Origin of the sequence: Promicromonospora sp. NPDC023805 (assembly GCF_040639635.1) — a bacterium.
Taxonomy (GTDB): Bacteria; Actinomycetota; Actinomycetes; order Actinomycetales; family Cellulomonadaceae; genus Promicromonospora.
The window spans coordinates 1-57671 of record NZ_JBFAAH010000012.1; the positions used below are offsets into that span (position 1 = coordinate 1).

The 57671-nt window shown below is 71.5% G+C and carries 51 protein-coding genes (1 of these 51 running past the window's edge); 31 read left to right on the plus strand and 20 right to left on the minus strand.

Annotated features, from left to right (window positions below; all coding sequences use genetic code 11):
- Positions 1-372 precede the first annotated feature (372 nt).
- From AB0F70_RS13430 to AB0F70_RS13450, 5 genes are all read left to right on the plus strand, one after another.
- Complete coding sequence (locus AB0F70_RS13430) at positions 373-1002, plus strand: hypothetical protein (RefSeq protein ID WP_357448670.1); 630 nt, start codon at positions 373-375, stop codon at positions 1000-1002.
- A gap of 135 nt (positions 1003-1137) precedes the next feature.
- Positions 1138-1776, plus strand: a complete 639-nt coding sequence (locus AB0F70_RS13435) for a copper resistance CopC family protein (RefSeq protein WP_357448672.1) — start codon at positions 1138-1140, stop codon at positions 1774-1776.
- A gap of 23 nt (positions 1777-1799) precedes the next feature.
- A complete protein-coding gene (locus AB0F70_RS13440; protein ID WP_357448674.1) occupies positions 1800-2432 on the plus strand; it encodes a copper chaperone PCu(A)C in 633 nt (210 codons plus the stop codon).
- A complete protein-coding gene (locus AB0F70_RS13445; protein WP_357448676.1) occupies positions 2432-3661 on the plus strand; it encodes a Dyp-type peroxidase in 1230 nt (409 codons plus the stop codon). Before AB0F70_RS13440 ends, AB0F70_RS13445 begins: the two co-directional genes overlap by 1 nt.
- Before the next feature lie 14 nt (positions 3662-3675).
- Positions 3676-5157, plus strand: coding sequence for a PepSY-associated TM helix domain-containing protein (locus AB0F70_RS13450; protein ID WP_357448678.1), 1482 nt, complete (start codon positions 3676-3678; stop codon positions 5155-5157).
- A gap of 21 nt (positions 5158-5178) precedes the next feature.
- Here the strand turns inward: AB0F70_RS13450 and AB0F70_RS13455 are convergent, their stop codons facing one another.
- The 3 genes from AB0F70_RS13455 to AB0F70_RS13465 form a co-directional block, all read right to left on the minus strand.
- A complete protein-coding gene (locus AB0F70_RS13455; protein ID WP_357448680.1) occupies positions 5179-6084 on the minus strand; it encodes an SDR family oxidoreductase in 906 nt (301 codons plus the stop codon).
- Positions 6085-6148: 64 nt separating this feature from the next.
- The gene (locus AB0F70_RS13460; protein WP_357448682.1) at positions 6149-6628 is read right to left on the minus strand and encodes a MarR family winged helix-turn-helix transcriptional regulator; all 480 of its coding nucleotides are present in this window, start codon (positions 6626-6628) and stop codon (positions 6149-6151) included.
- Between the two features lie 106 nt (positions 6629-6734).
- Positions 6735-7649, minus strand: coding sequence for an NADP-dependent oxidoreductase (locus AB0F70_RS13465; RefSeq protein ID WP_357448684.1), 915 nt, complete (start codon positions 7647-7649; stop codon positions 6735-6737).
- A 224-nt stretch (positions 7650-7873) separates the two neighbouring features.
- Between AB0F70_RS13465 and AB0F70_RS13470 the strand changes: the two genes are divergently transcribed.
- Positions 7874-8659, plus strand: coding sequence for a glyoxalase (locus AB0F70_RS13470; RefSeq protein ID WP_357448686.1), 786 nt, complete (start codon positions 7874-7876; stop codon positions 8657-8659).
- Between the two features lie 16 nt (positions 8660-8675).
- On the opposite strand, the gene AB0F70_RS13475 is transcribed toward AB0F70_RS13470, so the two are convergent.
- Positions 8676-9827 (minus strand): ROK family transcriptional regulator, encoded by a 1152-nt coding sequence (locus AB0F70_RS13475; RefSeq protein ID WP_357448688.1) that lies wholly within the window; start codon positions 9825-9827, stop codon positions 8676-8678.
- Between the two features lie 214 nt (positions 9828-10041).
- Between AB0F70_RS13475 and AB0F70_RS13480 the strand changes: the two genes are divergently transcribed.
- From AB0F70_RS13480 to AB0F70_RS13495, 4 genes are all read left to right on the plus strand, one after another.
- Positions 10042-12252, plus strand: a complete 2211-nt coding sequence (locus AB0F70_RS13480) for an alpha-galactosidase (protein ID WP_357448690.1) — start codon at positions 10042-10044, stop codon at positions 12250-12252.
- Positions 12253-12342: 90 nt separating this feature from the next.
- Positions 12343-13293, plus strand: coding sequence for a sugar ABC transporter permease (locus AB0F70_RS13485; protein ID WP_357448693.1), 951 nt, complete (start codon positions 12343-12345; stop codon positions 13291-13293).
- Positions 13294-13319: 26 nt separating this feature from the next.
- On the plus strand, positions 13320-14231 hold the full coding sequence (locus AB0F70_RS13490; RefSeq protein WP_357448695.1) for a carbohydrate ABC transporter permease: 912 nt from the start codon (positions 13320-13322) through the stop codon (positions 14229-14231).
- Between the two features lie 11 nt (positions 14232-14242).
- The gene (locus AB0F70_RS13495) at positions 14243-15628 is read left to right on the plus strand and encodes a sugar ABC transporter substrate-binding protein (protein ID WP_357448697.1); all 1386 of its coding nucleotides are present in this window, start codon (positions 14243-14245) and stop codon (positions 15626-15628) included.
- 1 nt (position 15629) lies between these two features.
- Here the strand turns inward: AB0F70_RS13495 and rbsD are convergent, their stop codons facing one another.
- The 6 genes from rbsD to AB0F70_RS13525 form a co-directional block, all read right to left on the minus strand.
- Entirely contained in the window at positions 15630-16016 is a 387-nt protein-coding gene (gene rbsD, locus AB0F70_RS13500) for a D-ribose pyranase (protein WP_357448699.1), read from the minus strand.
- Entirely contained in the window at positions 16013-16948 is a 936-nt protein-coding gene (locus AB0F70_RS13505) for a ribokinase (RefSeq protein WP_357448701.1), read from the minus strand. Before AB0F70_RS13505 ends, rbsD begins: the two co-directional genes overlap by 4 nt.
- On the minus strand, positions 16945-17889 hold the full coding sequence (locus AB0F70_RS13510; protein ID WP_357448703.1) for a substrate-binding domain-containing protein: 945 nt from the start codon (positions 17887-17889) through the stop codon (positions 16945-16947). The genes AB0F70_RS13505 and AB0F70_RS13510 overlap by 4 nt, the downstream gene beginning before the upstream one ends.
- Before the next feature lie 87 nt (positions 17890-17976).
- Positions 17977-18957: an ABC transporter permease gene (locus AB0F70_RS13515; RefSeq protein WP_357448705.1), complete on the minus strand. Its 981-nt coding sequence runs from the start codon at positions 18955-18957 to the stop codon at positions 17977-17979.
- Positions 18954-20501, minus strand: coding sequence for a sugar ABC transporter ATP-binding protein (locus tag AB0F70_RS13520; protein WP_357448707.1), 1548 nt, complete (start codon positions 20499-20501; stop codon positions 18954-18956). Before AB0F70_RS13520 ends, AB0F70_RS13515 begins: the two co-directional genes overlap by 4 nt.
- Complete coding sequence (locus AB0F70_RS13525) at positions 20501-21538, minus strand: LacI family DNA-binding transcriptional regulator (RefSeq protein WP_357448709.1); 1038 nt, start codon at positions 21536-21538, stop codon at positions 20501-20503. Before AB0F70_RS13525 ends, AB0F70_RS13520 begins: the two co-directional genes overlap by 1 nt.
- 240 nt (positions 21539-21778) lie before the next feature.
- Between AB0F70_RS13525 and AB0F70_RS13530 the strand changes: the two genes are divergently transcribed.
- Together AB0F70_RS13530 and AB0F70_RS13535 are read left to right on the plus strand one after the other, a co-directional pair.
- A complete protein-coding gene (locus tag AB0F70_RS13530) occupies positions 21779-22204 on the plus strand; it encodes a helix-turn-helix domain-containing protein (RefSeq protein ID WP_357448711.1) in 426 nt (141 codons plus the stop codon).
- Entirely contained in the window at positions 22204-22755 is a 552-nt protein-coding gene (locus tag AB0F70_RS13535; protein WP_357448713.1) for a PIN domain-containing protein, read from the plus strand. Before AB0F70_RS13530 ends, AB0F70_RS13535 begins: the two co-directional genes overlap by 1 nt.
- 82 nt (positions 22756-22837) lie before the next feature.
- On the opposite strand, the gene AB0F70_RS13540 is transcribed toward AB0F70_RS13535, so the two are convergent.
- The 3 genes from AB0F70_RS13540 to AB0F70_RS13550 all read right to left on the minus strand — a co-directional run bounded on the left by AB0F70_RS13540 (position 22838) and on the right by AB0F70_RS13550 (position 28268).
- The gene (locus AB0F70_RS13540; RefSeq protein WP_357448715.1) at positions 22838-25747 is read right to left on the minus strand and encodes a sugar-binding domain-containing protein; all 2910 of its coding nucleotides are present in this window, start codon (positions 25745-25747) and stop codon (positions 22838-22840) included.
- A 173-nt stretch (positions 25748-25920) separates the two neighbouring features.
- Entirely contained in the window at positions 25921-27384 is a 1464-nt protein-coding gene (locus AB0F70_RS13545) for a family 43 glycosylhydrolase (protein ID WP_357448717.1), read from the minus strand.
- A 101-nt stretch (positions 27385-27485) separates the two neighbouring features.
- Positions 27486-28268: a hypothetical protein gene (locus AB0F70_RS13550; protein ID WP_357448719.1), complete on the minus strand. Its 783-nt coding sequence runs from the start codon at positions 28266-28268 to the stop codon at positions 27486-27488.
- Between the two features lie 211 nt (positions 28269-28479).
- Here AB0F70_RS13550 and lnt point away from each other — a divergent pair, with 211 nt between their 5' ends.
- Positions 28480-30126 (plus strand): apolipoprotein N-acyltransferase, encoded by a 1647-nt coding sequence (lnt, locus tag AB0F70_RS13555; RefSeq protein ID WP_357448721.1) that lies wholly within the window; start codon positions 28480-28482, stop codon positions 30124-30126.
- Positions 30127-30130: 4 nt separating this feature from the next.
- Here the strand turns inward: lnt and AB0F70_RS13560 are convergent, their stop codons facing one another.
- Positions 30131-31597: a family 43 glycosylhydrolase gene (locus tag AB0F70_RS13560; protein WP_357448723.1), complete on the minus strand. Its 1467-nt coding sequence runs from the start codon at positions 31595-31597 to the stop codon at positions 30131-30133.
- 18 nt (positions 31598-31615) lie between these two features.
- Positions 31616-32440, minus strand: coding sequence for an SDR family NAD(P)-dependent oxidoreductase (locus AB0F70_RS13565; RefSeq protein WP_357448725.1), 825 nt, complete (start codon positions 32438-32440; stop codon positions 31616-31618).
- A 144-nt stretch (positions 32441-32584) separates the two neighbouring features.
- Here AB0F70_RS13565 and AB0F70_RS13570 point away from each other — a divergent pair, with 144 nt between their 5' ends.
- Positions 32585-33037 (plus strand): SRPBCC family protein, encoded by a 453-nt coding sequence (locus AB0F70_RS13570; RefSeq protein WP_357448727.1) that lies wholly within the window; start codon positions 32585-32587, stop codon positions 33035-33037.
- A gap of 30 nt (positions 33038-33067) precedes the next feature.
- On the opposite strand, the gene AB0F70_RS13575 is transcribed toward AB0F70_RS13570, so the two are convergent.
- Positions 33068-34660, minus strand: coding sequence for an NAD(P)/FAD-dependent oxidoreductase (locus AB0F70_RS13575; protein ID WP_357448729.1), 1593 nt, complete (start codon positions 34658-34660; stop codon positions 33068-33070).
- A 150-nt stretch (positions 34661-34810) separates the two neighbouring features.
- Positions 34811-35668 (minus strand): UbiA family prenyltransferase, encoded by an 858-nt coding sequence (locus AB0F70_RS13580; protein WP_357448731.1) that lies wholly within the window; start codon positions 35666-35668, stop codon positions 34811-34813.
- Positions 35669-35738: 70 nt separating this feature from the next.
- Between AB0F70_RS13580 and AB0F70_RS13585 the strand changes: the two genes are divergently transcribed.
- The 3 genes from AB0F70_RS13585 to AB0F70_RS13595 are packed head-to-tail and all read left to right on the plus strand — an operon-like array spanning position 35739 to position 38514.
- The gene (locus AB0F70_RS13585; RefSeq protein ID WP_357448733.1) at positions 35739-36854 is read left to right on the plus strand and encodes a 3-oxoacyl-[acyl-carrier-protein] synthase III C-terminal domain-containing protein; all 1116 of its coding nucleotides are present in this window, start codon (positions 35739-35741) and stop codon (positions 36852-36854) included.
- Positions 36854-37387 carry an isoprenylcysteine carboxyl methyltransferase family protein gene (locus AB0F70_RS13590; protein ID WP_357448735.1) on the plus strand — a complete coding sequence of 178 codons (534 nt, stop codon included), beginning with the start codon at positions 36854-36856 and terminating at the stop codon, positions 37385-37387. Before AB0F70_RS13585 ends, AB0F70_RS13590 begins: the two co-directional genes overlap by 1 nt.
- Positions 37384-38514: an FAD-dependent monooxygenase gene (locus AB0F70_RS13595; RefSeq protein ID WP_357448737.1), complete on the plus strand. Its 1131-nt coding sequence runs from the start codon at positions 37384-37386 to the stop codon at positions 38512-38514. Before AB0F70_RS13590 ends, AB0F70_RS13595 begins: the two co-directional genes overlap by 4 nt.
- A 42-nt stretch (positions 38515-38556) precedes the next feature.
- On the opposite strand, the gene AB0F70_RS13600 is transcribed toward AB0F70_RS13595, so the two are convergent.
- Entirely contained in the window at positions 38557-40353 is a 1797-nt protein-coding gene (locus AB0F70_RS13600) for a discoidin domain-containing protein (RefSeq protein WP_357448739.1), read from the minus strand.
- Positions 40354-40547: 194 nt separating this feature from the next.
- On the opposite strand from AB0F70_RS13600, the gene AB0F70_RS13605 reads away from it, so the two are divergent.
- Complete coding sequence (locus AB0F70_RS13605; RefSeq protein ID WP_357448742.1) at positions 40548-41252, plus strand: methyltransferase domain-containing protein; 705 nt, start codon at positions 40548-40550, stop codon at positions 41250-41252.
- 158 nt (positions 41253-41410) lie between these two features.
- Here AB0F70_RS13605 and AB0F70_RS13610 read toward each other — a convergent pair whose 3' ends face one another.
- Entirely contained in the window at positions 41411-41716 is a 306-nt protein-coding gene (locus AB0F70_RS13610) for a hypothetical protein (protein ID WP_357448744.1), read from the minus strand.
- Between the two features lie 353 nt (positions 41717-42069).
- Between AB0F70_RS13610 and AB0F70_RS13615 the strand changes: the two genes are divergently transcribed.
- The 3 genes from AB0F70_RS13615 to AB0F70_RS13625 all read left to right on the plus strand — a co-directional run bounded on the left by AB0F70_RS13615 (position 42070) and on the right by AB0F70_RS13625 (position 44195).
- Positions 42070-42573, plus strand: coding sequence for a hypothetical protein (locus tag AB0F70_RS13615; protein ID WP_357448746.1), 504 nt, complete (start codon positions 42070-42072; stop codon positions 42571-42573).
- A 202-nt stretch (positions 42574-42775) separates the two neighbouring features.
- Positions 42776-43201, plus strand: a complete 426-nt coding sequence (locus AB0F70_RS13620) for a hypothetical protein (protein ID WP_357448748.1) — start codon at positions 42776-42778, stop codon at positions 43199-43201.
- A gap of 205 nt (positions 43202-43406) precedes the next feature.
- Positions 43407-44195, plus strand: coding sequence for a DUF4240 domain-containing protein (locus AB0F70_RS13625; protein ID WP_357448750.1), 789 nt, complete (start codon positions 43407-43409; stop codon positions 44193-44195).
- A gap of 27 nt (positions 44196-44222) precedes the next feature.
- On the opposite strand, the gene AB0F70_RS13630 is transcribed toward AB0F70_RS13625, so the two are convergent.
- A complete protein-coding gene (locus tag AB0F70_RS13630; RefSeq protein WP_357448752.1) occupies positions 44223-44561 on the minus strand; it encodes an Imm51 family immunity protein in 339 nt (112 codons plus the stop codon).
- Between the two features lie 455 nt (positions 44562-45016).
- Between AB0F70_RS13630 and AB0F70_RS13635 the strand changes: the two genes are divergently transcribed.
- From AB0F70_RS13635 to AB0F70_RS13680, 10 genes are all read left to right on the plus strand, one after another.
- A complete protein-coding gene (locus AB0F70_RS13635) occupies positions 45017-46033 on the plus strand; it encodes an ABC transporter substrate-binding protein (protein WP_357448754.1) in 1017 nt (338 codons plus the stop codon).
- A 62-nt stretch (positions 46034-46095) separates the two neighbouring features.
- The gene (locus AB0F70_RS13640) at positions 46096-46935 is read left to right on the plus strand and encodes a hypothetical protein (RefSeq protein WP_357448756.1); all 840 of its coding nucleotides are present in this window, start codon (positions 46096-46098) and stop codon (positions 46933-46935) included.
- Complete coding sequence (locus AB0F70_RS13645; protein WP_357448758.1) at positions 46928-47782, plus strand: class I SAM-dependent methyltransferase; 855 nt, start codon at positions 46928-46930, stop codon at positions 47780-47782. The genes AB0F70_RS13640 and AB0F70_RS13645 overlap by 8 nt, the downstream gene beginning before the upstream one ends.
- 3 nt (positions 47783-47785) lie before the next feature.
- A complete protein-coding gene (locus AB0F70_RS13650; protein ID WP_357448760.1) occupies positions 47786-49081 on the plus strand; it encodes an opine metallophore biosynthesis dehydrogenase in 1296 nt (431 codons plus the stop codon).
- Positions 49078-50292, plus strand: coding sequence for an MFS transporter (locus AB0F70_RS13655; protein ID WP_357448762.1), 1215 nt, complete (start codon positions 49078-49080; stop codon positions 50290-50292). The genes AB0F70_RS13650 and AB0F70_RS13655 overlap by 4 nt, the downstream gene beginning before the upstream one ends.
- Positions 50289-51377 (plus strand): iron ABC transporter permease, encoded by a 1089-nt coding sequence (locus AB0F70_RS13660; protein WP_357448765.1) that lies wholly within the window; start codon positions 50289-50291, stop codon positions 51375-51377. The genes AB0F70_RS13655 and AB0F70_RS13660 overlap by 4 nt, the downstream gene beginning before the upstream one ends.
- A 23-nt stretch (positions 51378-51400) precedes the next feature.
- A complete protein-coding gene (locus AB0F70_RS13665; RefSeq protein WP_357448767.1) occupies positions 51401-52189 on the plus strand; it encodes an ABC transporter ATP-binding protein in 789 nt (262 codons plus the stop codon).
- Between the two features lie 146 nt (positions 52190-52335).
- Positions 52336-54546, plus strand: a complete 2211-nt coding sequence (locus AB0F70_RS13670) for a S1 family peptidase (RefSeq protein WP_357448769.1) — start codon at positions 52336-52338, stop codon at positions 54544-54546.
- Between the two features lie 99 nt (positions 54547-54645).
- Entirely contained in the window at positions 54646-55185 is a 540-nt protein-coding gene (locus tag AB0F70_RS13675; RefSeq protein WP_357448772.1) for a hypothetical protein, read from the plus strand.
- Between the two features lie 143 nt (positions 55186-55328).
- Positions 55329-57671 carry the 5' portion of a trypsin-like serine protease gene (locus AB0F70_RS13680; RefSeq protein WP_357448774.1) on the plus strand. 891 nt of this gene lie beyond the right edge of the window, so the window shows 2343 of its 3234 coding nt (coding positions 1-2343); its start codon is at positions 55329-55331; its stop codon lies off the right edge, out of view.

Here is a 57671-nt window from a genome sequence, read left to right on the forward strand (position 1 = left end):
CTCGTCGCGAGCACGGCGAGCGGGAGCAGCAGCGAACGGTAGACGACCACGAGGATGACCAGCACTGCCGCGAGCGCGACACCGGTTGCTTCGAGATCGGTCAATCAAACGACCGATCTCGAAGCAACCGACCGAAGTCACTCAGGCGCCCGATGCAAGGGACCGAACTCACTTCAGGTCGCGTACAGGTGACCGATCTCGCGGCGCCACGACTGACACGACGAGCTGCGGGCGCCGGGTCGCCGCCAGTATGTCGGATCGGTGCTGTTCTGGGAGCCCCCTGGCGGCTAGGCTGCGTTCGACACTTTTCCAGGCCACGGCGTCGTCCAGAGCTGCCGGAACCTGGCCGACCGTGAGAGGGAGAGCGACCAGATGCCCGCACGCGACGACCGCACCAGGGGTGCGCGTGCGTTGCGTGGTGGTCTCGCGGCGTCGTCGGCGACGTTCGTCGCCCTGATGTCGCACCTGGCCGGCGGCGGGCAGCTGCCCGGCCTGCTGGGCATCGTCGTCCCGCTCGCTCTGTCGCTGCCGATCTGCATCGCCTGGTCCGGCCGCCTGTCGTTGGCCGGGCTGTCGGCCTCGGTCGTCGCGAGCCAGCTCTTCTTCCACGTGCTCTTCATGCTGGGCACCCCGGCGGAGTCCCGGCCGGCGTCCGGTGCGCATGCCGGGCACGAGGGCATGATGATGCCGCCGACGCCGGCCGCCGGGCAGGCCGCCGAGCTGGCGCCCGCCGACCTCACGATGTGGTTGTCGCACGGCCTGGCAGCGGTCGTCACGATAGTGGTCCTGTACCGCGGGGAGCTGATGCTCCTCCGCCTGCGCGGGCTCGCCGTTCGGGCGGCCGCCTGGCTGCTGGGCGGGCGCGCCGTCGTCGACCACGTCGGCTCCTTCGTGCTCCCGGCCCTGCCCGGCGTCGTCGCCGCGACCTTCCAGGCGCTGCACCCGAGCCCTCAGCTCTCCCCTCTGCTCCGCAGGGGACCTCCCGCACCGCACGCGGTCTGAGCTCTGCATCACGGGCACATCAGGTGCCCGTGGTCTGTTCCGTGCTCGCCCTGTGCTCACTCTGAGCGGCGAGCGGGGACTCGTGTCCCTGTGCGTGCTGACGTCGCATCGCGACGTCGGAGGAGAGGTCTTCTCATGCCCCGATCCCGTCCCCTCGTGGCCGGGCTCGCGGTCGCTGTCGTCGCGCTGTGCGCGACGGCGGTGCCCGCGTCCGCCCACGACAAGCTGATCTCCAGCGACCCCGCGTCCGACCAGAGGCTGGCCGAGGCGCCGGCAGAGGTGTCCCTGACCTTCTCCGCCGACGTCCTGGACATGGGTGCCGCCGTCGTCGTCTCCGACGCCGCCGGCACCGAGTGGGTGTCCGCCGTCCCGGCGGTCGACGGACCCACGGTGACGGCGGTGCTCGACCCGGGCATGCCTGACGCCGGGTACGAGATCCGCTGGCGGGTCGTGTCGTCCGACGGGCACCCGATCACGGGTGTCATCCCGTTCACCGTTGGCGACGGTGAGCCGTTGGAGGCCGGGGCGGGCGACGTCGAAACTGGCGCCGCCGAGACCGGTGGGGCGAGCGTGCCGGGGACCGACGCACAGAGCAGTACGCAGACTCAGATCGCACAGGAGGACGAGGGGCCCTGGCGGGTCGTCCTCGTCGGCGCGGGCGGGGCCGCCGTCGCGGTAGCCCTGCTCGTACTTGTCCAGTTCCTGCGCCGCCCCAGCGATGCGGGCGGCGCCGAGGCGGCCGGCGACGAGCCAGGCCCCTCGGAATCGGTGTGATCAGTGTGAGAGGTATTCCTGTGATGAACCTGCTGACCCTTCGTCAGAGCAAGACCCAGAGCAAGACCCAGAGCAACACCGGCCTCCGGTCGGGCGTCGTCCTCGCGGCGCTAGCCCTGGCGCTCGCGGGCTGCGGCACCACCGCCGGCGCGTCACCCGACGACGCCGCTGGCGCGGCCGAACCGGCCGGGCAGAACGTGACCCTGACCGACGGCTGGGTGAAGGCCGCCGACTCCGGCATGTCCGCCGCGTTCGGCGAGCTGACCAACGCGGGGCCCGACGACGTCACGGTGGTCTCCGCGACCACCGAGGCGTCCTCGATGCTCGAGCTGCACGAGACCGTGGAGAACGAGTCCGGGGAGATGATCATGCGGGAGATCGAGGGCGGGTTCGTCATCCCCGCCGGCGACACCCTCACCCTGGAGCCCGGCGGCAGCCACATCATGCTGATGGACCTCACCGACCCGCTGGAGGCGGGCGAGGAGGTCACGTTCATCCTCACGTTCGCCGACGACTCGACCTTCGAGTTCACCGCGCCCGTGAAGGACTACTCGGGGGCGAACGAGAACTACGTGGGCGGCGACGCCGAGATGGACATGGGCGACGCCGACCACGGCGCCGACAGCAGCACCGACAGCACGGGCACGGACGGCTGATGACGAGGCCCGGTAAGAGCGTGAGCTCCGGCCGGGCCGGGTCGACCCGGCGGCAGTTCCTCCTCGGAGGAGCTGTCGCCGGTGTCGGCGCGGCCGCCGCCATCGGCGCTGACCTCGCCGTGAGCGCCACCACCGACGGTCCCGCCGCCGAGCCGGCGGCGCTGAACGGCGAGCAGACCGTGCGGTTCTACGGCGCGCACCAGGCGGGGATCGACACCGCCGCCCAGGCCAACGGCCTGTTCGTCGCGCTCGACCTGCTCGACGGCACCACCCGCGAGGACCTGGTGCGGATGATGCGCATCCTCACCGACGACGCGGCACGCCTGACGCAGGGGAGTCCCGCGCTGGCGGACTCCGAGCCCGAGCTGGCGACGGTCCCGGCGCGGCTCACGGTCACGTTCGGGTTCGGTCCCCGGTTCGTCGCCCGGGCGCGTGGGATCGCGCCGGGCTGGCTGAAGGCGCTGCCCGCGTTCGCCGTCGACCGGCTGCTGCCCGAGTTCAGCGACGGCGACCTGCTGCTCCAGATCGCCGCCGACGACCCGCTCGCCGTCGCGCACACCGCCCGCATGCTGCTCAAGGACACCCGGAGCTTTGCCTCTGTGCGCTGGAGCCAGCAGGGGTTCCGGCGCGCGCACGGCAGCGTCCGGCCGGGCACGACCATGCGCAACCTCTTCGGCCAGGTCGACGGCACGTCCAACCCGGCGCCCGGCACGGCCGACTTTGACCAGGTCGTGTGGAACGACGACGGGTGGCTGGCAGGCGGGACGAGCGCCGTCGTGCGCCGCATCGGCATGGACCTGGACAAGTGGGACCGGCTCGACCGCGGCGGACGCGAGCAGTCGGTGGGCCGCTACCTGTCCAACGGGGCGCCCCTGACCGGCACCGACGAGTTCGACGAGCCCGACTTCGAGGCCACCACGCCCATCGGGTTCCCGGTGATCCCGGAGTTCTCCCACGTGCGCCGCGCGCGCAGCGAGAACACCGCCGAGCGGATCTTCCGGCGCGGTTACAACTACGACGACCGGCCCATCGGGGAGGCGGTCTCGCTGTCGGGACTGATCTTCGTCTCCTTCCAGGCCGACGTCGACAGACAGTTCGTGCCGATCCAGAAACGCCTGGACCAGCTCGACCTGCTCAACGAATGGACAGTGCCGATCGGCTCGGCCGTCTTCGCCATCCCGCCGGGGTGCGCCGAGGGCGGCTTCGTCGGTGAAACCCTTCTCACCTGAAAGCAGGCTCCTCAATGGCCGAGACGCTTGCCGGCGACCAGTCGAACCTCCCCGCCGACACCGACACCGACCGCACACCCCCGAACCGGTCGAACCCGCCGAACCAGGGGCGCCGCCCGTGGTTCGGCCCGCTCCTGCGGCGGCTGCACTTCTACGCGGGTCTCCTGGTCGGCCCGTTCATCCTGGTCGCCGCGACCAGCGGCGCCCTGTACGCGCTGACCCCGGCGCTGGAGCAGGTGGTCTACGACCACGAGCTGCACGCCCCGGTCACCGACACCCGGCTGAGCCTGGCCGAGCAGATAGTGATCGCCCAGCAGGAGGTCGGCGAGACCGGCGCCCTGATCGCGGTGCGTCCTGCACCCGAGCCGGGCGACACCACGCGGGTCATGTTCGCGCAGGACGGCCTGGGATCCAGCGAGACCCGCGCGATCTTCGTCGACCCCGGTACCGGCGAGATCCGGGGCGACCTGGTCGCCTACGGCTCCAGCGGCTCGCTCCCGCTGCGTACCTGGATCTCCAACCTGCACCGCAACCTGCACCTCGGCGATCCGGGGCGGTTGTACAGCGAGCTGGCGGCCTCCTGGCTCGGGATCGTCGCCACCGCGGGGCTCGTGCTGTGGATCTTCCGGCTGCGCGCCGCCCGCCGTGCTGCCGCCGTCACCGGCGCCGTCGCGCGGCCGAAGCGGCGGACCGGGTACCGGCGCGTGCTGTCCTGGCACACCACCGTCGGTGCCGTCGTGGTGCTGGCGGCGCTGTTCCTGTCCGTCACCGGGATCACCTGGTCCAAGTACGGTGGCGCCAACTTTGACGGCCTCCGCGCCGCGGTGGGCTGGACGACACCTGCCCTGGACACGAGCCTGACCGGCGAGGGCGGCGCCTCCGACGGCGGTGGCCACTCGCACGGCGCGCACGGCGACGACTCCGGGGGCCCCAGCGGCCCGGCGAACCCCGCGACGTTCGACGCGGTGCTCGCCATCGCTCAGCGCATCAACGTGGACGCCGCACAGATCGAGATCACCCCGCCCGCCGAGCCGGGCACCGCCTGGGTGGTCAAGGAGAACAAGCGCAGCTTCCCGACGGCGGGCGACTCGGTGGCGATCGACGGCGGCACCATGCAGGTGACCGACCGGACCGACTTCGCCGAGTTCCCGCTCATCGCCAAGCTCAGCTCCTGGGGGATCGCGCTGCACATGGGCGTCATGTTCGGCCTCGCCAACCAGCTGGTGCTCTTTGCCCTCGCGCTGGGCATCGGCTCGATGGTGGTGCTCGGCTACCTCATGTGGTGGAAGCGGCGGCCGACCCGCGAGCCGCGTGGGCTCGCGGGTCCGCCCCCTGCGCGCGGCGCCCTGCGCGGCGCACCCTGGTGGGGCCTGGCCGTCGTGGCCGTGTGCGCCGTCGCGATCGGGTGGTTCCTCCCGCTGGTCGGCTACACGCTCGCGGCCTTCGTGCTGGTGGACGTCCTGATCGGGGTGGTCCGGGCGCGGCAACGGGCCTGAGCGGCCCGGTGACCGAGGCTCCTACCGGTGCTGCGGCGTACGCAGCTCGTCGGTGAGGCGGGCGAGCGCGTCCTCGGCCGTGGGCGCGGGGCCGAAGAGCTGCTCCTGCCGGCGGGGGTCGGCGACGTAGCGACCGCCGTCGAACCAGCTGAACATCGCCGTCATGTCCTTGACGATCGGCATGAAGGGGCCGGCGACGGCTCCCACGACGCGGGCGATGCCGCCCGGGACTGCCTGCACCTTGATCTTCGTGCCGGCCCGGGCGGCCAGCTGGTCGGCGACCTCGCCGATGCTGACCGGGCGGTCCCAGCCGATGTCTATGCGCTCGCCGTCGGCGGTGTCCGCGTCGACGGCGGCCGCCAGGTAGGCGGCGAGGTCGGACGTGCGGACGAAGGTCAGCGGGACGTCGGTCCTGCCGATCCAGAAGATCCGGCCCTTGTCGAGCGGGTTGCCCGCCCCGCTCGCTATCTGGTCGACGAACGCGCCCGGGCGCAGGGCGACGAAGGGGACGCCGAGCTGTTCGAGGCGGTCCTCGGCGAGCTTCTTGTGCCAGAAGTGCGGGACGCCGGGAGTCTGGTCGCTGGTGAGGATGCTCGTCAGGACGAACCTGCGGATCTCTGCGCGGTGGGCGGCCTCGGCGAGGTTGGCGTTGCCCACTGTGTCGATGTCGTGCGCCTCCTTGCCGCCGCGGGTGTAGCCGGCGGCGGTGGTGATCACGGCGTCGGCGCCGCGCATGGCGGCGACGAGCGAGTCGACGTCGAGCATGTCGCCCCGGGCGATCTCGACGCCCCGGCGTTCGAGCCTGCTCGCGTCACTGGCGGGCCGCACCAGTGCGCGGACGCTCTTGCCGCGTTCGAGCAGCTGGTCGACGACCTGGCCCCCGAGGGAGCCGGTCGCACCGACGACGAGGACTGGGGTGGCGCTCATGGGATCTCGCTTTCCGTCGGTCCCTGCAGTGTCCAGCACGCGGGACCTGGGTGAAGAAGTGGGCTTACGTGGGTTGTACCTGCGGCGGGGTGCGGCCGTTGATCGAGTCGACGACGGCGTAGGCGGTGCGGACGAACGACTCCGCCTGCTGTGCGGTGAGATGCTGCGTGGAGATCTCCTCCAGCGCCTGCCACATCGCCGCGAGGGGTTCCCGCATGGCGCGGCCCTTCTCGGTGAGGTGGACGACCATGACGCGCCGGTCGTGCTCGGCGGGCTCGCGGACGACCAGGCCGGCTTCCTGCATGCGCCGCAGCGATTTGGAGACCGTCGAGTGGTCGAGCCCGACGCTGTCCAGCAGCTCGGACTGGGTCTGGCCGTCCCGGTCGAGGAGGTGCATCAGGAGCAGCTCCTGACCGGGATGCAGGTCCAGCTTGCGGAGCATGGCGGCGGCGTGTCCGCGGTGCGCGCGGGCGAGCTGGAAGATCGCGTAGCTCAAGGGTCCTTCACCGGCCAGTGCGGGGACGTGCGGTGCGGGTGCGGGCATGGTTCGGTTCCTCCGGCGGGGTCGGTGGGACGGTCGGTGCGGCCGACCGTCCCGCCAGCGTAGAAGGCCATCGGACCGGGTGTGACCGGACTGGATCGGGCGTTGGTCAGGCGACGGTGAGGACGAGCTTGCCCCGGCCGTGACCCGCGTCGCTGGCGTCCTGGGCCGCCGCGGCCTGGTCGAGCGGGTAGGCCGTGACCGTGGTGACGACCTTGCCCACCGCGGCGCTCTCGGCCAGCGCGGCCAGGCCGGCAAGGAGGGCGGCAGTGCGTTCCCGGCCGCCGCTGGAGAACGTGACGCCGAGCTGGCGTGCGCGGAAGTCGGCGATGGTGACGATGCGCTCGGTGCCGCTGCGCAGGGTGATGGAGTCCTCGAGGGCTCCCTTCCCGGCCAGGTCGAACACGGCGTCCACACCCTCGGGTGCGAGCGCCCGGACCCGCTCGACGAGGCCCTCGCCGTAGACGGTGGCGGTGGCGCCGAGCGAGGTGAGGTAGTCCTGGTTGGCGGCGCCGGCGGTGGCGATGACGCGTGCTCCGCGGGCGGTGGCGAGCTGGACCGCCAGGGTGCCTACCGCCCCGGCCGCGCCGTGCATCAGCACGGTCTCCCCGGCCGTGACGCCGAGCAGGTCGAGGACGCGCTCGGCGGTCTCGGCCGCCACCGGCAGCGCTACCGCATCCGTCCAGTCGAGGCCGGCGGGCTTGGGGACGACGGCGGTGGCCAGCGCGTACTCGGCGTACGAGCCGGTGTCGGACCAGCCGAACACCTCGTCGCCGACCTGGACGTCCTGCACACCCGCACCCAGGGCGTCCACCACTCCGGCGAGCTCGGCGCCCGGGATGGCGGGCAGCGGCGTCGAGAACATGGACTCCATCGCGCCGGAGCGGATCTTGCCGTCCAGGGCGTTCAGCCCGGCGGCCCTGACGCGGACGCGGACCTGCCCCGGACCGGGCTGGGGGATCTCGACGTCGGCCTCGTGCAGTACCTCTGTGCCGCCGAAACGGTCGAACAGGATGGCTCTCATGTCAGCTCCTCGATGATCAGCCACCAATTAGGTGGCCGGACACATAAAACCTAGCAGCAGTTCTGTGGCTAGCCAAGTATTTCTCGGCGGAGCGTGTCGTGACGCCCGCCACAGGGGACCGGCCCGCTGCGCCGGTCGAGCGCGTCCAGCGCGAAAACGATTTCATGTGCGCCCATTCGCGATCCGGTCTAGCCTTCCCGGCACCCGACCCCGAGGAGTCCTGCGTGAACCAGAAAGCCGCCGACCTGCCGACCGCCGCCCCGCCGACGGCCGGCATCCGGGCGAACGAGACGATCGTGCCGATGCTGCCCTGCGTCTCCAGCGAGGAGACCACCGCGTTCTACCAGGCGCTCGGCTTCGAGATCGCGTACGAGATGCACAAGCCATACCTCTACCTCCAGTTCGCGATGAGCGGCTTCCGGCTGGACTACGGCAAGACGCCCCAGGGGATCGACCCGGCCGACGAGGACGCGGGCGGCTGCCTGGTGATGGTCGACGACGTCGCGTCCTACCACGCGGCGTTCACCGCGGCGATGCGCGAGTCGTACGGCAAGGTCCTTGCCAAGGGTCGGCCGCGCATCACCAGGTACCGTCCCGGCGCTACCCGCTTCACGCTCGTCGACCCCACGGGGAACAGCATCGTCTTCATCCAGCGCGACGAGCCCAAGGGCCTGGAGTACGGAGGTGACAAGAGTCTGCCGCCCCTGCGGAGGGCTCTGGACAACGCGCGCATCTACCGGGAGTTCAAGAACGACGACAAGGCCGCGTTCCGGGTGGTGACCTCCGCGTTGCGCAGGCACGGCGGCGACGCGACGGCGGTGGACCGGGCGATCGCGTACGCGACGCTCATCGAGCTGGCGACCGCCCTCGACGAACGCGAGCGCATCCCGGGGTTGACGGTCGACCTGGAGGCGGTGGTGGCGCAGCTGGACGACGACGAGCGGCGGCTCGTGGCCGACGAGCTGCAGCTCGCCGACGATCTGGAGACCTGGATCAGCGAGTCCCGATGACCTGGGTGGGTGCGGTTCAGCGGCCCAGCACGTAGGTCTGGATCGCGATGACCGCGGCGCCGCGGGCCCAGACGTCGAACCCGGAGGCCTGCACCGCCAGCTCCGGCGGCTCGGCGAGCGGGTCCAGGTCGCCCGCGAGCCCGGCGTCGAGCGCCGTGCGGGCGACGACGGCGAGGCGTGCGCCTTCCCCGCCGAGGACCACCACCTCGGGCAGCGCGACGTTGGTGACGACGGCAACCAGTCGGCCGAGCGCGCGACCGGCGTCGTCGACCACACGGCGGGCGAGCTCGTCGCCCGACTCGGCGAGGTCGAGGACCTCGTCGTAGGGCACCAGGTCGCCGCGTGCGGCGGCGACCTGGCGCTCGATCGAGCCGGTGGTGAGCATCGCGGTGGCGCACCCGCGGTGCCCGAGCGGACAGGGCGGGCCCAGCGGGTCCAGCGAGTGGTGCCCGAGCAGGCCGAGGCCCGCGTTGGGCCCGTCGAGCAGGCGGTCGTGCGCGACGATGCCGACCCCGACGCCCGCGCCGACCGTGACGAGGGCGAACTGGCTGTGCCCGCGGCCCTCGCCGAACCAGTGCGTGGCCTCGGTCAGCGCCAGGACGTCGTTGGCCGCGACGACCGGGCGGCCGGTCCGCTCCTGCAGCAGTGTGCTCAGTGCGACGTCGGCCCAGCCGAGGAAGGGTGCGCGGTGCGCGGTCCCGTCGGGCAGGACGTGCCCGCCGATGGAGACGCCGACGGCGGTGACGTTCGCGACCTGGGCGGCCAGGTGCTCCACGAGCCCGGCGACGACGTCGGCCACCTCGTCCGGGGTGCGGCCGTCGAGCGGCCGGCTGCCGGACGAGACGACGTCGGCCCGCAGCGTGGTGACGACGCCGTGGACGGTGTCCCCGGTGATCTTCACGCCCACGAAGTGGTGCGCGTCGGGGACGATGTCGAGCGGCTGGGACGGGCGGCCGGGCCGCAGGTCACCGGCACCGGGACCGACCTCGACGAGGAGGCCGGCCTCGACCAGCGGCTTGGTCAGGCGCGTCAGGCTGCCCGCGCTGAGGTCGGTGCGCCGCGCGAGCTCCGCCCGGGACAGCGGGCCGTGCAGCAGCACCTCGAGCGCGAGCCGGTGGGACTGACCCGCGAGCGGCACCCAGGGCCGTGCCTCGCCGCTCGTCGTCATCGACCCTCCAGGTGTGGGCTCAGCATCGCTCGGGTATCGCGCGTCCAGATCCTCGCGGCCATTGTGCCGCGCCACCAGCCTATTCGGATTTAGGTTCCACGGCGAAACTAAATATACCCAGATCTGGGTCGCTCGCCAGCCTTGACCCCCTAATATCTTTCGTAGTAAAACTTACTCCGACACCGACGTCTCCGAACCCGAGGACTCCACCCCGATGTCTGTCTCTCTCCAGACCCCGCACTACGCCGCTCCAGGCGCCGCGCAGTCGTTCGCCCACCTGCGTGCCGGGGGCGTGAGCCTGCTGCTCGACACGTCCGGCGAGCACCTGCCGCGCGTGCTCCACTGGGGCGCGGACCTCGGCGACGTCGGCCCCGCCGAGGTGGCGGAGCTCGTGCTCGCCTCGGTGGTCCCGGTGGTCTCGGGCACTCCCGACGTCCCGTACGCGCTCTCGCTGCTGCCCGAGCAGTCGGCGGGCTGGCTCGCGACGCCGGGCGTCACCGGTTCCCGGGACGGCGCCGCGTGGTCGACGGCGTTCCGCGTCACCGGCAGCTCCCTCACCGGCCAGCTGACGCGCGACGACGGGACCCCCGTCGCGCACCGCCTCGTCGTGACCGCCACCGACCCCGACGCCGGCCTCCTGCTGACCCTCGTCGTCGAGCAGTACCCGTCCGGGCTCGTGCGCACCCGCTCCACCCTGACCAACGCGGCCGACGACGTCTTCACCGTGGCCGGCCTCGACACCGCGCTGCCCGTACCCGCCGAGGCCGATGAGGTCCTCGACTGGACGGGCCGCCACCTGCGCGAACGCTCCGCCCAGCGGCACGCCTTCACCGCGGGCACCCACCTGCGCGAGTCGCGCCGCGCCCGCAGCCACGACGGCACCCTGCTGCTCACCGCGGGCCGGTCCGGCTTCGGGCACGGCAGCGGCGAGGTCTGGGGCGTCCACGTGGGCTGGTCCGGCAACACCCGCACCTACGCCGAGCAGGAGATGCCCAGCGGCGCCCGCGTGCTGGGCGGCGGCGAGCTGCTCCTGTCGGGCGAGGTGCGGCTCACCGCGGGCGAGTCGTACTCCTCGCCCTGGCTGTACGCGTCCTACGGCGACGGGCTCGACGAGCTCTCCCACCGCTTCCACACCTACCTGCGCTCCCGGCCGCAGCACCCCACCAGCCCCCGCAAGACGCTGATCAACGTCTGGGAGGCCGTCTACTTCGACCACGACCTGCCCCGCCTCACGGCGCTCGCGGACGCCGCGGCCGCCGTCGGGATCGAGCGCTACGTGCTCGACGACGGGTGGTTCAAGGGGCGACGCGACGACTCGGCGGGCCTCGGCGACTGGTACGTCGACGAGGACGTCTGGCCGGGCGGCCTGCACCCGCTGGCCGACCACGTCACCGGGCTCGGCATGGAGTTCGGGCTGTGGTTCGAGCCCGAGATGGTCAACCCGGACTCCGACCTCGCGCGGCAGCACCCCGAGTGGATCCTGCGGACCGGCCACCGCCTGCCGCCGTCGGCCCGCAACCAGCAGGTGCTGGACCTCGCGAACCGGGGCGCCTGGGACCACGTGTTCGAGCGGATGGACGCGATCCTCACCGAGTACCCGATCGCGTTCGTCAAGTGGGACCACAACCGCGACCTCATCGAGGCGGGGCACCAGGCCACCGGCCGGCCGGGCGTGCACGGCCAGACGCTCGCCGCCTACCAGCTCATCGACGCGCTGCGCGCCGCCCACCCGGACGTGGAGTTCGAGAGCTGCTCGGGCGGCGGCGGCCGCGCCGACCTGGGCATCCTCGAACGCACGGACCGGATCTGGGCCTCCGACTGCATAGACGCGCTGGAGCGCCAGGTCATCGAGGCGGGCACCGGCATGATCGTCCCGCCCGAGATGATGGGCTCCCACATCGGCGCGACGCACGCCCACACCACCGGCCGTACCCACGAGCTGAGCTTCCGCGGCGCGACGGCGTTCTTCGGCCACCTGGGCGTCGAGTGGGACCTGACGCGCGCCTCCGACGACGACCTGACCGGCCTCGCCGCCTGGGTCAGCGCCTACCGGGAGCACCGCGGGCTGCTGCACACGGGCAAGGTGGTGCGCGCCGACCACCCCGACGCCGCCCTGCGCGTGCACGGCGTGGTCGCCGACGACCGGTCCGCCGGGATCTTCGCGGTGGTGCAGCTCACGACCGGCGTCTTCGCGCCGCCGGGACGGGTGCGCCTGCCCGGCCTCGACCCGGCACGGACCTACGAGGTGCGCCCGCTCGCCCCCGGCGACGACATCTCGCCCTGGGCGGGCACCTGGGCACCCGCCTGGTGGAAGGACGGCGCGCGGCTGTCCGGCCGCACCCTCGGCGTCGTCGGCCTGCAGGTGCCCAACCAGTTCCCGGAGCGGTCGATACTGCTCGACGTCCGGGCCGTCCCCGAGGTCTGACGGACGGGGCCGCGGCTGACCGCCGCGGCCCCGCCCCACCCGAGTCACCCAGCACGCCCGAGCTCGCAACGACGCGACAGGAGAGACACCATGGCAGTCCTCACCACGGCGGCCCCGGAGGCGACCCCCGACAGACAGGGCGGACCGGGCGGACAGCGAAGATCGCGCCGGTCCCGGTACGGCGACCTGCGCACCGCCCTGATCTTCCTCATCCCGGCCACCATCGGGTTCGTCACCTTCTACCTCGTGCCGGCGGTGCGCGGGGCGTGGTTCTCGCTGACCGACTACTCGGTGCTCGCCCCGCCGCGGTACGTGGGCCTCGACAACTACGAGCGGCTGGTGCAGGACCCGCTGTTCTGGAACGCGATGAAGGTCACCGCCTACTACGTGGTGATGAACATCGGCCTGCAGACCGTGCTCGCCATCGCGATCGCCGTCCTCATGCAGCGGCTCACCCGCTCGGCGTTCGTGCGGGGCGCGGTGCTCCTGCCGTACTTCGTCGCGAACGTCGTGGTCGCCCTCGTCTGGTTCTTCATGCTCGACTTCCAGATGGGCATCGTGAACGTGCTCCTGGAACGGGTGGGGATCGACGCGCAGGCGTTCTTCGGCGACCCGGCGCTCGCACTGCCCACCATCGCGCTGATCAACGTGTGGCGGCACATGGGCTACACGGCCCTGCTGATCTTCGCCGGACTGCAGATGATCGACCAGCAGGTGTACGAGGCCGCGGAGCTCGACGGCGCCGGACCCCTGCGGCAGTTCTGGTCGGTGACGCTGCCGCTGCTGCGGCCGGTGCTCGCGCTCGTGCTGGTCGTCACGATCACCGGCTCGTTCCAGATCTTCGACACCGTGGCGGTCACCTCCGCGGGCGGCCCGGTCGATGCGACCCGGGTCATCTACCTGTACATCTACCAGCTCGCGTTCGGCCAGCTCGACTTCGGGTATGCCTCCGCGCTCTCCGTAGTGCTCTTCCTCGTCCTGCTCGGCGTGGCGCTCCTGCAGCTCCGGCTGACACGCGCGAGCGAGTCGGACACGAACTGATGCCCACACCAACCGAAGGACGAGGCATGTCGACGACGACGGCGCCCGTAAGGTCCACGACCCGCAGGCCCCGGTGGGGCGTGATCCTCGGCTGGGCCACGATGATCGTGATCCTGCTGATCACGCTGTTCCCGTTCTACTGGATGCTGCGCACGTCGCTCTCCACGAACTCCGAGCTCGCCGCGCAGGCGGGCAACCTCCTCCCTGCGGGCTTCACGCTCGACGCGTTCCGGCGCGTGTTCGGGCTCACCACGCTGGAGGAGTCGCTCGCCCAGGGCGGCGCCGGCGGCCGGATCAACTTCTGGCTGTACCTGCGCAACTCGGTGATCGTGGCCACCGCGATCACGCTGGGCCAGGTCTTCTTCTCGGCGATGGCCGCCTACGCGTTCGCCCGCCTGCGCTGGCCCGGCCGGGACGCCGTGTTCGCCGTGTTCCTGTCGGCGCTCATGGTGCCAGGCATCTTCACCGCCATCCCGAACTTCGTGCTCATCAAGGAGCTGGGCCTGCTCAACACGTTCCCGGGCCTCGTGCTCCCGACGTTCTTCATGACCCCGTTCGCGATCTTCTTCCTGCGGCAGTTCTTCCTCGGCATACCGCACGAGATCGAGGAGGCGGCGATGATCGACGGCGCCAGCAGGGCCCGCACGTTCCTGCGGATAGTCATCCCGATGAGCGCCGCACCGATCACCACGCTCGCGGTGCTCACCTACATCCAGGCGTGGAACGAGTACTTCTGGCCGCTGCTGGTCGGGCAGTCCGACGACGTCCGGGTGCTCACCGTGGCGCTCGGCATCTTCCGCTCCCAGACGCCGCAGGGCAGCCCGGACTGGTCAGGGCTCATGGCGGCCACGCTCGTCGCGGCGCTGCCCATCGTGCTGCTGTTCGTCGTGCTCGGCCGGCGGATCGTCAACTCCATCGGCTTCTCGGGGATCAAGTGAGGACATCGACGATGACCACAACGAAGACAGCCACAACGAAGACAGCCACAACGAAGACGGCCACGGCGGGGCTCGCCGCCGCCGTCGGCCTGAGCCTCGGCCTCGCGGGCTGCGCGGCCACGGACCCCGCGGCGCCGGACGGCACCGTGACGCTCACCTACTGGATGTGGGACGCCAACCAGGTGCCCGGGTACCAGCAGTGCGCCAACGACTTCGAGGCAGCCAACCCCGGCGTCCGGATCAACATCGAGCAGTACGGCTGGGACGACTACTGGACCCAGCTCACCGCCCGGATGGTCGCCGAGAGCGCACCCGACGTCTTCGTCGACCACTCCCAGCAGTTCGGCAAGTTCGCCGAGCTCGACCAGATCCTCGACGTCTCCGACCGGGTGGCCGGGTCCGGGATCGACCTCGCCCGGTACGAGGACGGCCTCGTCGACCTGTGGCGCGGCCAGGACGGTGGCCTCTACGGGCTGCCGAAGGACTGGGACACCGTGGGCCTGTACTACAACGCCGACATGCTCGCCGAGGCCGGGTACACCGGCGAGGACCTGTGGGAGCTCGAGTGGAACACAGAGGACGGCGGCACGTTCGAGGAGTTCGTCGCGCACATGAGCGTGGACCACAACGGCGTCCGCGGTGACGAGCCCGGCTTCGACAAGGAGAACGTAGAGGTCTACGGCCTCGGCTACAACGAGTCCGGCGGCGGGTACGGCCAGGTCCAGTGGGCGCCGTTCGCGCTGAGCAACGGCTGGACCTACTCCGACCGCAACCCCTGGCCCACCGGGTTCAACTACGACGACCCCGCCCTGGTCGAGACGATCGGCTGGTACCGGTCCCTGATCGACAAGGGCTACATGCCGTCGCTGGCGGTCGCGACGTCGGGCATCGGCAGCCAGGAGGCGCTGGGCGCCGGGGCGTACGCGTCCCTGATCGAGGGATCGTGGAACGCCCGGTCGATCAGCGAGCTCGCGGGCGCGGACTTCCAGGTGGCGCCGACACCCGTCGGCCCGTCGGGGGAGCGGGGCACGGTGTTCAACGGCCTGTCCGACGCGATCTATGCCGGCACGCCGCACCCCGACGAGGCGTGGGCCTGGGTCGAGCATCTCGCCAGCCCCGGTTGCCAGCTCCAGGTCGCCGAGGAGGGGCGGGTCTTCCCGGCCGTCAAGGAGGCCTCCGACCAGGCGGTCAAGACCTTCACGGAGCTCGGCGTGGACGCCGAGGCCTTCTCGGTGCACGTGGCCGAAGGGACCGCCACGCCCTCGCCGGTGACCGACCGATGGGCCCAGCTGCAGACGATCATGCAGCCCACCATGGACTCGGTGCTGTCCTTCCAGACCGAGCCGGAGAGCCTCGTGCCCGCGAACCGGCGGGTCGACGAGCTGCTCGACGAGTAGGTCAGAACGGTACGCCGCAGCGCAGCACGACGTTCGCGTACGGTGTCGCCTCGCCGGTCCGGACGACGAGGCGCGCCTGCGGCAGCAGAGCTTTGAGGTCGTCGTGCGGCACGAGCTCGGGGGTGAGGCCACGCTCGCGCAGCCAGGTCTCGACGTCGGTCCCGCTGCTCTCCGCCGCGGCGACGGAACCCTCGACGGCGATCTCGGCGAGCAGCGCGTCGAGCACCTGGGTGAAGCGTGGCACGCCGTGCACGAGGGTCAGGTCGACCACGTCCGCCTCACGAGGGAGGGGGAGGCCGTAGTCGGCCACGACCACCAGGTGCCCGTGCCCGAGCCGAGCCAGCCCCGCGGCCAGGGCCGGGTTGAGGATGCCGTGCCCGCGGGTCATCGCACCTCCGGCAGCGTGTCGGTCGAGGAGGGGTAGGAGGGCTGCGCCCCGATGCCCGTGACGGCGTACGCGCCGACCCGGGCGGCGAGGCGGGCGGCGTCGAGCAGGTCGTCCCCGGCGGCGAGCCGGGAGGCCAGGGCGCCGACGAAGGCGTCGCCGGCGCCGGTCGTGTCGACGGCGCTGACCTTCGGGGAGGGCACCGTGGTGACGACGACCTCCGCATCACCCTCGGTAGTGCGGGAGCGGGTCGCGACGACGGCTCCCGCACTGCCGAGGGTGATGACGACGGACGCCACCCCCGCCCCGGTCAACGCGCGCGCCGCTGCCGCGTGGTCGTCGTCGGGCACGTCCTGGCCGCCGACCAGGGACAGCGCGAGCCGAGCCTCGTGCTCGTTGACCACCAGCGGGTCCGCACGCCGGATCACGTCGGCGTCGAGCTCGATCACTGGCGCGAGGTTGAGCACCACGCGGCCGCGTGCGAGCCGCGCGGCCGTCTCGATGGCCGCGCGGGGGATCTCGCCCTGCAGCACCACGACGTCCGCCCCGGCCACGGTCGCGGCGTGCGCGGACACGGTGTCGGCCGCGACGGCGGCGTTGGCCCCCGGGATGACGACTATCGAGTTCTCGCCGTCGGCGGACACGGTGACGAGCGCGATGCCGGTGGGGCCGGGCACCGTGGTGAGCGCCGACAGGTCGACGCCAGCGGCCCGCAGGCCGGCCGTCGCCTGGCCTGCGAACGAGTCGTCGCCGACGGCCCCGACGAACGCGACCTCGGTCCCGAGCCGGGCGGCAGCGACCGCCTGGTTCGCGCCCTTGCCGCCGGCGAGGACGGACATCGACCGTCCGAGGACGGTCTCCCCGGGGGCGGGGTGGACCGCCACCCGGGCGAGCAGGTCGGCGTTCACGGAGCCGACGACGACGACCCGGCTCACTGGAGGAAGTCCGTCACGTTGTCCTCGGTGACGGTCTGGACGGGCACCGGGGTGTCCTTGGCGACCTGCTCGCCGTCGAGCACCTGCTTCATGAGCTGGACCGCCTGCTTGCCGAGCTCCGTCGGCTGCTGCGCGATCGTCGCGGCGAGCGTGCCCGCCTCGACCGCGGCGAGGCCGTCGTCGGTGCCGTCGAAGCCGACCACGAAGACGTCGCTGCCCGCCCGGTCGCCCAGGGCCTGGACCGCACCGAGCGCCATCTCGTCGTTCTCGGCGAAGACGCCCACGACGTCGGGGTTCGACTGCAGCAGGTTGGTCGCGACGTCGAGCCCCTCGGCGCGGTCGAAGTTCGCCGTCTGCGTGGCGACGACCTCGATGTCCGGGTAGGCCGCGATGCCCTCGGCGAAGCCCTGGCCACGGTCGCGGCTGGCGGACGTACCTGCCACGCCCTGCAGGACGATGACCTTGCCCTTCTCGCCGATCGCCGCGGCGAGCGCGTCGGCGGCCTGCTTGCCGCCGGCGACGTTGTCGCTGGAGACGAGGGAGGTGATGTCGGCGTCGTTGACCGCACGGTCGACGCCGATGACGGGCAGGTCGTCGGACAGGGCCGGGGCGACGGCCGCGCCGGCGGCGTCGGAGTCGACGGCGTTGATGATGACGCCTGCCGCGCCGCCGGTGATGGCGTTGGCCACCTGGTCGGCCTGTGTGGCGGTGTCGTTCTGCGCGTCGACGACGTCGAGGGTCAGGCCGAGCTCGTCGGCCGCGTCCTGTGCGCCGTCCCGCACGTCGACGAAGAACGGGTTGCTGAGCGTGGACAGCGAGAGGGTGACGGACTGCTGCCCGGAGGCGGCGTCACCGCCGCGGTTGCACGCGGTCAACGTCGTGGCGAGGACAAGGCTCGTCACGACGGACGTGACGACCTTCGTGGTGATCGAGAACTTCAACTTCGGCTCCTTCGGCTGTGGCCCGTCCTTGGGCCGGTGGTGGTGCACGGTGGTGCGGGTAAGGCAGGAGGGGTGGAGAGGGGTGGGTCAGTGCCGCGTGTTCTTGCGGCGGAGCACGTCGATCCCGACCGCGATGGCGATGACGAGCCCGATGACCACCTGCTGCCAGAACGACGACACGTTCAGGAGGTTGAGGCCGTTGCGGATGACTGCCAGGACCAGTGCGCCGATGAGCGTGCCCGAGACCTTGCCGACACCGCCGGCGAGGGAGGCACCGCCGATGACGACGGCGGCGATCGCGTCGAGCTCGTAGCCCGAGGCGGCCTGCGGCTGGGCCGAGTTGAGCCGGCCGGCGAGCAGCATGCCCGCGAGCGCGGCGTAGACGCCGGCCAGCGCGAAGACCGTCACGAGGACCTTGCGCACCCGGATGCCGGACAGTCGCGCGGCCTCCACGTTGCCGCCGACGGCGTACATCTCTCGTCCGACGACGGTGCGGTTGAGCACGAACGACGCGATCACGCCGGTGACGACCAGCACGAGGATCGGGACCGGTACACCGCCAAGGCGTGAGCCGAGGAAGGACACCTCGGGGGACGTGGCGATGGGCCGCCCGTCGGACAGGACGAGGGTCAGGCCGCGGGCCACCGACAGCATCGCCAGGGTGGCGATGAACGAGGGGAGCCGGCCGAACGCCACACCGAGCCCGCTGACGGCGCCGGCGAGCGCGCCGGTCGCGAGGCCCGCGACGATCGACATCCACCCGGGCAGACCGGCCGACGTGAAGATCCAGGCCGAGCCCATCGCCGACAGCGCGGCCACCGAGCCGACGGACAGGTCGATCCCGCCGGCCACGATGACGAACGTCATGCCGAACGCCAGGACCGCGATGGTGGACGCCTGGATCCCGATGTTGACGAGGTTGGGTCCGGTCAGGAACGCGGGCGTGGCGATGTACAGGGCCAGGCACAGCACGAGGAGGCCGACCAGGGCCCCGTTGCCGGACAGGAGGGAGCCGAGGGCAGAGCGCACCGAGCGCTGCTTCGCCGGTGCGGCGGTAGTGGTGGTCATCGGTCCGTTCCTTCTGTGGTCGCTGCGTTCGTGTGGTCTTCGGCCTCGCGGTTGACGTCGCGCACGGCGAGTGCCATGACGCGGTCCTGGGTGGCGTCCTCGCGAGCGAGCTCGCCCGCGAGGCGGCCCCCGCTCATCACGAGGACCCGGTCGCTCATCCCGAGCACCTCTGGCAGGTCGCTCGAGACCATCACGACGGTCCCGCCGGCGGCGGTGATGGCGTTGACGGCCTCGTAGATCTCGACCCGCGCGCCGACGTCGACGCCGCGCGTCGGCTCGTCGAGCAGCAGGACCCTGGAACCGGCGAGTGTCCAGCGGGCGAACACTGCCTTCTGCTGGTTGCCGCCGGACAGGTCACGGACCGGCTGGTCGATGCCGCTCATGCGGATGCGCAGCCGCTCCGCCACCTGGCGTGCCCGGTTCCGCTGACCGCGCCGGTCCGCCAGGCCTGCGCGGGCGGTGCTGCCGAGCGTGGCGTATCCGATGTTCTCGTTCACCGACGCGTCGAGCACGAGGCCCTGCGCCTTGCGGTCCTCCGGGACCAGGCCGATACCGGCGGAGATCGCCGCCGGGATGCCCCGGCGCGGTACCGGTCTGCCCGCTACCCGCACCTCTCCGGAGGCATAGGAGTCCGCCCCGGCGATGGCGCGCAGCAGCTCCGTGCGTCCGGCGCCGACCAACCCGGCGATCCCGACGACCTCGCCGGCCCGCGCGGTCAGGCTGATGTCGCGCAGCCGGTCGCCGCTGCTCAGCCCGTCGACCTGGAGCAGCACCTCGTCCGGCCCGTCGTAGTCCCGTCGCCGCGGGTAGTGGTCGGTGATGTCCCGGCCGACCATGAGCCGCACGAGCTCGTCCTCGTCCGTGGCCGCCGGTACCTCCGCTACCAGCGTGCCGTCACGCAGCACGCTCACGGAGTCGCCGATCCGCCCGATCTCCTCGAGATGGTGGCTGATGAAGACCATCCCGACGTCGGCGGCGCGCAGCTCCTCGACGACCCCGAAGAGCGCGTCGGTCTCGTCGCCGGTGAGCGCCGCCGTCGGCTCGTCGAGGATCAGGATGCGGGCCTTCGTGCTGAGGGCCTTGGCGATCTCGACGAGCTGCTGACGCGCGATGCCGAGCTCGCCGACAAGCGTGTCGACATCGAGGTCGAGCCCGATGCGGGCGAGCGCGTCGCGCGCGGTGCGGCGCACCGCGCGACGGTCCAGAAGACCCGCCCGGGAGGGCATCCGGCCGAGCACGATGTTCTCCGCCACCGACATGGTCGGTACGAGGTTCAGCTCCTGATGGATCGTCGCTATCCCGAGGGACTCCGCGGTGCGCACGTCGGACAGCACGACCGGACGACCGTCCACGACGACACGACCGCCGTCGGGCTGATAGATCCCCGACATCATCTTGATGAGGGTCGACTTGCCGGCGCCGTTCTCGCCGAGAAGGACCTGGACGTGGCCGGGCCGGACGTGGACCGTGACGTCGTCGACGACGGTGACCGGGCCGAACTTCTTGGTGACGTGCTCCAACGAGAGCACCGGATCCGCGGTCATCACTGCCTTCCTGCCGGGTGGGGGACGGAACCCGCTCCGGGAGCCGGTCCGGTGGACTCGCGCACGACCAACGACGACTCCAGGACGACCGACCGAGCCGGGCGGCCGTCCAGGACCTCGCGGATCAGATCGACCGCAAGGGCGCCCATGCGCGCGGGATCGTGCGCGACGACGGTGAGCTGCGGGCTGAACCAGCGGAACGCGGCGACGTCGTCGTACCCGACGACCGACAGGTCGCTACCCACCCGGATGCCCCGTTCGCGCAGCACCTCCAGCACGCCGAACGTCATGAGCGAGTCCGCGGCGAGCACCGCCGTTGGCGGTTGGGCCAGGTCCAGGAGCTGGTTCGCGGCCCGTGCACCACTGGTCACCTGGAAGTCGCCCAGGTGCACCAGGTCGGGATCGTCGTCCAGACCGTGCTCCGCGATCGCCTGCCGGAACGCCTCGAGGCGCTCGCGGCCCGTCGACGTCTCCTGGGGCCCGGCGACGAGCCCGATGCGGTGGTGCCCGAGGCCGGCCAGGTGAGCGACCGCAGCGGTGATGCCGGAGCGGTTGTCCGAGGTGACGCTCGGTACGTCGACCCCGTCGATCGTGCGGTCAACGAACACCACCGGCACCCCGAGCGTGAGCACCTCGCGCAGCGAACCTGCCCCGTCGCCCTGGGGGGCGACGATGATGCCCGCGACCCGCTGCGACAGGAGGAGGTCGAGGTACAGGTCCTGCTGCTCCGTGCTCTCGTTCGCGTTGCACAGGAGAGTCGCGATCCCGGACTCGAGCGCGTGCTGCTCGGCATTGTGCGCGATGTCCGCGAAGAAGGGGTTGCGCACGTCCGACAGGAGCAGGCCGATCGTGTTCGTGTGGTTCGTGCGCAGCGAGCGCGCCTGCGCGTTCGGTCGGAAGCCGAGCCTGCGGGCCGCCTCGGTCACGCGGGTACGCGACTCCTCGGACGTGGCCGGGTGCCCCGACAGCACGCGCGACGCGGTCGCCGCCGACACACCTGCTTCGGCCGCCACGTCATGGATGGTCACCGCGCGCACTACCAGCCTCCTTGCCGCACCCGTGGCCCGACGTCGTTTGTCGGGAGTGACGAGTTCATGGAACCGATTCCATGGAACCGATTCCACGAACCTACGAGCGGATCGCCCGGATGTCAACAAACCATCGGGGCGATGCGGCAGCCGTTCGGCAGGCATGGTCCTATGTCCCGTCGTGACGTAGGCTTCGATCATTGCAGTTGCTTCGTTTGCTTCGACTGGAGGTTCGTCATGTTGGTAGCGATGCCTTTCGTTCCGGACCCGTCCGATGCGGAGCTGGCACAGTCCGCCCTCCGCGACCTGACCGCCGCCCTGGGCAAGGAAGGACCGGTCCACCTGCGGTTCGCGGAAGGGGCCGACGTCGTCGTGCCGCGCTCGGCGCTGACTGCACTGACGCAGATCCTGTCGACCTTCGCCGAGGGCGAGGGGGTCACGGTGCTGCCCGCGCAGGCGGAGCTGACCACGCAGCAGGCCGCGGATGCGATGAGGGTGTCGCGCCCGTACCTCATCGGGCTGCTCGAGTCCGGGAAGATCGCCTACCGCACGGTCGGCACCCACCGGCGCGTGCCGGCGGCTTCGCTCGTGGCATATATGCGCGAGGACGAGGCCAAGCGACGAGCGATCGCCGACGAGCTGGCAGCCGAGACCCACGACCTCGGCTTCGCCTGATGCGGATCGCCCTCTACGACGCGAACGTCCTCTACCCCTCGACTCTCCGCGACGTCCTGATCCGCGTCGGCATCGCACAGTTGGTCGTGCCCCGATGGACCGACCGGATCCTGGACGAGACCTTTCGGAACCTCAAGGAGGATCGTCCCGATCTCGATCCGGCGCGCTTGGACCGGACTCGGACATTGATGAACGGGGCGATCAACGACGTCCTGGTGACTGGCTATGAGCTCCGCATCGACGACATCGTCCTGCCCGACCCCGACGACAGGCACGTCGCCGCCGCCGCAATCCATGCGGGAGCGCAGGTGATCGTTACCAACGATCTCAAGGACTTCCCAGCCGCTGCACTCGAACCCCATGCGATCTCTGCCTGGCATCCTGACGTGTTCCTCCAGGACCTTTGCCGCGAGAACCTGGAGGCTCTAGTGCGGATCGTCAAGGAGATCGCGGCGGCATGGCGCAGGGACGCAGACACTGCCGCAGTACTCAAGAGCCTCGGAGTCGAGGCGCCGGACACTGCTGACAAGATCAGCCAGGCGCTTCTCTAAGGAAGAGAACCACATTGAGTTCACACGTCGCGGACGGCCCTGCTTCGTTGGGTCATCCGACGCATCACCAGTTGCCGAGGCGTTAGCGCAGGACGCTCATCAGGTCGCTCGATTCGATCGTCTCAGCGGGAGCGAAGCCGGTGCTGCCCATGTAGTCGAGCAGGCTCCTCCTGAACTGGCGGGCGGCCGCGCGGTCGCCCGAGGGGTCGAGGTTCAGTGAACTCACCACGATCTGGCCGCGCCCGACCCTCGCCTCGAACAGCACGCCGAGCCGCCGAGCTTCGAACCACGTGTCGATCGGCTGAACGAGCGGCTGCAGCCGCTGCGGGAGCTGGTCGAGCAGCATCGCCTTGGCGCCGTGCAGCAGCTCCCACCACTGCCAGTCGGTGGATCCCTCGGTGGGGAAGTGGCGGAACACGGGGTGCGCCGGGTCGTGCAGCAGGCCGAGGGTGTGGGGCGCCTGGCCCTCGGTCCACGCGGTGTTCCAGAAGGCCGGTGTGAAGCCGAGGGCGACGTCGTTCCCGATGCTCTCGGGGCCGAGCTCCAGCAGCACGGTGGCGCCGTCCCCTGCCTGTTCGAGCGCTTCGCCGATCTCGGTGGTGACCAGCACGGCGGCGGGCGTCTCGTGCTCGACGGCTGGGTACACCCACAGGTCCCAGTCGTTCCGGAAGGAGGCGCCGGCGGCGTCCGCCACGGAGACGACGAGCCTCACCTGCGCGGGCCCCGGGATGAGCCCCGCCGGGATGACCACCGGCCCGAACCGGGTGCCGTTGCCGATCGGGATGTGCGCACCCCGCGCGACGACGCCGGTGCCGAGCTCCACCCCGTCCGTACCCTCCGCACCGTCCAGGGCGAGGAGGCTCCAGGTCACGTCGGCGTCGAGCGGCGTCGGCCCGAAGTGCGCGACCTGGACCTCGAACTCGATCTCCTGGTTCGCGGTCCAGACCTTGCGCGGGAGCCGAGCGAGCGGGACGGTGGGCCCGCAGAACCGCGCGAACTCCTCGGCCGTGGAGTACCCCTTCGACTCCCAGAACGGGTTGAGGACGCCGACCAGGGCGGTGCCCTGTCCGGGGAAGTCGCTCAGGCCGAGCAGGTGGAAGCCGCCGAACCCCTCGGTGCGGAGCGCCGCCTCGATGTCCTCCTTGTAGCAGAGCAGCTGGAGCCTCCCCGAGGCATGGAGGAACGCCTCGGCCTGGTCCGCCATACCCGACTCCCGGAGGAAGTCGGCGAAGATGCCGAAGTTCCGCGGCTCCATGAGCCCCGTGTACCTCGAGGTCTCCGCGAAGTCGGGGTAGGCGCACCACTGACCGATCTCGTGGCTGATGATCGGGCGGGGACGCGACTGCACCCACTCGCGGTAGTCGGACTCGGTCTCCGGCGGGTGGCCGTTGAGCCGTGACTCCAGCCCCTCGCCCCACCGGTGCGCGCGGGGGTCCGGGATGTTGTCGAAGTCGTTCTCCGTGATGGCCGGCCAGCCGGCGCCGCTCGTGTACAGGCGCCGGGGGTCGTACGTCCGCCAGGTGTTGACCCACGCGGCGAGGAACTCGGCGTCCCGCCCGCCGGGCTCGTTGCCGTGCGCCATCATGATGAACGAGGGGTGGTTGCCGTACGCGTCGAGGATGCGGCGGGTCTCCTCGTACAGGAAGGCGTCGACCGGGCGGGCCTCGCCGAGCGCGGCGCCCTGGTTTGCCCAGACCGGGCCCTCCGCCTGGACGTAGAAGCCCGCCTCGTCGGCGGCCACGAACGCCGCCTCCGGCGGGCACCAGGAGTGGAAGCGCAGCAGGTTCAGCCCGTGGGCCTGGCAGACGGCGATGATGCGGCGCCAGGAGCCGACGTCGGTGGGCGGGTAGCCCGTCAGCGGGAAGACGCACGACTCGAGGGTGCCGCGGATGAAGGTCCGGCGGCCGTTGACCGTCACCTGCGTCTCCTCGACGCCCACCTCGCGCAGGCCGAAGACCGTGCGGGTGACGTGCCGGTGCTCGCTGCCGCGCACGTCGGTGACCAGCTCGACGGTCAGCTCGTACAGCGCCGGCTGGAACTCGTCCCAGGTCAGCGCGTCGTCGCCCAGCGGGAGCAGCACGTCGACGTGCGTACCGCCGGCGGTGAGGCCGCGTTCGGCCAGGTCGCGGCTGTGCCCGGCCTCGAACGTGGCGCTCACCGGTCCCGTCACGTGGTCGCCCGGAACGTTGAAACGCCGTGCAGTGACGCGGACACTACCGGTACCCGCGCCGCCGCTGCCCGCCGCGATGTCGACCTTGACCAGCGCGGACCTGGCCGCGACGTCGGGCACCACCCGCACCCGCCGGATGGTCACCTCCGGCTCCGCGGCAAGGGTGAGCGCGCCGACTATCCCGTTCCAGTTGCCCTGGGTGTGGTCGGAGATGCTGTGCGCGTTGGGCCCGACGTCGACCACCGTGCGGTTGTCCACGCGAATCGTGAGGAGGTGCCGGCCGGGGGAGAGGCGGCCGACGTCGAACCGGTGGGCGGTCGTGAGGCTGCGCTCGGAGCCGACCTGGCGCTCGTCCACCCAGACCGTCGACTCCCAGTGGACCCGCTCCAGGGACAGCACGACGTCGCGTCCCGCCCAGTCCGCCGGGACCTCCACCTCGCGCTGGAACCATGCGGCGCCGCGGAAGTAGACGCGCGGCTGGAGCCAGAAGGGCACCGCTATGTTGTCCGGCTCGCGGTACGGGGCGTAGCGCTCCTCGGTGAAGTACGACCGGTCGACGATGCTGCCGGTCCACGGGGTCTCCAGGCCGATCGGGTCGCCGAGGCCCTGGTGCTGGATCGAGCCCGGGAGGGCGACCGCCGGGGAGTCCTCGGGCAGGCCGGTGCGGAACCACTGCTCGAGCTCGCCCACGGCGTCCGGGTCCAGGGCGCAGCGCCACTGACCCGACAGATCGAGGGCCGAGCGGGCCTCGGGAACTATCTGCGGGCTAGCGGCGTCTGGGTCAGGCGCGTTCGGATCGGGCATGGACTCGACGGTGAGCATGGCACGACCATAGGTCGGCTCAGGCGGCCGCTGAAGGGACGATGCTCTGCACTTACCTGGACGATTCGCGGATAGTCGCCCGTTCTCTTCGAGGTCTAAGTTTCTCCGCTCTGAAACGCTTCAGAGCGGAGAAACTTAGACCTCGAAGGGGTCTTCGGCTACAGGTGCGTGCGTCAGCCGCGGCGGAAGAGCTGGGCGTCGAGGCCGTTGCAGGTGTACAGCGACAGGCGCGCGCCGTTGGCGGTGTCCCACTGGTAGTTGTCGAGGCAGGTCCCGCTGGTCCGGTTGCGCAGGGAGAACCAGCCGTTGCCCTGGTCCACGATCGACCAGTCCTGGTTGGGGTTGCCGTTGCAGGTCCACAGGCCGACGTCGGCGTTGAGCGCCGTCGAACCGTTCAGGTTGTCCAGGCACTTGCTCGCATGGAGGTTCTTGATGCGGTAGTAGCCGCCGGTGTAGCTGAACTCCCACTTCTGCGCCGTGGCGGTGCCGCACGTGGAGAGCCTGACCAGGGCGCCGTCGGCGGTGTTCCAGTTGTAGTCGTCGACGCACTTGTCGCTGTGCCGCCCACGGATGCCCGGCTGCCCGGAGCCGGTCGCCTGCGGCTGGCCGAAGAACGGGTAGCCGTCCGCCGCCCAGTACAGCTGCTGGACGCGGGTGTGCCGGTTGGGGTCGGTCAGGGCGTCCGGGTTCGGCGTCGCGTAGTCGCGGGCGTGGTAGACGAGGATGTCGGTCACGCCGTCCTCCGCGACCGTGAAGCTTCCGTGCCCGGGCCCGTGGACGCCGTTCGCCGTCTGGAAGACCGGCGTCGCCCGCTTGGACCATGACGACGCGGACAGCAGATTGGCCGACGCCGAGGCGGAGACCAGGCCGAGCTTGTACCGGGAGTCGGTGGCGGACGCCGAGTAGGCGATGAAGACGCGGCCGTTCTTCACTATGGGTGACGGCCCCTCGACCACGCCCGCGACGCCCTCCATCTCCCAGGAGTGGGTGGGCCGCGCGATCTCGATAGCGGAGGCGGTGTCGATGGTCGTCGGCGACGTCATCCGCGCCAGGTACATGTGGCTGTTGTAGTTCGTGCTGGGGCTGTCCTGCGCCCACGCGAAGTACCGGGTGCCGTTCAGGGTGAACGACGCCGGGTCGAGCTGGAACGAGTCCCAGCCCGTCGTCATGCGCTGCGGCGCCGACCACGTGCCCGTCGTCGGGTTCGCCGACGTGTTGCGTATCGAGTACAGGCGCTGTGCGAACCGCGACGAGTCGGGTGACGCCGAGAAGTACATGTACCAGGCGCCGTCGACGTACTGGATGTCGGGCGCCCAGATCCAGCCGCTCAGGTTGCCGCTGGACGGCGCGGTGAAGGCGGTGACCGGTGTGGCCGAGCCGAGGCCCGCGAGGGTCTGCGACCTGCGCAGCTCGACGCGCTTGTAGTCCGGCACGGACGCGGTCATGTAGTAGTAGCCGTCGGTGTGCTTGTAGATCGCCGTGTCGGCGCGCTGCTGCACTATCGGGTTGGGCACGTCGATGAACTGGGCGGACGCCGGAGCGGCGGGTACGAGGACGAGCGCCATGAGGACGGCGGTCGCGGCGGCGAGGGCCCGACGGCGCAGCCTGGCCAGCGGGACGGCAAAGGGTGACGGCACGGGATGACTCCTTTGTCATCGACATTGTGAGCGCTAACATCGCGAACTCTGCCTGAGCCGGGCCGTCCGGTCAAGACGCGGTTTCCCGCGCGCCCGTCAGGTCACTCGGCGGGCACGCCTGCCGGCTCGCCGTCCTGGAGGAGCTTGCCGTCCTGGAGGAGCTTGCCGTCCTGGAGGAGCTTGCCGTCCTGGAGGAACAGGACCCACTCGATCCACTGCGCACGGTCGGGCGAGCCCGCCCACTCGTGGACCAGCTCGACGTACGTCTGGTACTTGGCCGCTGGCTCCTTGCTTCCGGCCAGGTCGGTGACCGTCAGCCCGAGCGTGCCGTTGAGCGTGTGCCAGACGTTCTCGTCCAGGATGAGCGGCTGCCAGGCGCGCCCGTCCCGCCGTCCGGCGAACGCGAACCACTTGCTGAAGAACGACTCGCGGACGTAGAAGCCCGTCCGCCACGCACGGTGGGCCGCGGCCAGCTCGCTCGTGTCCTCGGCGGCCCGCAGGATCGTCGCCGTCCGCCGGAGATTATCCAGCAGCACCTCCGAACGCTCCAGCGCGTTGGCCGCGTTCTGGAAGCCCCGCTGCGACTTCGTGCCGTTTCCCCACGCCAGCACGAGGAGCCAGAGGGAGAGGACCTGGTCGTCGTCGGCCAGGTCGACGGCGTCGGCAAGATCGTTGATCGAACCGCGCGTGACCGACCGCCGTCCGGGGCCGACGGACGTCGTGGCGTCCTCGCGTTCGAGGGCCGCGCGCACGAGGTCCTCGCTGACGATGCCGTGGAGCCTGCGCGCCCACCGGTCCGGGTCGTACCTGACCGGCGTCTGACCCTGCCCCTCGCGGGACTCGAGGAGCGGAGCCAGTGCGGGTGGTGCCGGATATCGAGTCATGTGCTCGAACCTTTCCGTCGCAGGGTCCGTCGTTGGTCCCGTCGCAGGTCGCGGCGACCCGCACCCAGCATGTGGCTCCCGTCCGGGCTTGTCAGCACAGGTACCGGGTGAACCCGCACGCGGGCGACGCGGCGGCACGGACTATCATTCGCGTGACGCCCCCGCTGTCCTAGCCCACGCCTTTTCAGCTCACTCTGCGAGAACGAGAGCCTTGGTTCACAACGTCATCCCGGGCCGCACCGCCAGGGCCCGCGTGCGGGCTTCCGCCGGCACTGCCGCTACATACGCCGAGCGCCCGCTCGTGCCGCTCTGGGCGGCGCTCGCTCTCGCGATCGCCGGCGGGTTCGCGCTCGATGCCGCCTTCCCGTCGCTCGGGTGGTGGCCGCTCGCGTTCGTGGCCGTCCCGCTCGCGCTGGTCTCCCTCGTCGGACGGAGCCTGTGGGGCAGCGTGCTCGTCGGGGCGGCGTTCGGCGCCGCGTTCTACTTTCCGCATGTCTCGTGGGCGTCGCAGTTCCTCGGCGACGACCCCCTCGGCTGGGTGCCGTGGGTGGCCCTCGCCACGTTCGAGACGCTCCTCCTCGCGGTCTTCTCGCCCCTCGTCACGCTCGCCTACCGGTGGCTGCCGCGCTGGCGCGACACCGCCGCCGTCCGTCTCGTGGCGCTCCCGGCGCTCGTCGCCGGAGCGTGGACGGCGCGCGAGCTCGTGCTCGGCTCCTGGCCGTACGGCGGGTTTCCCTGGGGGCGGCTCGGGATGAGCCAGTCGGAGAGCCCGATCGCCCCCGTCGCGTCCTGGCTGGGCGTGTCCGGGCTCGGGTTCCTCATGGTCGCGCTGTGCGCCGGAGCGGTCGAGGCCGTCCGGTGGGCGGTTCGTGTCCGGCGGGAACGTGCCGAGCACGATGACCGCGCGGTCACGGCCGCCCGGTGGTGGGGCGCGGTGCCCGTGGCTGTGCTCGCCGTCGTCATGATCGTGGTGCCCCAGTTCCCGACCACCGACGCCGGAACCCTCCGGGTCGGTGCCGTGCAGGGCAACGGGCCCGCCGCGTACGCGGACGAGCGCGCGCCACTGGAGGTGCTGCGCTCGCAGCTGGACGCCTCGGCGGAGCTGGTGAGCGAGCGGGTGGACGTCGTCGTGTGGCCGGAGGGCGGCGTCGACAGCGATCCGGCGTCGAATGCGGCCACCGCCCGGACGCTCGACGCGGCCGCGGACGCCTACGGTGCGCCGATCGTCCTGAACGCGGCGTCCGAGGTCGGGGAGCTGGTCTACAACACCTCGTTCCTGTGGACGGCGGACGGCTCCGTCGCGACGCATGCGAAGCGGCATCCGGTGCCGTTCGGCGAGTACATCCCGGACCGGTGGCTGTACAGCGCGATAGTCCCCGACCTCGTCGGTCTCATCTCGCGCGGGTACACGCCCGGCGACGACTCACCGGTCTTCGACCTCGGGCGGGCGAAGGCGGGCCTGGCGATCTGCTTCGACGTCGCCTTCGACGACGTCATCCGCGAAGGGGTGTACGACGGCGCCCAGGTGTTCATGTTCCAGACGAACAACGCGGACTTCCGGGGCACCGACGAGAACCTGCAGCAGCGCGAGATCGCCCGCATGCGTGCGATCGAGACCGGCCGCAGCGTCGTCAACCTCTCGACCACCGGCACCAGCCAGGTGTTCGCCCCGGACGGGACCCTGCTCCGGACGCTCCCCTTCGACGAGGCAGGCCTCCTGGTCACCGACATCGAGCTGCGCGACGGCCGCACCGCTGGGGTCGTGCTCGGCCCGTGGATCCAGGGGCTGCTGTGGTGGGGAACGCTCCTGAGCCTCGCCGTCCTGGGATTCGTGACCCGGCGGCGGGTGACCGGCTGACCGGTCAGCCCGCCTCGTCCGCGGTGAGCGGTGCGTAGCGCACCTCGGTGACGTCGACGACGCCGTCGAGCGCCCGGAGCCCGACGACGCGCCCCGTGAACCCGCCGGCCACCTCCGTCGAGAGATACCGGCCGTCGAAACGGGTCAGCTCGTGCTCCGTCCCGTCGACGACGGCGGTCAGGCGCACGTCGTCCGGCCCGTTCGTCGTCGGGGCGAGCGACTCGGCCCGGAGCGTGAGCGAGGGCCCGGTCAGCGGCACGGCCGTGCCGTGCGGCGTCTCGAGCGGGCCGATGCGGACGACGGCGTGCACCTGGCCGGCGTCGGCGCGGATCTCGCACCAGTGGGTGTCGTCCAGACGCAGCACGAGCGCGCCCGAACCGTGCCCCAGGCCGAGGTCTGCCTCGAAACGCCACGCGGGATCGAGCGCCCGTGCGGTCAGGGCGCCGACGTCGGCCCGCGGCCCGGTGCCCGGGCGGAGCCGGAGCCCGCCGTCGGGCCCGGGTGTGACGATCTCGGCCAGGCCGGCGCCGGGGGAGACCCAGCGCGGGTGCAGCCCGGAGCGGTCGAACGTGTCCGCGTACGACGTGTCCCGCACCGGCACGTCGTAGCGGTCCTCGTCGACGACCGGCCAGTCGTCGACCCAGTTGATGCCCGCGAGGAAGGTCTCGCGGCCGTTGACGTGGAACATCGGCGTGTAGCCGCGCGGGCGCACGGCCAGATACACCACTGACCAGGTGCCGTCCGGGTTCTCGACGAGGTCGGCGTGGCCGGTGTTCTGGACCGGGTGGGTGGTGCTGCGGTGGCTGAGCACCGGGTTCACCGGTGCGCCGGTGTAGGGACCCTCGGGCCGGGTCGCGCGCGCCACCGAGACGCTGTGGCCGCGCTCCGTGCCGCCCTCGGCGATGAGCAGGTACCAGTAGTCGCCGCGCCGGTACAGGTGCGGTGCCTCGGGGTGCGCGAGGCCGGTCCCGCTCCACAGCCAGCGGGGCTCCTCCAGGGCGATCCCCTTCTCGAGGTCGACGCGCACCTGGGCGATCCCCACACCGTCCGGGCCGGAGGAGCAGTAGGTCACGAAGCACGTGCCGTCGTCGTCCCAGGCGAGGTCGGGGTCGATGCCGTGCAGGCCCTCGAGGTACGTCGGCGCGCTCCAGGGGCCCGCGGGGTCGTCGGCGGAGACGACGAGCTGCCCGGAGGGGCCGGTGACGTCGGTGGTGATCAGCCAGAACCGGCCGTCGTGATGGCGCAGGGTCGGGGCGTACACACCCTGGCTGGAGCCGGCGCGCCCGGCCAGGAGCTGCTCCGGGCGGTCGAGGATGTTCCCGACGAGCGTCCAGGTCAGTAGGTCGCGGCTGTGCCACAGCGGGACCCCCGGCGCGTACTCGAACGACGAGTTCGCCAGGTAGTAGTCGTCGCCCACCCGGCATACCGTGGGGTCGGGGTGGAAGCCGGCGATGATCGGTGCGACGTTCATGGAGCAGGGTCTACAGCATCACGTCTGGTGTGTCGAACGTGGCCGCGCGCCCGGCGCGTAGAACCAGCCGTGGAACCTCGAACGCGCGGGCTGGGGGAGTACCGCGGCGATCGCCACCATCGCCTTGGCCTGCAGGCCGGTGGCCACCTCGGCCCGGCCCTCCAGGAGGGCGTCGACCGCCCGGCGGGCCACCATCGCCGGGTTGGTCTTGGGCGCCCGCCCGATGTGGGTGCGCTCCATCTCGGCCGCGCGGAAGAACGGCGTCCGGGTCCCCGAGGGCAGTACCGAGGTCACGGTGACGCCGGTGCCCGCGAGCTCATGGCGCAGCGACCAGGCGAACGAGCGGGCGAACGCCTTCGACGCGGCGTACGTGCCGAAGAGCGGGGCGGGCATCGTCGCGGCGATCGACGACGTGACGAGGATCCGTCCGGTACCCGCCGCGACCAGGTCGGGGACGACGAGGTGCGCGAGGTGCACCACCGAGCGGACGTTGAGGTCGACGAGCCGCAGCTCGTCCTGCAGCGGCGTGTGCCGGAACGGCCCGTGGACGCCGACACCCGCGTTGAGCACGAACGTCCGCACCCCGAGCTCCCGCGCGCGGGCTGCGGCGGCCTCGACCCCCGCGGGCAGGGCGAGATCGACCTCCAGGCCGGTCACGCGGGTGTCCGTGTGCCGGGCGAGCTGGCGCACGGCCTCATCGACGCCGCGTTCGGCGACCACGAGCACCTCATGGCCTCGTTGCAAGAGCTCGCGGGCCATCGCGAAGCCGATGCCGCTGGACCCGCCGGTGACCAGGGCAGCGTCGGGCCGGGCGGGTGAGTCGTCGTCCACGTGCTGGGTCATCGGGCGCTCCCTCGCTCCGATCCGCTCCTGGTCTCGAAGCCGTCTGCCGACGATAGGCAGGATGCACGCCACCCGCACGCGGCAGTACCCAGGGCCGCGGACCGGGCCGGTTGCCAGTGCCCGCGACCTGGCTAGAGTCAGATCATGGTGACCGTCACGCGGGCCGCTCGATGCACTCCCGACGCGGTGCTGCGCGTGCTCGCCGACGGCTGGTCCTACTCGACGTGGGTGGTCAGCACGGCGCGTGTCCGCGCGGTCGACCCGACGTGGCCTGAGCCGGGAACGCGCATCCTGCACTCAGTGGGCCTGTGGCCCGCTCTGCTCGACGACGAGACGGTGGTCCGCGCCTGGGACCCGGAGCGGTCGATAGAGCTGCAGGCCAGGGGCTGGCCAGCGGGCGAGGCGCGCGTGCTGATCGAGGTGGAGCCGGCGGGGGACGGGTGCAGGATCCGGGTCACGGAGGATGCGGACAAGGGACCCGGCACGCTGGTGCCCCGGCCGGTGCGCAGTGCGGTGATCCGGCCGCGCAACGTCGAGACGCTGCGGCGGCTCGCGCTCATCGCGGAGCGGCGGGCCCCCGAGCAGCTCCAGCGCTGACCTGGGAGCGCCGCACGAAGCGGCGTCCGCTCACACGTTCCGCAGCAGTCGTCCCCACGCGCTGCGCACGAGCGCCCGGGGAAGCGCGCCCCACGGGCTCGCCGCGGCCAGCGCGACGCGCGCGGCGTTCCACCCGCATGCACCGTGCACGCCGCCGCCCGGATGGGCCGACGCGCTCGCGAGGTACAGCCCCTCGACGGGCGTCTCGGGCCTGCCGAGCCCGGACGTGGGCCGGAAGATCAGCTCCTGGTGCACGGCCGACGTCCCGCCGTTGACCGCACCGCCGACCAGGTTCGCGTCCGCCGCCTCGAGGTCCGCCGGGCCCTGGACGGACCTGCCGACCACGGTATCCCGGAAGCCGGGGGCGACGCGGTCGAGGGCGTCCTCCATGCGGTCCACCTGGTCGGCGACGGCGTCCGGGGTCCAGTCGATGCCGTGGGGCACGTGCGAGTAGGCCCATGCGGACTCGGTGCCGCGGGGGGAGCGGGTCGGGTCCGACGTCGTCATCTGGCCGAGGACGAGGAAGGGACGCTCGGGGACCTCGCCCTTCGACAGCGAGGCGGCGACGTCGACGAACCCCCGGCGGTCCACGCCGAGGTGCACCGTCCCGGCGCCGCGCGCCCCCTCGGCGGTCCAGGCGAAGGGGTGGTCGAGCGCCCAGTTCACCTTGAACGTCGGGTGGTCCCACTGGAACCGGTAGAGATCGCGCACGAGGCGGGGCGGCAGGTGCTCGATGCCCACGAGGTCCCGGTACAGGGCAGGGGCGGTGACGTCGGCGAGCACGGCCCGCCGGGCGCGGACGAGCTCGCCGTCCGCCGTCCGGACGCCGACGGCCCGGCCCCGCCCGACCAGCACCCGGTCGACGCGGGTGCCGGTGACGATCTCCCCGCCGCCCGCGCGGACCCGCGCGGCGAGCGCGTCGGCGAGCGAACCGGCGCCGCCCACGGGTACGGGGAAGCCGACGTCCTGGCCGAGCATCGCCAGCAGCCAGCCGAACAGGCCGCTGCCTGCCGCGTCCGGCGGGACGTCGGAGTGCATGGCGTTGCCCGTCAGCAGGAGCCCGCCGCCCTCGCCCCGGAACGTCTCGTCGGCGAGCCGCCGCACGGGCAGGACGGCGAGGCGGCCGAGGTCCAGCGCCCCGCCGACGCCCAGCCGGCTCAGCAGGCGCAGCGCCGGCCCGGCGGCGGGCAGCGTGCTGAAGAGCGCGTCGAGCAGGGGGTCGCGTATGCGCTCCCACCCCGCGAACATCTGGAGCCACGCGTCGCCGTCGCCCGGGCTGAGCTCGTCGAGGCCCGCTGCGGTGTCCTTGGGGTCGGCGTGCAGCACGGCGGCGCCGCCGTCGTCGAGCACGTGGGCGAGGACCGACGGCGCACGCGACCAGGCGAGCCCGTGCTCCTCCAGGTGCAGGTCGCGGATCACCGGGGAGCCGGCCGCGAGCGGGTAGAACGCGCTGAACAGGTCGGTGCGGAAACCGGGCGCCGCGACCTCGGCGGTGCGCACAGCGCCGCCAGGAGCGTCCTGCTCCTCGAGCACCAGGACGTCCCAGCCCGCGTCGACCAGGGCGTTCGCCGCGACCAGGCCGTTGGGGCCCGCGCCGACGACCACCGCATCGACGGTCCTCACCACTGCTCGGGCACCTGCTCCGTCATCGGCCCGGCCACCACGGCGTCCTGCATCGGCTCCTCCGTCGACTTCTCGATCGGCTGCTCCATCGATCCCGCTCCAGCCTGCCCAGGATCGGTCCCGGTCGCCAGCGCTCCCGAACCTGCGGGGTCAGGGGAGCACCGCGGTCTCGGCCGCGGCGAGGGCCAGCAGCACCACGCACACCACCGCGACGCACATGCTGAGGCCGAACGGCGCGCGGCTGTGGGGTCGGGCGAGGGCCGTGAGACCCGCGGCCAGCGCGAGACCCACCGCTACCGCGCCGCCGACCCAGGCGGCCGGGCCCGGTGTCCCGCCCGGGCCGATGACGACCACGGCGACGGCGGCGACCAGCAGGCACGGGGCCAGCACCCCGGACGCGCGGCGGCCGAGCCGGTGCGGCAGGCCCCGGACGCCCGTGGCGGCGTCGTCCTCCAGGTCGGGCAGGGTGTTCGCGACGTGCGCCCCGGTCCCGAGCAGCGCGGCGGCGGCGACCGCCCAGACCGCCGGGACCCGCGGGCCGGGCGCGGCGAGCACCACGAAGACCGCGAGCAGCCCGAAGGACAGCGCGTACGGCAGCCAGGACCACACCGTCGCCTTGAGCCGGGCGTTGTACGCCCACGCGCCACCCACCGCCACCAGGTGCGCCGCTCCGGGAACGACGCCCAGTGCGAGCGACGCGACGACGCAGATCGCGAGCGCCGCGAACGCGGCGCCGCGCAGGGTGCGGGCGGTGACGAGCCCTGCCACCACGGGCTTGCCGGTGCGTCCGACAGCGGTGTCGCGCTCGGCGTCGATCCAGTCGTTGGACCAGCCGACGGAGAGCTGGCCGGTTCCGACCGCGACCGTGACCAGGGTGACGATGAGCCAGCCGGAGCCGAGGGCCGCGGCGAGGGCGGCGGCCAGGCCGGTCACGACGGCGGCCGGTGCGGCGTGGCTCGCGAGCACGAGGCCGCGTGCCAGGCGGCGGGCGTTCTTGCCGGACGTCATGTGCGGCACGCTATCCGCCCGGCCGGATGCTCGCCGCGCGGGTGACCGGGTCCTGCGTGACGATGCTGAGATGTCCTGTGTTGTCGCGGTCGAGCCCGTTCTGCCCGAGCACGTCTACACCCAGGAGGCGATCACCGACGTCGTCGGGCCGCTGGTTGCGCCCGACCCGGCACGGACCGCCGTGCTGCGCCGCCTGCACGCGAGCGCCGGCGTGGACCACCGGCACCTGGCGCTGCCACTGGAGGAGTACGCGGGCCTGCACTCCCTGGGCGCCACCAACGCCGTCTTCATCCGTGAGGCCGCCCTGCTGGCCGAGCGTGCGTGTCGCCAGGTGCTGGCCGCCGCCGGGCTCCGGCCGGAGGACGTCGACCACGTCTTCGCCACCTCGGTGACGGGGGTGGCCGCGCCGTCGCTGGACGTGCTGCTCTCGGAACGGCTTGGTCTGCGCAGCGACGTGCGGCGCACACCCTCGTTCGGCCTCGGGTGCGCGGGCGGCGCAGCCGGGCTGGCGCGCGTGCACGACCACCTGCTGGGCAGGCCGGGCGACGTGTCCCTGCTGGTGTCGGTGGAGCTGTGCTCCCTGACCCTCCAGCACGGCGACGACTCGACGGCCAACATGGTGGCATCGGGCCTGTTCGGCGACGGCGCGGCGGCCGCCGTCGTCGTCGGTGCGGAGCATCCGCTCGCGGGGCCGACGGCGGCTGCGGACTCGGCCGGCCGGGCGGCGCGCAGTGCGGGGCGCAGAGCGACCGTGGTCGACACGCGCTCGCGGCTGTACCCCGGCACCACCGAGGCGCTCGGCTGGGAGGTGCGCGACACCGGGTTCGCGATAGTGCTCTCCGCCGGGCTGCCGGACCTGCTGGGCGCGCATCTGCTCGCCGACGTCAAGGGGCTGCTCGCCGAGCACGGCCTGAGCCCGGGGGAGATACCGACCTGGGTGGTGCACGCGGGCGGTCCGCGCGTGATCGACGCGGTGCGCGACGCGCTGGGGCTTCCCGAGGACGCCGTCCGGGAGAGCCGGGAGAGCCTCGCCTGCGCGGGTAATCTCTCTTCCGCGTCGGTGCTCGACGTCCTGGCCAGGACCCTCGCGCATACCGACTCCCCACCGGGCTCACCGGCCGTGCTCATGGCCTTCGGTCCTGGTGTCTCGTGCGAGCTCGTACTGTTGAAGCTGGAGGACCGCTGATGCTGGGTTTCTATGTGTTCCTGGTGGGGGCGACGGCGGTCGAGCGCCTCGCCGAGCTGGTCGTGTCGGCCCGCAACGCGCGCTGGTCGTTCGAGCGCGGCGGCGTCGAGTCGGGGCGGGGGCACTTCCCGGCGATGGTGGTGCTGCACAGCGGGCTGCTGGTGGCATGCGTCGCTGAGGCGGTGCTCGCCGACCGGCCGTTCCTGCCGTGGCTCGGCTGGCCGATGCTCGTCCTCGTGCTGGCGAGCCAGGCGCTGCGCTGGTGGTGCGTGACGACGCTGGGGCACCGGTGGAACACCCGCGTCATCGTGGTCCCGGGGCTGCCGCTCGTGTCCGGCGGCCCGTACCGGTGGATCCGCCACCCCAACTACGTGGCGGTAGTGGTCGAGGGCATAGCGCTGCCACTGGTGCACACCTCCTGGGTCACGGCGCTCGTGTTCACCGTGCTGAACGCGGTGCTGCTGGCGCGGTTCCGCATCCCGGCCGAGGAACTGGCGCTCCGGTCGGCCGTGGGCGGGAACGCGGTGACGTGACCGGCGATATGGCTGGTGACGTCGTTGGCGAGCTGGACGCGGACGTCGTCGTGGTGGGCGCCGGTCCGGTAGGGCTGGCGGCGGCGGTCCACGCGCGAGCGGCCGGGCTCGACGTGCTGGTCGTGGACCGGCGGACCGGCACCCTCGACAAGGCGTGCGGCGAGGGGCTGCTCCCGGGTGCCCTGCGCGCGGTGCAGGCGCTCGGCGTCGACCCGCCGGGCCAGCCGCTCGCCGGGATCAGCTACCGGGCCCCCGGCCGGCACGCCGACCACCGGTTCGCCGCCGGTCCGGGCCGCGGCGTCCGGCGCACCGCGCTGCACGAGGCGCTGTCGAAACGCGCCGCCGACGTCGGTGCGCAGCTCCTGCACGGCAGGGTCACGGCGCTGCGGCAGGACGCCGGTGGCGTCGAGGTCGAGCTGGTGCCGGGCGGCGCCGGTGGTGTCGTCGGTCGGGGGAGAGATCCGCTGACGTTGCGGGCCGGCTGGGTGCTCGGCTGCGACGGCCTGCACTCCACCGTCCGCAGGCTGGCTGGGCTCGACGTCGTCCCCGGGCGCCGCGCGGACCGTCCGGCGGCCAGCCGTTACGGTCTCCGCCGGCACTTCCAGGTCCCGCCGTGGAGCGACCTCGTCGAGGTGCACTGGTCACCGCACGCCGAGGCCTACGTGACGCCGGTTGGTCCGGATACCGTGGGCGTCGCGCTGCTCGGGCCTCGATCGGTGAGCGGTGCGGGCTTCGACGCGCTGCTGCGCTCGCAGTTCCCGGAGCTCAGTGCACGCCTCGCCACTGCGACGACCGCCGGTTCGCTGCTCGGCGCGGGCCCGCTGCGCCAGCGGTCGCGACGGCGTTCGGCCGGGCGCGTGCGGCTCGTGGGCGACGCCTCGGGCTACGTCGACGCCCTGACCGGCGAGGGAGTCCGGGTGGGGCTCGCGCAGGCGGAGGCCGCCGTCCGGCATCTTGAGGACGCCGGGGCGTACGAGCGCGCCTGGCGGACGGCGACCCGCGACTACCGCGCGCTGACCACCGGCCTGCTCGCCTGGGCCTCGAGCCCTGCCCGGCGAGCGATCGTGCCCGCGGCGGAGCGGGCTCCGTGGCTCTACGGCGCGGTGGTCGAGCGGCTGGCTCGTTGACCGCATGACCGGCCGGACGACCCCAACCGCGGGCCTTCCCGGTCAGTGCCGGGCGTTCACCGCCTCCAGCGCATTCTTGTACTCCTTGAGGTCGGCCCTCGTCGTGCCCGCGTCGAGGCGCGCGGCCTCGATGGCGGACAGCAGGTCGCCCACCGTGGTGCCCCCGACGATCGGGTCCTCCAGGGAGACCGAGCCCGCCGCGACGTTGAGCCACACACCGAGCAGCTGCCGGTCGACGACGTCGACCCACTCGTCGTGGTGGGGCGCCCACAGCACCCGCACGGCCTCGTCCAGTGTGGTCAGGTCGACCACCTCGTCGAACACGTCGCTCTGCGCGCGCGTGGTGATGAGGAAGCACAGCAGCTCGTCGGTTGTGTAGTCAGGGTTCCTGACCTGGCGGTACTCCGACGACCAGTACCCGGCGCCGCGAGCCTCGGGCTCCGGCGTCGGCGGAGTGCCGGTCGGCGTGCCGTAGATCTCCAGCTCGTAGAGGGAGAAGCCCCACTGTGTCGCGCGCTCGGTGGCGTAGAGGCGCACATGCTGGCCCGTGCCCGAGAGGTCGATGTCGTCGAAGAAGCCGTCACCGTTGATGACGGTGTGCACCGTGGTCCAGGTCTCGCCGTCCGGCGACGTCTGGATCTCGTACCCCGACGCGAACGCCGTCTCCCAGTCGATCACGACGCGGCTGAGGTCGTAGCTCGCGCCGAGGTCCACCGCGATCCATTCCGGTTCGCTCCACTGGCTGCCCCAGCGGGTGCCGGCGTTGCCGTCCACCGCCATCTCGCCGGTGCGAGCGGGGTCGTCGATGCTGGACGTCGTCACCGGTCGGCCCAGCGCCAGCGACTCCTCGTCCTCTTCCTGGCACTGGTCACCGCCGTCCTCGGACAGGTAGCAGCGCAGGTACTGGTAGGACTCCGCGGAGGACTCGAACGACGGCGCGTAGTCCCACTCGTAGGTGTAGTACTCCACGTAGGGTTCGGCCGCGGCGATGATCGCCGGGAGGTCGATGTCGCCGTTGCCGAGGGCGACCTGCCTCGGGTCGCCCTCCGCGTTCACGTTCACGGCGTCCTTGATGTGGAGGAGCTCGATGCGGTCCCCGTACTCCTCGATCCACGCGGGGACGTCGATGCCGGCGTCCGCCGCCCAGCCGACGTCGAGCTGGAACGTGACGTAGCGCGGGTCGGTGTTCTCCTCGATGACCTGCCAGACGCTGACCATCGCACCCGTCTCCGGGTGCGGGTACCGGGTGGTGAACTCGCTCTGGTGGTTGTGTAGCACGATCTTGTTCGCGCCGTTCTCGTGCGCGTACTGGCCGAGCCGGTTGACGTACTCCGCGGTCGCGAGCGCTTCCTCGTAGGTGCCGTAGCTGCCGGCCATCCCGCCGGTCCCGATGTAGTCCTGGCCGAGTGCGACCGCGTAGTCGACTGTCTCGGGCCACGTGTCCCAGTCCGTGCTGCCGTGGCTCGAGGACACCTCGAGGTCGTGCCTGTCGAGGATCGCCTGGTAGTCGTCGACCGGCATCGAGTACGGCTGGCTGAACGGCTCGATGTTGGGGAAGCCGGCGTCGGCCACCTCGCCGAGCACCCGGTCGATCGTCTCGGGGGACGGCGTCCCGGAACCGAGCTCGTTGACGTGCGTGTACAGCTGGATGGAGATCTTGGAGTCGGGGAGCCCGTCATCCGCTCCACATGCTGCGGCTGCTGTGGTGGTCGTTGTGGGGGCGGCGACGGCGGAAGGGGCGGCGACGGCTGGGGCCGCGGCGAGCGTGCCCACGAGGAGCGCGCCGCCGGTCAACGCCGCGCTGACGCGTCGTGCGCCAGGCGAAGGGGAGGTCTGCATGGGTGCTCCGATCGACGACTCTGTCATTTATGGCGACAAACATGCAACTTTTGCCGCTATGGGTGCAAAAGGAGTCTGTGGGGCGACCGATACCGTGTCAAGAGCGGAGTGTTCGCTCGCGCGCGGTAACGAGACGTGTAGATCCAGCCCGATATCGTCACGCGGGACATGGACCGCCCAGCGAAGGGGATGCGATGAAGGCCGACCACTACGACGAGTTCGCAGCCAGCTACGACGCCGAGAATGCCGGGAGCCTGCTCAACGCCTGGTACGAGCGACCGGCCATGCTCCGCCTTGCGGGCGACGTGCGCGGCCACAAGATCCTTGACGCCGGCTGCGGCTCCGGACCGCTGTCCGCCGAGCTGCGTGACCGCGGTGCAGACATGACCGGGTTCGATGGCAGCCCCGCGATGATCGAGCTTGCCCGCCGCAGGCTCGGCGACGACGTCCCGCTGACCGTCGCTGACCTCACGCAGCCGCTGCCGTACGCGGACGACGCCTTCGACGACGTCGTCGCCTCCCTCGTCCTGCACTACTTCGAGGACTGGCACCCGCCGCTGACCGAGCTGCACCGGGTGCTCAAGCCCGGTGGCCGCCTCATCCTTTCCGTCAACCACCCGCTCATACGCCCCTTCCTCTACCCGGACGAGGACTACTTCGCCCTCCGGCAGTTCTCGGAGGAGTACGAGTTCGCGGGTCAGCCAGGGACGCTGACGTACTGGCACCGCCCCCTGCACGCGATGTCCGACGCCTTCGCCGCCGCGGGGTTCAGCATCACGTCCATGGCCGAACCCCCGCCTTCCCCGGACACGCCGTCCGAACTCCTTCCGCCACGTATCGCGAGCGGAGAGCGGACCGCCTTCGTGTCCTTTCTCTTCTTCGTCCTCGAAGCCCGCTGAGCCCCAGTCGTCCTGCTGCCTCACCGTCACGTCAGGAGGGCTGGACGCACCATCTGCACGCGGGATGGCGCGGGAGACTCGCCACGCATGACCCTGGGCCGCCTTCGCCTGCGAAGACTGGCGATTCGAAACTCGAAAGCCGCCTGCGCCGAGTACCGCTAGCTCAAGTGGAGTCGGTGCCGGGTCCAGAGCCGCGCGCCGCGGGTCGGTGCCTCTCGATGCGGGCTCGGGTACTCGACGGCAAGGCGGCGCCATTGGCCATAGATCGTTGCGGCGAACGCGGTGACAGCCTCCGGGGTCGCGCTGGGATGCCGCATGCCCCACGTATCCGACACGAGGTGTTCGGCCTCGGCTGGTTGGTGCCCCTCGCCGATCAGCCGGGGAATCAGCAGCGCGGCGTCGACCCACGGTGGTCCGGTCCGGGCCCAGGCCCAGTCGATCAGACGAACCTGGTCGCCGTGCACGAGCAGCGACGAACCCGGGGATCATGCCCTGGCAGGATTCTGTGGTTGCGGCAGGACCCCGCCAGTGCGGTGAAGAAGCTATCGCCCTCGTCGAACACGACGCCGAGGTGCCGGCCCACGGCCACCTGAGTGCTTCGCATCGTCCGGACGTGCCGGGCGGGCACGCGCCCTCGTTCCCGGGACTCCGACTCTGCGCGGCGCGGGCCGGTCTCGCGACGGGCGCGCGAGGTCGTGGATCGAGGAACCAGCCGTGCAAACCAGCACAGATGCGACTCGGCGCATGTCGTGTCACCGTGTTCGGACTGCCATACCCGTACTTATCGGACTGCCATACCCGTACTGAGGAGGACAGCGTGAACCGCACCCCCATCGCGAGCCGGCAGCACGTCCCCGTCGCCCGCCGTCTGACTTCCCTTGCCCTTGCCACCGGCCTCACCCTTGGCCTGGGTGGCACGCTCGCCGCGTGCTCGGACCAGGACATCGATGACACCGCCGACCAGGTGAAGGACGTCTCGGGCGAGGCGCGGGGCGTCGTCGACCAGGCGAGGCAGTCGATCGACGACGCTCAAGCGACGTTCGAGAACCTCGATGCCGAGGCAAGGGCCGAGGCCGAGGTGGCCGTGGCCGAGGCCGACCAGGCGATCGACGACGCGCAGGCTGCATTGGAGGAGGCTGAGCAGGACGCGTCCGCGGAGGGCCAGCAGGCCGTTGCCGACGCGGAGCAGCAGGTGGACCAGGCCACGGCGCGGCTTGAGCAGGCCGAGGAGGCGGTGAGCGGTGACGCCGCAGCCGCCCTCGACAGCATCGGACAGAACCTCTCGGTGCTCGGCGCCGACCTGCGCGACGCCCAGGACTGACCCCTTCTGTCTAGGCGGTTGGCTGGCTTGAGCGGTCGCCTAGGGCGGCGTCACCGTGACCCGGACTGGGGCGGAAGAGAATGTGACGACGCGCATTCAGTTGGCCGGGCGCGCAGCTGTTCGAACCGTTGCACTCGAGTAAGCGGGCGCGAGATCATGGCCGAGAGCGGCCGTTGGCCAATGGTGAGAAGAGGGCGGGCCAGTGTTCGGAGATGACAGCCCTAGCTGGGTCGACTTCGTGACGGAGAGGTGGGAGGTGCCAGCGGAGCTGCGCGTCCCTACGCCGTACCCGGAGACGAACCTGACGATTCAGCTCCTGAGTTGTCGGGCGCTGAATCTTGACCGACAGGCCGGCAGGTTCCTTGTCGCGGCGTTGGCTCAGGAAGACTTCGTTGTAGAGCGTCGATCGAGAGAAACGACCGATCCCCGGTGGTTCGCGGCGCAGTACGAGGTCGGGCAGCGCGAGCAGCAACAGATATTCGCTGCCCTGCACCGCTTCCGCGACCTGGAACAAACCGATCTGCCTGCCGGCGAGGTAGGCATTCTGCGGCTCGCTCGACGACGAGAAGTAGAGGTTGCTATCGAGGCTGCGATCACGGCGTACGAAGTTGCGATGAGCAAGGACTGATTGCCCGCGGAGAAGGAGCCCCGCGAGGAGTGCTCCGAACCGACAGGGCTTGTCTTCGGCCGGTGGACGCACCTCCAGCTCTTCTTCTGCCCCGCCTCGTGGGACCACCCCATCCAGCGTTTTGAGATGTAGGCCGAACAGTCCGGCGATGCAGGGGAGAGCTCCACGACCTGCAGTGTCGTACCCCAACGCTACGGTTCGGTGCATGGACCTGGAGACGTTCTGGCGGTTGGTCGGCGAGATCCGCGATCTTGCGGAGACGAGGGACGCAGCCGACGACGAAGCCCTGGCCAACTGTGTGGTGGACGTCATCGCAGACCGGCTGACTGCCGACGAGATCCTGGCGTTCGGCGCCGTGGCGGGTGATCTGGCCGGCCTCGCGGACCTCCCTGCCATGGAGGCCGCGATGTTCCTGATCGAGGGGTACATCAGCGACGACAGTTTCATGGACTTCCGTGAGGGTCTGATCCTGTTAGGCCGTGAGCCGTTCGAGGCCGCGATCGCTGACCCGGACTCGCTCGCCGAGCACTTGCAGACCGCTCCGGTGAAGGGAAGCGCTGATGGCCCAGTGGGTCGCGTCCCGATCGCGTTCGAGTCGATCACGTCGTGCGTTGCGGACGCATGGCTGCGGGTGACGGGTACGGAGGACGACGACGAGTTCTGGAACGCGGCCCAGGCGTTCGAGCAGTGTTCGGTCGTGCCGGCGAGGCCGTCGTCGGGCGAGCCGCCGATTCTGCACGACGCCGATGCGACCCGCGCACGCTTGCCACGCCTCTTGGAGCGCTTCGCGCAGAGGTTCGAGCCACGAGCGACAGCACCTCTGCTGGCTACGGCGGAGGCAGCGCCAGAGGCCGAGCGGGCGACGCTCTTCGACTATCAGAGCGGCCTGGCAGACGGCCGTGCGGCCTCCGCAGCGGCGGGGCTGAGCAACAAGCACTTCGTTCCGGGTTGGGGTCGGCCCTTCTGGGAGATGGGGCATGACGACGACTCGTGACGAAGGTGCTTGGGAGGGCCTCGCCGCTCAATCGTCGAAGTCGAACCCGTCCGCATCGGCCGCAGCGACCAGGCTCCGCATCCTGCTTCCGTCCATGGCGACGGCATCCATCAGCTCGCCCAACGCTTCGAGCGCGACTCGGTCCTCGCCGTAGGCACAGAACATGTCGCCCTCCGGGTCGTAGCGGAACCGGCTCTCGAGCGAAGGCGCCTCGGTAGCGACCAGCCTGCGTGCGACGCCCTCCCAGAAATATCCGTTCGGCTCGTGCCCGAGCTCCTCGACCAGTGCGTCGACCGGCGTCGTACCGGCGTGCAGCAGCAACGAGAACTTCCCGGGAGTGGTCTTGACCAGCTTCGATACCGTCATGCGCCGGAACCTAGCACCCGTGACCGACACCGCCGCACCGGACGATCGGGCGCTCCTTCATCCAGCATCGGAGCGCTTTCGAGAGGCGACGAGGCATCAAGTGGCCATGCCGAGGACCTGGTGCGCGTAAGAGCTCCGTCGGTCGGCCACGAGCGACGTTGCCACGGCCGACTGGCGATGCCGTGGGTCAGGCGCTGGACGGTGCGAGGCCTGGCCGTGATGCGCGACGCGAGCTCGGGGGCTCGTGGCATCAGCTCCGCTCACGGGGGACCGCGGGGGTCCGCGCTTGTCGAACCGCGCAGACGCCCACGCCATCTTGACGGTGAGAATCATTATCACTACGTTTGCGTTCGTCCCTTTTGCGAGTGGGCGCTTCGCGGAGCGCCCGAAAGTGTCGATCGCAGAGCCGGCGACGAGTGAGAACCGACCCGTCACGAGAGCGGAGTGATCGACGAATGAGAAGTCGCAGCGCCTGGACAGTTGTCGTACCCGTCCTGCTGGTGGTCGCCACGGGGTGTGGTGCCCCGGCGAACACCGACGGAGACTCCGGAGACCCGGCGGCGGCGCCGGTCAGCGTCGACAGCTGCGGGAGGGAGGTTGTCTTCGACTCGTCCCCGGAGCGCGTGCTCGCTGTCGGTTCGGAGGCGCCGTCGCTCCTCGTCGCCGCCGGCGCCGGTGACCGGCTGACGCACTACGCCGGCAGCCTGGAGGTCCCCTTCGACGCGGAGACCAAGGCCGCCCTCGACGGCGCCGAGCGCGTCACCGAGGACTCGCACGACGTGTCGTTCGAGATGATCGTCAGCGCCGGGGTCGACACCGTCATCGGCACTGACATCACCTCCGGTGTCGACATCGACTCCCTCGCGGCCCGCCTCGACGAGGCAGGCGTCCAGCTCGTCACCGTGAGCGGGTACTGCGCGGGCATCGTGGGCCGGTCCACCGGTGGTGCGAGCGGCTTCGACCTGATCTACCGGGACGTGGAGACCTACGGCCGGCTGTTCGGCACCGAAGACGTGGCGGCAGCTGCGGTGCAGGGCATGCGGGACCGCGTCGAGGCGGCCACGGCGCTCGCGGGGGAGCGGTCGGGTGAGAGCGCGGTCCCGCTCTACGTCGCCCCCGGCGGCCCGTTGGGCTCGTACGGCGGCGAGTCGTTGGTGTCGGAACAGCTGACGGTGCTCGGCCTGGAGAACGTGTTCGCAGACGTGCCGAAGCGCTACTTCGAACCGAGCACCGAGGAGCTGGTCGGCAGCGAGCCCGACCTCGTCTTCGCGATGTACCTGCCCACGGGCTCCTCGACCCTCGAGACCGACGAAGCCGTCGTGGAGGAGCTGCGCGGCCGACCTGAGCTCGCAGGCCTCGAGGCGGTCGACGACGACGCGGCACTGCTGCCGCTCAACTACTACTACACCTCTCCCGGGCCCCTGGCCGTGGACGGGCTCGAGCTGCTCGCCGAGCGGCTGGCCGACGCGTGAGCGGACCGGCAGGGCTCCGTAGTCGCCCGCACCGGCCTTCTCGCGGACGGTCGGGGCGGGCCATGGCGGCCGCTGCGACAGAGGTCGACTTCGTGAAGCTGAGCCCGACCCAGAACATGACCGTGCTGGTCACGAGCCGGCACGCTGTCGCCGACTATCGGTCCATCGCTGCCCAGCTCCTCTCCGCAGGGCACCTGCAGGCCGAGCAGGTAGGTTTCGTTCGCAGCGCGAGCACCCTCGAGGCGCAGGTGCGCCTGCACATGGCAGGGGACGAGTTCTGCGGCAACGCCTGCATGGCGCTCGCGGCGCTGACCGCCGCGGAGCTGGGGCTGGGCGTCGACGACCGGACCGACGTCACCCTGGAGGCCTCGGGCGCGGAGGCCCCCTTGACCTGCCGGGTCGAACGCCGGGACGCCTCCTACCAGTGCGAGCTCACGATGCCGCTGCCGGGACCGATCGAGCCGTACCCGTTCCCGGGGGTGGACGCCGGGCGGTCCTCCCTGGTCCGGTACCGGGACGCCGTGCACCTCGTGGTCGAGAGCGGGCGGCACGACCAGGCGCTGCGGGAGCAGGCCCAGGAGGTCGCCACGCGCCTCGCGGCGTCGGCGGGCGCGCCCGTGGTGGGCGTCATGCTCTACGACCCCGCGCGCCAGGAGCTGACCCCCCTGGTCAACGTCCCCTCGTTGGTCAGCATGGTGTGGGAGCGGAGCTGCGGGTCCGGGACCGCCTCGGTCGGCGCGTACCTCGCCGCCACGTCCGGCGCCGCGGTGCGCACGAGCGTCCACCAGCCCGGTGGCACCATGCACGTCCGGGCCGACCACGGAGACCGTGGAGTGACGGGCCTGCGGATCAGCGGGCAGGTCCGGGTCGTGGCCGAGGGGACGGCGTACGTCCATGGCTGACCTCGCGCCCCACGTGCCCCGCGTGGACACCACCCCGGCAGCGCCCGACCTCCTGCGGTCACTGCACGAGTACCGACGACGGTTCGTCGCGGCCGCCGACGGGTACGACGGGTCGACCCGCTGGGCCGCCGACCTCGAGGCCACTATGGCCGGCTACTCCCTGTTCGTGACCGACGAGCGGAACGAAGCACCGTTCCTCGCGCTCGAGCAGGAGGGCTCGCCCGGCACGGCCGAGCTAGTCGGCGACCTGCGAGCCCAGTCCGCGCGGTGCGCCGCGGTGATCGAGAAGTACCGTGCGCTGCGGCTCCTGGACGGCACCGAGGGGGCGTCCGGCTACTTCACCAACGTGGAGTCGAGCATCGCGGAGGAGTTCGGCGCGCTCGCGCCGAGCCCGCAGTCCTCGGTGCTCCTCGTCGGCGCGGGCTCGTTCCCGATGACCCTGCTGCACATCGCCGAGCGCACCGGCGCTCCTGTGGCCGGGGTCGACATCGACGAGGAAGCCATCGCTCTCGGGCGTCGCGTAGTGCGGCAGCTGGCGGCCTCCTCGGACATCACGCTGGAGTGCCGGGCGGTCGAGGACCTGCCCTTCACGCGACGTGCCACCCACGTGGTCTTCAGCTCCACGGTCGCGGTCAAGTACGACCTCCTGCACCGGTTGCACCCGCTGACCCGCGACGACGTCGTCGTCGCCATGCGATTCGGGGACGGGCTGAAGTCGCTGTTCAACTACCCGATGCAGCCCGTCGACCCGGAACGATGGCGCCTGGCGGAGACGATCCGCCGGCCGGACCAGGTCTTCGACATCGCGGTCTACACGAAGTCGCACGTCGCACGAGAGGCGGGATAGCGCATGCACGAGCTCGGGAACGTGCTCATCGCCGGGACGGGGCCGACGGCGGTGCAGACCGCCGTGCTGATCGGACGACTTGGAGGTGTCGTCGGGATCGCCGGGCGCGAGTCGGTGCGCTCGGAGGCGTTCTTCGGGTCGCTCGCCGGGAGCGGCGGCACCCTGCGGGTCGCCGTCCAGAACGACCAGCACCAGGCCCTGGCCGGGGAATGCCGGCTCGACCAGTGGTTCCGTGGTTACGCGGCAGTAGCGGGTGAGTGGAACACGCTGATCCTCACCGTGACCGCCGACGCCTATCTCCCGGTCCTGCGACAGCTGGACCGACGCGTCCTCGCGCAGGTCGACCGCATCGTCCTGCTCTCGCCCACGCTCGGCTCGAGCTTCCTGGTGCGTGAGTACGCCGTGCGGGAGGGCGCGGACCCGGAGGTCATCAGCTTCTCGAGCTATCTGGGTGACACCCGGTGGCCGGACGGCACGCCGGGCAGCACCGTGCTGACCGCCGGGGTCAAGCGCCGGATCTACGTGGGCTCGACCACCCAGGGCTCGGAGGCGCTGGGTCGCCTGCGCACCCTGCACGAGTCGGTCGGCGTCACCGCCGAGATCCGCGACCTCGCGATCGAGGCCGAGAGCAGGAACATCTCGCTCTACGTGCATCCGGCGCTGTTCATGAACGACGTGACGCTGGGCGCGGTGTTCGTCGAGCCCGAGCCCACGAGGTACGTCTACAAGCTGTTCCCCGAGGGGCCGATCACCCCGTCGCTGATCCGCACCATGGTCGCCATGTGGCAGGAGCTGACGGCCGTCGTCGTCGCGCTGGGCGGCACCGGCGTCAACCTGCTCGCGTTCATGCTCGAGGACAGCTACCCCGTGCGCCCGGAGAGCATCGGTGCGGCCGACGTCGCCGCATTCGAGTCCCTGCCCACCATCCACCAGGAGTACCTCGTCTACGTGCGCTACGCCTCTCTGCTGATCGACCCCTTCTCCGAACCCGACCGCGACGGGAGGTACTTCGACTTCTCGGCCATCCCGATCCGGCCGGTCTTCCGCAACGCCACCGGCGAGTGGGACGTCCCACGCATGCCGAAGGAGGACTACTACCGCACCAAGGTCATCCAGGGCGTGGCCCGGCACCTCGGCGTCGTGTGCCCGACGATCGACACGCTCCTGACCGCCTACGAGGCGCACCTGGAGCGGGCGACGAAGGCGCTGGCGGGCGAGCCGCTGTCCGACGCCTTCACCGTGGCGGACTTCGACACCGACCTGGCCATGATCCGCGCCGGCCTGGGGGAGGCGCCATGAGCGACACCGAGCTGACCGAGTCCGAGGCGCTGCCCAGCGAGCGACGGATCATCGCCGCGGTCTGGCCGACCCTGCTCGCCTCCGCCGTGGGCCTCCTGCCCTTCACCGTGTTCAGCACATATCTGGTGCAGATCGCCGACGACGCCGGCGACGGGTTCGCCGAGGTCGGGTCCCTGCGCGGGCTCGGCGGCATCGGCGCGGTCCTGGCCGGTGTCGCGCTGGCGCCGCTCATCGGGCGGCTGGCGCCCCGGCGGGTGGCCGCCGCGGCGCTGGTCCTGCTCGGGGTGGCCGCGGTGGTCGGCACGCTGTCCTTTGTGCCCGCCCTGGCGGCGTTCTGCCTGCTCACCGGGGTGTCGAACGCCCTGCTGTACCCGGCGCTCTCCACGGCGGCGGCGGACCGGTTCGGGTCCGGGCCCGGCGCGAGCCGGGCCGCGACGCTTGTGATGACGTCCCAGACGCTGGCATCCACGCTGGGGGCGCCGCTGATCGTCCTGCCGACCCTGTGGTGGGGCTGGCAGGGCGACCTGCTCGCGATCGCCGTGCTGGCCTTCGTGCTGGCCCCGCTGCTGTTCGGCTTCGGCCGGGACGAGACAACCGCCGAGCAGGGCGGCCAACGGCTCGGCTACCTCGCCGCGTTCCGCACGCTGGCGGCCGTGCCGGGAGCGCTTCCGCTGCTCCTGGTGGCGTTCGCACGGGCGGGGGCCTTCATGGGCCACCTGGCGTTCCTGGCCCCGCTGTACACCGACCGGTTCGACCTGACACCGACGCTGTTCGCGTTCGTCTGGACGGTCAGCGGAGGGTCGTTCTTCGTCGGCCACCTCGTCGCCGGCCGGATGCTCAACCTCGACGAGTCCGACCATCGGGCTCGCCGCGTGATGGCGATCAGCCTCCTGACCGCACTCCTCGCGCTCGTCGGGGTGTACGTCGCTCCGGTGCTGCCGCTCGCGCTGCTCTGCACGGCGGTGCTGTCGGCCAGCCACGCCGTGGTTGCGGCGGCGGTGGTGACCCTGCTCGTGCGGCGCTGCTCAGAGGTACGCGGACCCGCGCTGAGCCTCAACGCCGCGGGGATGAGCCTCGGCCTGTTCCTCGGCACGGCGGCCGCGGGGGCCGGGCTGGGAGTGGCCGGCTACACGGGGGCGGCGGTGGTACTTGCCGCCCTGACCGTCCTCGCGCTCGGCGCGGTACTCACTCTCCGGGACTCTGCCCGGTGACCGCGGCCCACGACGACCTGCACGACGATCTGGACGACGACCTCGAGCACGACCAGCGGCGGCGCCGCGCCGTGCTCTGGATCGGCGGACTGCTGGCCGCGCTGGTCGTCACCCTTCCGGTCGCGATCGGGCTCGGCCCCGTGGCGATCCCGCTGGACACGGTGGCCCAGGTGGTGAGCCGGAACGTCTTCGGCGTGCCGGTCGAGGTCACGTGGAGCCCGGCCCAGGAGTCCATCGTCTGGCTGCTGCGGGTGCCGCGCGTGCTGCTGGGTGCGGCCGTGGGGGCCGGGCTCGCGATCGCCGGTGTCGCCCTCCAGGCACTGACCCGCAACATCCTGGCCGAGCCTTACCTCCTCGGGGTGACCTCCGGGGCGTCGACCCTCGCCGCCGCGTCCATCCTGTTCGGCTTCGGCGCCGGGATCGGCTCGAGCTCGCTCGCGGGCAGCGCCTTCCTGGGCGCCCTCGCGGCAGGAGTCGGGGTCTTCCTGCTCGCCCGGGTCGGTGGGCAGATGACCTCGACACGGCTGGTGCTGGCCGGAGTATCTGTCGGCTACGTGCTGCACGCGATGACGTCATTCCTGATCTTCGCCTCCGACGACCCCGACGCCGGACGCTCCGTGCTGTTCTGGACGCTCGGGTCCCTGACGATGGCCACCGGCCAGTCCGCTCTGGTCACGTGGGCAGTGGTGCTCGCGACAGTGACGCTGCTGCTGGTGTGGGCCCGCCACCTGGACGCCCTGGCCATCGGGGACAGCACCGCCCAGGCGCTCGGCGTCTCGCCGACCCGTCTCCGCGCGGCAGTCATGGTGGTGGTCGCCCTCTGCGTCGGGGCGCTCGTCGCGGCCTCGGGCGGCATCGGGTTCGTCGGCCTGATCATCCCGCACGTCGCGCGCATGTGCGTCGGGACCGGACACCGCCTGCTGCTCCCGGTCGCTGCGCTGCTCGGGGCGATCTTCCTGGTCTGGGCAGACGTCCTCGCACGGATCGTCCTCGCGCCGCAGGAGCTGCCCCTGGGGATCCTCACCGCCATCGCCGGGGCGCCGCTGCTGTTCCTGCTCGTCCGCCGCCTCAACTCGACCCGCTGACCCGCGGCCACGCAAGGAGCCCCATGATCTCAGCGAGCGATGTCTCCGTCGACTACGACGGCACCCTGGTGGTCGACGGCGTCGGGCTGCACGCGGGTCCGGGCGAGATGGTTGGGCTGATCGGACCGAACGGCAGCGGCAAGACCACCTTCTTGCGCACCCTGTACGCTGCCCTGCGTCCGCGGGCCGGCCTCGTCACCATCGACGACCAGCCGGTCGCGACGCTCCGTGGGGCCGAGCTCGCCCGGCGGGTCGCCGTCGTCGCCCAGGAGACCCCCTCGGACCTGCCCGTGACCGTCGCGGACATGGTGCTGCTCGGCCGCGCCCCGCACCGCAGCGCCCTCGCCGCGCTCAGCCGGCAGGACCGCCGGGCGGCCGCGGCCGCCCTGACCCGGGTCGGCGCCCGGCACCTGGCCGACCGTCGGTACGCCACGCTGTCCGGCGGGGAGAAGCAGCGCGTGCTGGTCGCACGGACACTGGCCCAGCAGGCCGACCACCTCCTCCTGGACGAACCGACCAACCACCTCGACATCGGCTACCAGCACGAGCTGCTGCGGATGGTCGGACAGCTCGGGGTGACCACCGTCGTCGTCCTGCACGATCTCAACCTGGCCGCCCGCTACTGCACGAAGCTGGTCCTGCTCGACCGCGGCCGGGTAGTGGTCGCCGGAACACCCGACGACGTGCTGACCCCGGACACGCTGCGCCGGGTCTACGGGATCCACGTCGAGCGGGTGACCGTGAGCGGCTGCCTGCAGCTGGTCTTCAGCCCGGTCGATGAGCACGAGCGACAGGATGTGCCGGGGGCGTGATCAGCTGACCCTTGTGGCCGGTAGGACGACGGCGACCCGGACGGTTCCGGACGGCGCTACAAGGTTCCTGCAAGGTTCCTGCAAGGCAGGCTCGCCATGGTGGTACCCACTCGAGAGCAGAGCGGCTACGACATGGTGGAGCAAAAATGAAGAAGAGATCGTCACCGCACGCGTCGACGACGAAGGCGGCGGTCGCCGCCGCTGCAGGCATGTTGCTGGCCGCATCTCTGCCGGCCGCACCGGCGTCGGCCGTTGTCGGTACCGCGGACGGGAACGCGGCGTACGCGTTCACCGCACGACTCGACATCGGCGACAGCGAGCGGGCCTGCAGCGGCGCGCTGGTGTCGGACCGCTGGATCCTCACGGCGGCGAGCTGCTTCGTGGACGATCCGTCCGCGGGTCTGGACGTGCCGGAGGGCCCTCCCGAGCTCTCGACGGTCGCCACCATCGGCCGGGTCGACCCGACGAGCAGCGCAGGCCACGAACGCAAGGTCATCGAGCTCGTCCCGCACGAGACACGGGATCTCGTCCTGGCGCGGCTCGATCGGGCGGTCGACGGCATCGATCCGGTAGCGATCGCGTCGTCGGCGCCTACGACGGCAGACCAGCTCCTGCTCGCCGGATTCGGTCGCACGGCCACCGAGTGGGCACCGCTGGCCCTGCACACCGGGACGTTCCGCGTGGGTGCCGTCGCGGGCAGCGACATCACGATCGCCGGGAACAACAGCGCCTCGGTCTGCGCCGGAGACACCGGTGCACCCGTCCTGCGGGGCGGCGAGCTCGTCGCGGTCGCCAGCAGGTCCTGGCAGGCCGGCTGCTGGGGTGCAGACCCGGACGAGACCCGGAACACCGCGATCGGCGTCCGGGCCGACGACGTGACCGGCTGGGTCACCGAAGCCCTGGACAAGCCGAGGATCGTCGACTTCAACTGCGACGGCGTGCGCGACCTCGCGATCGCGGACCCCGAGGCGACCGTGGACGGTCTGGCCCAGGCCGGTGCGGTTCGGATCATCTACGGGGGTTCCCGGGGCACGATGCTGATCACTCAGGCATCACCTGGCGTCGCCGGAGATCCCGAGCCCAGCGACCGGTTCGGCCACAGCATGGCGACCGTCGACAAGAATCTGGACGGGTGCACGGACCTGGTGGTCGGGACACCGTACGAACACCTGGACGGCGCGAGTGACACCGGGTGGGTGGAGATCATCCACGGCTCGCGGGAGGGCCTGACCAACGGGCCGGCGGACGTCACGTACGCGCAGGGACAGGGCGAAGGCTCGCTCGGTGTGTCCGCTCCTGAGGCCGGGGACCTGCTGGGTTACTCAGTGGCGGCCGGGCATGCAGCTGACGGTACGCCGTGGCTCGTGATGGGCGTGCCGGGGGAGAGCCTGGGTTCGACCGCTACCGCCGGAATGATCCTCTACAGCTTGGGATCGATGGCTCCGCGGGCCGTCCACCAGGATGTCGAGGGCGTCGAGGGCGGGGTCGAGGCGGGTGACAGGTTCGGGCAGGTCGTCACGGGCGACAGCCACTTCTTCGCCGTAGGTGTCCCGTACGAGGCCATCGGTAGTCATGCTGCCTCGGGTCTCGTGCACGTGTTCGAGCACCGTCTCAACAGCGAGGGCCGGCCCGCGCAGTTCCTGGCGATCCAGCAGAACACCACCGGTGTCAGCGGAGACTCGGAGCCCGGGGACGAGCTCGGGGGCGCGCTCGACATGACGGAGTACCGCCCATCGGGCGCGGCGTCGCCGACCGATTCGCTCCTGGCCGTCGGAGCGCCAGGAGAGTCCCTCGTCCATCCGGCGAACGGTGGTGACCGCGACGGCGCGGGGCGGGTCGCGACGATCCACCTGCGGTCGAATGGTGGCTGGTCCCAGGTCGGCGACGTCGGTCAAGACGTCGAGGGCATGTCCGGCGGGCCGGAGCAGAACGATCACTTCGGTGCCTCCGTGGTGATCACGAGCACGGATCCGGCAGATGCCTCAGGGGACACCATGGTCCTCGCCGTGGGTGTGCCGGACGAGGACCCGGCCGCCCTCCGCGACACGGGTGCCGTCCAGGTGCTCGCCGGGCTCGACTCGTTCAGAGCGCCGGTCGAGAACCACTACTGGCTGGAGCCGGGACGCGGAGGCATTCCCGGCAGTCTCGGAGTCGGCGAGCGGGTCGGACAAGCCTTGACGGGCACCGACGAGCATCTCTACGTCGGGATGCCCGACGACCGGTCGAATCACGGATCGGTCCATGTCGTCCCCTGGAGCAACGTGACGGGCGGCACCACGCGAGCGGTGACCACCTACCGGCCCGGTACCGGCGGCATCCCGGCGACGGGCGTCGCGTTCGGTTCCTCGATCCAGTGATCTGACGGCGAGGTGGTGCGGCCGGGCGATCGGCCGCGCCACCTCGCCTGGAAGGAGCAAGTCATGCCAGGAACAACTCGCCGGAACTCAGGAGTGACCATGAGATACCTGTCCAGGGCCGGCATCGCCGCGGGGATCACCGCCGCCGTGCTGGCCACCTTCCTCGCTGCCCCCGCGATGGCGGGCGCGGTGCGGGGCGAGGTCGTCGCCGACGACCTCCCACCGTTCGCGGTGGAGACCTTCGACTACCCGCGGTCGGCGGAGATCTTCGAGGAGCACGGCATCCTGCTGGAACGGGGAGACGGTCACATCGTCGCCGACCTCGAGTGCGCGACACAGCCCGACGAGGAGGGCATCGGGGCGATGAGGGTCCGGTACACGGTCGAGTCGGGTGGGGCCAAGACACTATGCCTCGTGGTCCGCGGTGACGAGGGCCGTATCGACCTACGTGTGCCGAACGTGTACAGCATCCGCGGCGACGGGTACGAGACCGGGACGGGCCACGACTTCACGGCGGTCGTCGACACGCCGTCGGGCGCCCCGGTGGAGATCGAAGGGGAAGGCGACACATATACGCCTGTCGGTATCGGGGCCGATCCGGACTCCGAGCTGACGGTTCTCCTGCGGATCACGGTCTGACTCCGCCGGACGGCACAGGTGTCGTCCCGGATCGTCAAGGCGCCAGGCGCGTCGCCCTTCTGCGGGCGCACGAACTGCTCGGCGCGGCACCGCCCGACTTGCTCCGATATTCACCGTAGGTCTGACCATTGATGGAGGCTGGGATGTTGCGACGATTGGTTGCCGCGCTGGCGGGCGCAGCAGTGATCATGGCCGGTCTGGCGGCCCCCGCTATGGCGGTGACCGGGGGCGACCCGGCCGCGTCAGGTAGTGCGCCATACCTGGTGAAGGTCCGAACGGGGGGCGAGCGCTCCTGCTCCGGCGCCCTCGTGCGCCCGCAGTGGGTGCTCACGGCGGCCTCCTGCATCGCCGGCGACGACGGTTCGCTGACGACCGGGAGACCACCGGCGGCCGTGAAGGCGGTCGTGGGCGGCGCGCACGCCGGTACCCCGGCGCGGACCCTCGAGGCGGACCGGGTGGTGCCGCACCCTGACCGGGACGTGGCACTGATCCGCCTCGTCCTGCCCGCCGAGGGGATCACGCGCGCCACGATCCCCTCGACGGCCCCTGTCACGGGCGCCGCGTCGGTCATGGGGGGATTCGGCCGCACGGCTGACACCTGGGTGCCCGACGCCGCCGAGCGTGCCACGGGCGTCGTCGGGGAGGTGAGCGCGGCGACCTTCACCTGGTCGGACGCGGACGGAGCGGCGGGTGCGTGCCTCGGGGACGCCGGTGCGCCCGTGGTCGGCTCCGGTGGGGCGGCGGTGCTCGGGCTCGCTGTCGGCTCGGACGGTGCACGATGCCTCGCTGAGGCGAGCGACCCCGCGGCCGTGACGACCGTGGTGCGTGTGGACGGCCTCGGTGACTGGGTGGACCGGAACGCGCCCGCTCTGAGCGCCCAGTTCGGCTGGGAGCACCGCAGCACGACCGCGGGTATCGGCGGATACGACCTCGCGTCGGCGGCCGACAAGGTGATCGCCTTCGACTACGCGCACAGCGGCCGGGCGGACCACCTCCTGATGTACCGGCCAGGCTCGAACATCGTGCAGGTCGCGCGCCGCAACCCCGACGGAACGTACGCGCAGGTGTACCGGAGCACGGCCGGCCTGGGCGACTGGGCGCTGGACAACGCGGTGGACAAGATCATCGCGTTCGACTTCGAGGGCGACGGGAAGCTGGACGACCTGATGGTGTACCGCCGGGGCGTGGGCTCCGAAACCGTGCGGAACCTCGCGGTGTACAGCCAGGACGCGTCAGGTCAATTCGTCAAGAAGTACCAGAACGCGGCGGGGCTGGTACGCAACGGGGACGATCCCCAGCTCCTCCCGGTTGACTTCGACGGTGACGGCCGGCTCGACGAGATCATGCAGTACGACCCCAGCGTCGGCGGCACGGCGGCGGTGGTGGCCGGCCCGAGCTTCGGCTACCTGATGCCGCACACCACGTCGCTCGGCGGCTGGACCTTCGCCTCTGGCGACCGCGTGGTCCCGTTCGACCGGGACCACGACGGCAAGAGCGACGACCTGTTCGTGTACCGACCGGGAACGGCCCAGAAGTACGCGGTCCTCAGCCGGAACACGAGCGGCGGCTACTCCACGGTGGACACTGCCACGTGGACGTCGCTGGACAACGCCGCCGACCAGGTGGTCGCCATGGACTACGACCACGACGGCCTGGACGACGATCTCGTGGCCTACCGTCCGGTTGCCGGCGGCTTCGGCCGGGTCAGCGCGATCACCTGGGACGCCGCCACCGACACCTATGCGCCGCTCACCGGCCCGCGGGACGGCGGCCTCGGCGGGTTCGACCTGACGAACAACGCCGACCGGCTGGTCCCGTTCGAGGGCACTGGTACCGGCTCGCGCACTCTTGTGCTCGGTTACCGGCCCGGCGCGAAGAGCGCCTGGGCGATGAAGCGGCTCGACCGCGGCGAGAGCCAGTACGAGCTCGCGCACGAGAGCAACGCGGGCGTGGCCGGGTTCGACCTCTCGAACGCCGCCGACAAGGCCATCGCCTACGACTTCGACCACACCGGCAGGGCGGACCATGTGCTCCTGTACCGGCCCGGCGGGCGGCTCGTCGTCATCGCCGAGCGCCGGGCGGACGGCACGTACGCCGAGGTGCACCGCGGCATGGGCATCGGCGACTGGCCGCTCACCAATGTGGCGGACAAGATGGTCGCGTTCGACCTGGAGGGCGACGGCAAGCTGGACGACCTGCTGGTGTACCGGCCGGGCGTGGGCTCCGCCGACGTGCGGAACGTCGCGATCTACAGCCGTGACGCTTCGGGCCAGTTCGTGAAGGAGTACCAGAACGCCTGGGGCGTGGTCCGCAACGCGGAGGACCCGCAGCTCGTCCCAGTGGACTATGACGGTGACGGCCGGCTCGACGAGATCATGCAGTACGACCCGGGCGCGGGCGGCACGGCCGCGGTGGTGGCCGGCCCGACCTTCGGCTACGTGATGCCGCACACCGCATCGCTGGGCGGCTGGGCCTTCGCCGCCGGT

Coding starts and splice junctions, on each gene's coding strand:
- AB0F70_RS13540 (WP_357448715.1), bottom strand. CDS start 25,747: ATGCTCACCGTCGAGTCCATGCCCGATCCGAACGCGCCTGACCCAGAC.
- AB0F70_RS13495 (WP_357448697.1), top strand. CDS start 14,243: ATGACCACAACGAAGACAGCCACAACGAAGACAGCCACAACGAAGACG.
- AB0F70_RS13450 (WP_357448678.1), top strand. CDS start 3,676: ATGGCCGAGACGCTTGCCGGCGACCAGTCGAACCTCCCCGCCGACACC.
- AB0F70_RS13665 (WP_357448767.1), top strand. CDS start 51,401: ATGATCTCAGCGAGCGATGTCTCCGTCGACTACGACGGCACCCTGGTG.
- AB0F70_RS13485 (WP_357448693.1), top strand. CDS start 12,343: ATGGCAGTCCTCACCACGGCGGCCCCGGAGGCGACCCCCGACAGACAG.
- AB0F70_RS13430 (WP_357448670.1), top strand. CDS start 373: ATGCCCGCACGCGACGACCGCACCAGGGGTGCGCGTGCGTTGCGTGGT.
- AB0F70_RS13460 (WP_357448682.1), bottom strand. CDS start 6,628: ATGCCCGCACCCGCACCGCACGTCCCCGCACTGGCCGGTGAAGGACCC.
- AB0F70_RS13645 (WP_357448758.1), top strand. CDS start 46,928: ATGGCTGACCTCGCGCCCCACGTGCCCCGCGTGGACACCACCCCGGCA.
- AB0F70_RS13560 (WP_357448723.1), bottom strand. CDS start 31,597: ATGAACGTCGCACCGATCATCGCCGGCTTCCACCCCGACCCCACGGTA.
- AB0F70_RS13465 (WP_357448684.1), bottom strand. CDS start 7,649: ATGAGAGCCATCCTGTTCGACCGTTTCGGCGGCACAGAGGTACTGCAC.
- AB0F70_RS13600 (WP_357448739.1), bottom strand. CDS start 40,353: ATGCAGACCTCCCCTTCGCCTGGCGCACGACGCGTCAGCGCGGCGTTG.
- AB0F70_RS13535 (WP_357448713.1), top strand. CDS start 22,204: ATGCGGATCGCCCTCTACGACGCGAACGTCCTCTACCCCTCGACTCTC.
- AB0F70_RS13590 (WP_357448735.1), top strand. CDS start 36,854: ATGCTGGGTTTCTATGTGTTCCTGGTGGGGGCGACGGCGGTCGAGCGC.
- AB0F70_RS13520 (WP_357448707.1), bottom strand. CDS start 20,501: ATGACCGCGGATCCGGTGCTCTCGTTGGAGCACGTCACCAAGAAGTTC.
- rbsD (WP_357448699.1), bottom strand. CDS start 16,016: ATGACCCGCGGGCACGGCATCCTCAACCCGGCCCTGGCCGCGGGGCTG.
- AB0F70_RS13435 (WP_357448672.1), top strand. CDS start 1,138: ATGCCCCGATCCCGTCCCCTCGTGGCCGGGCTCGCGGTCGCTGTCGTC.
- AB0F70_RS13490 (WP_357448695.1), top strand. CDS start 13,320: ATGTCGACGACGACGGCGCCCGTAAGGTCCACGACCCGCAGGCCCCGG.
- AB0F70_RS13580 (WP_357448731.1), bottom strand. CDS start 35,668: ATGACGTCCGGCAAGAACGCCCGCCGCCTGGCACGCGGCCTCGTGCTC.
- AB0F70_RS13585 (WP_357448733.1), top strand. CDS start 35,739: ATGTCCTGTGTTGTCGCGGTCGAGCCCGTTCTGCCCGAGCACGTCTAC.
- AB0F70_RS13455 (WP_357448680.1), bottom strand. CDS start 6,084: ATGAGCGCCACCCCAGTCCTCGTCGTCGGTGCGACCGGCTCCCTCGGG.
- AB0F70_RS13650 (WP_357448760.1), top strand. CDS start 47,786: ATGCACGAGCTCGGGAACGTGCTCATCGCCGGGACGGGGCCGACGGCG.
- AB0F70_RS13675 (WP_357448772.1), top strand. CDS start 54,646: ATGAGATACCTGTCCAGGGCCGGCATCGCCGCGGGGATCACCGCCGCC.
- AB0F70_RS13550 (WP_357448719.1), bottom strand. CDS start 28,268: ATGACTCGATATCCGGCACCACCCGCACTGGCTCCGCTCCTCGAGTCC.
- AB0F70_RS13475 (WP_357448688.1), bottom strand. CDS start 9,827: ATGACGACGAGCGGCGAGGCACGGCCCTGGGTGCCGCTCGCGGGTCAG.
- AB0F70_RS13630 (WP_357448752.1), bottom strand. CDS start 44,561: ATGACGGTATCGAAGCTGGTCAAGACCACTCCCGGGAAGTTCTCGTTG.
- AB0F70_RS13670 (WP_357448769.1), top strand. CDS start 52,336: ATGAAGAAGAGATCGTCACCGCACGCGTCGACGACGAAGGCGGCGGTC.
- AB0F70_RS13445 (WP_357448676.1), top strand. CDS start 2,432: ATGACGAGGCCCGGTAAGAGCGTGAGCTCCGGCCGGGCCGGGTCGACC.
- AB0F70_RS13480 (WP_357448690.1), top strand. CDS start 10,042: ATGTCTGTCTCTCTCCAGACCCCGCACTACGCCGCTCCAGGCGCCGCG.
- AB0F70_RS13655 (WP_357448762.1), top strand. CDS start 49,078: ATGAGCGACACCGAGCTGACCGAGTCCGAGGCGCTGCCCAGCGAGCGA.
- AB0F70_RS13570 (WP_357448727.1), top strand. CDS start 32,585: ATGGTGACCGTCACGCGGGCCGCTCGATGCACTCCCGACGCGGTGCTG.
- AB0F70_RS13635 (WP_357448754.1), top strand. CDS start 45,017: ATGAGAAGTCGCAGCGCCTGGACAGTTGTCGTACCCGTCCTGCTGGTG.
- AB0F70_RS13605 (WP_357448742.1), top strand. CDS start 40,548: ATGAAGGCCGACCACTACGACGAGTTCGCAGCCAGCTACGACGCCGAG.
- AB0F70_RS13565 (WP_357448725.1), bottom strand. CDS start 32,440: ATGACCCAGCACGTGGACGACGACTCACCCGCCCGGCCCGACGCTGCC.
- AB0F70_RS13440 (WP_357448674.1), top strand. CDS start 1,800: ATGAACCTGCTGACCCTTCGTCAGAGCAAGACCCAGAGCAAGACCCAG.
- AB0F70_RS13625 (WP_357448750.1), top strand. CDS start 43,407: ATGGACCTGGAGACGTTCTGGCGGTTGGTCGGCGAGATCCGCGATCTT.
- AB0F70_RS13515 (WP_357448705.1), bottom strand. CDS start 18,957: ATGACCACCACTACCGCCGCACCGGCGAAGCAGCGCTCGGTGCGCTCT.
- AB0F70_RS13530 (WP_357448711.1), top strand. CDS start 21,779: ATGCCTTTCGTTCCGGACCCGTCCGATGCGGAGCTGGCACAGTCCGCC.
- AB0F70_RS13640 (WP_357448756.1), top strand. CDS start 46,096: ATGGCGGCCGCTGCGACAGAGGTCGACTTCGTGAAGCTGAGCCCGACC.